This window comes from Maribacter sp. C-4077, from assembly GCF_055378385.1.
On record NZ_AP038807.1, the window covers coordinates 1 to 57671 of the forward strand.

Annotated in this window: 59 protein-coding genes and 1 riboswitch (1 of these 60 running past the window's edge); of the genes, 29 read left to right on the forward strand and 30 right to left on the reverse strand. The window is 41.2% G+C overall.

Annotated elements, in window-relative coordinates:
• Window positions 1-100 precede the first annotated feature (100 nt).
• Genes dnaA through ACZ41C_RS00015 form a run of 3 tightly spaced genes read left to right on the forward strand, consistent with a single transcriptional unit; the run spans window position 101 to window position 2711 of the window.
• Entirely contained in the window at window positions 101-1525 is a 1425-nt protein-coding gene (gene dnaA, locus ACZ41C_RS00005) for a chromosomal replication initiator protein DnaA (RefSeq protein ID WP_138258900.1), read from the forward strand.
• 6 nt (window positions 1526-1531) lie between these two features.
• Window positions 1532-1987, forward strand: a complete 456-nt coding sequence (locus ACZ41C_RS00010) for a low molecular weight protein-tyrosine-phosphatase (RefSeq protein ID WP_464563402.1) — start codon at window positions 1532-1534, stop codon at window positions 1985-1987.
• Between the two features lies 1 nt (window position 1988).
• Window positions 1989-2711 carry an SAM-dependent methyltransferase gene (locus tag ACZ41C_RS00015; protein ID WP_138258902.1) on the forward strand — a complete coding sequence of 241 codons (723 nt, stop codon included), beginning with the start codon at window positions 1989-1991 and terminating at the stop codon, window positions 2709-2711.
• 54 nt (window positions 2712-2765) lie between these two features.
• Here the strand turns inward: ACZ41C_RS00015 and ACZ41C_RS00020 are convergent, their stop codons facing one another.
• From ACZ41C_RS00020 to dapF, 4 genes are all read right to left on the reverse strand, one after another.
• The gene (locus tag ACZ41C_RS00020; protein ID WP_154919019.1) at window positions 2766-3395 is read right to left on the reverse strand and encodes a hypothetical protein; all 630 of its coding nucleotides are present in this window, start codon (window positions 3393-3395) and stop codon (window positions 2766-2768) included.
• A gap of 146 nt (window positions 3396-3541) precedes the next feature.
• Window positions 3542-4585 (reverse strand): endolytic transglycosylase MltG, encoded by a 1044-nt coding sequence (gene mltG, locus ACZ41C_RS00025; RefSeq protein WP_464563404.1) that lies wholly within the window; start codon window positions 4583-4585, stop codon window positions 3542-3544.
• On the reverse strand, window positions 4585-5109 hold the full coding sequence (locus ACZ41C_RS00030) for a GNAT family N-acetyltransferase (RefSeq protein WP_464563406.1): 525 nt from the start codon (window positions 5107-5109) through the stop codon (window positions 4585-4587). Before ACZ41C_RS00030 ends, mltG begins: the two co-directional genes overlap by 1 nt.
• On the reverse strand, window positions 5103-5879 hold the full coding sequence (dapF, locus tag ACZ41C_RS00035; protein ID WP_464563408.1) for a diaminopimelate epimerase: 777 nt from the start codon (window positions 5877-5879) through the stop codon (window positions 5103-5105). Before dapF ends, ACZ41C_RS00030 begins: the two co-directional genes overlap by 7 nt.
• A 127-nt stretch (window positions 5880-6006) precedes the next feature.
• Here dapF and ACZ41C_RS00040 point away from each other — a divergent pair, with 127 nt between their 5' ends.
• From ACZ41C_RS00040 to ACZ41C_RS00085, 10 genes are all read left to right on the forward strand, one after another.
• The gene (locus tag ACZ41C_RS00040) at window positions 6007-7404 is read left to right on the forward strand and encodes a S1C family serine protease (RefSeq protein WP_464563410.1); all 1398 of its coding nucleotides are present in this window, start codon (window positions 6007-6009) and stop codon (window positions 7402-7404) included.
• A gap of 115 nt (window positions 7405-7519) precedes the next feature.
• A complete protein-coding gene (locus ACZ41C_RS00045; RefSeq protein WP_464563412.1) occupies window positions 7520-8968 on the forward strand; it encodes a glyceraldehyde-3-phosphate dehydrogenase in 1449 nt (482 codons plus the stop codon).
• A gap of 132 nt (window positions 8969-9100) precedes the next feature.
• Window positions 9101-9721 (forward strand): tRNA (guanine-N1)-methyltransferase, encoded by a 621-nt coding sequence (locus tag ACZ41C_RS00050; protein ID WP_138258909.1) that lies wholly within the window; start codon window positions 9101-9103, stop codon window positions 9719-9721.
• Window positions 9722-9758: 37 nt separating this feature from the next.
• A complete protein-coding gene (locus ACZ41C_RS00055; protein WP_464563414.1) occupies window positions 9759-10199 on the forward strand; it encodes an N-acetyltransferase family protein in 441 nt (146 codons plus the stop codon).
• A gap of 13 nt (window positions 10200-10212) precedes the next feature.
• The gene (gene trmD, locus ACZ41C_RS00060) at window positions 10213-10887 is read left to right on the forward strand and encodes a tRNA (guanosine(37)-N1)-methyltransferase TrmD (protein WP_464563416.1); all 675 of its coding nucleotides are present in this window, start codon (window positions 10213-10215) and stop codon (window positions 10885-10887) included.
• Window positions 10888-11018: 131 nt separating this feature from the next.
• Window positions 11019-11369 carry a 50S ribosomal protein L19 gene (gene rplS / locus ACZ41C_RS00065; protein ID WP_138258912.1) on the forward strand — a complete coding sequence of 117 codons (351 nt, stop codon included), beginning with the start codon at window positions 11019-11021 and terminating at the stop codon, window positions 11367-11369.
• A gap of 646 nt (window positions 11370-12015) precedes the next feature.
• Window positions 12016-14235, forward strand: coding sequence for an NADP-dependent isocitrate dehydrogenase (locus ACZ41C_RS00070; RefSeq protein ID WP_464563418.1), 2220 nt, complete (start codon window positions 12016-12018; stop codon window positions 14233-14235).
• Between the two features lie 122 nt (window positions 14236-14357).
• Window positions 14358-16748, forward strand: coding sequence for a TonB-dependent receptor (locus tag ACZ41C_RS00075; RefSeq protein ID WP_464563420.1), 2391 nt, complete (start codon window positions 14358-14360; stop codon window positions 16746-16748).
• Window positions 16749-16751: 3 nt separating this feature from the next.
• Window positions 16752-17606 (forward strand): DUF4249 domain-containing protein, encoded by an 855-nt coding sequence (locus ACZ41C_RS00080; protein ID WP_464563422.1) that lies wholly within the window; start codon window positions 16752-16754, stop codon window positions 17604-17606.
• Window positions 17603-17842, forward strand: a complete 240-nt coding sequence (locus tag ACZ41C_RS00085; RefSeq protein WP_464563424.1) for a DUF6095 family protein — start codon at window positions 17603-17605, stop codon at window positions 17840-17842. Before ACZ41C_RS00080 ends, ACZ41C_RS00085 begins: the two co-directional genes overlap by 4 nt.
• 71 nt (window positions 17843-17913) lie before the next feature.
• Here ACZ41C_RS00085 and ACZ41C_RS00090 read toward each other — a convergent pair whose 3' ends face one another.
• The gene (locus ACZ41C_RS00090; protein WP_464563426.1) at window positions 17914-18627 is read right to left on the reverse strand and encodes a DUF4294 domain-containing protein; all 714 of its coding nucleotides are present in this window, start codon (window positions 18625-18627) and stop codon (window positions 17914-17916) included.
• Window positions 18628-18822: 195 nt separating this feature from the next.
• Here ACZ41C_RS00090 and ACZ41C_RS00095 point away from each other — a divergent pair, with 195 nt between their 5' ends.
• Window positions 18823-19911, forward strand: a complete 1089-nt coding sequence (locus tag ACZ41C_RS00095; RefSeq protein WP_464563428.1) for a M42 family metallopeptidase — start codon at window positions 18823-18825, stop codon at window positions 19909-19911.
• A 249-nt stretch (window positions 19912-20160) separates the two neighbouring features.
• A complete protein-coding gene (locus tag ACZ41C_RS00100) occupies window positions 20161-20718 on the forward strand; it encodes an NUDIX hydrolase (RefSeq protein ID WP_464563430.1) in 558 nt (185 codons plus the stop codon).
• On the opposite strand, the gene hisS is transcribed toward ACZ41C_RS00100, so the two are convergent.
• The 5 genes from hisS to rpsF all read right to left on the reverse strand — a co-directional run bounded on the left by hisS (window position 20702) and on the right by rpsF (window position 23845).
• Complete coding sequence (hisS, locus tag ACZ41C_RS00105) at window positions 20702-22078, reverse strand: histidine--tRNA ligase (RefSeq protein ID WP_464563432.1); 1377 nt, start codon at window positions 22076-22078, stop codon at window positions 20702-20704. The two genes, ACZ41C_RS00100 and hisS, sit on opposite strands and share 17 nt — an antisense overlap.
• 107 nt (window positions 22079-22185) lie before the next feature.
• Window positions 22186-22662, reverse strand: coding sequence for a DUF6495 family protein (locus tag ACZ41C_RS00110; RefSeq protein ID WP_464563434.1), 477 nt, complete (start codon window positions 22660-22662; stop codon window positions 22186-22188).
• A 74-nt stretch (window positions 22663-22736) separates the two neighbouring features.
• The gene (gene rplI / locus ACZ41C_RS00115; RefSeq protein WP_464563436.1) at window positions 22737-23189 is read right to left on the reverse strand and encodes a 50S ribosomal protein L9; all 453 of its coding nucleotides are present in this window, start codon (window positions 23187-23189) and stop codon (window positions 22737-22739) included.
• 12 nt (window positions 23190-23201) lie between these two features.
• A complete protein-coding gene (gene rpsR / locus ACZ41C_RS00120; RefSeq protein ID WP_138258923.1) occupies window positions 23202-23498 on the reverse strand; it encodes a 30S ribosomal protein S18 in 297 nt (98 codons plus the stop codon).
• A 5-nt stretch (window positions 23499-23503) separates the two neighbouring features.
• Window positions 23504-23845: a 30S ribosomal protein S6 gene (rpsF, locus tag ACZ41C_RS00125; RefSeq protein WP_094999303.1), complete on the reverse strand. Its 342-nt coding sequence runs from the start codon at window positions 23843-23845 to the stop codon at window positions 23504-23506.
• A 235-nt stretch (window positions 23846-24080) separates the two neighbouring features.
• On the opposite strand from rpsF, the gene ACZ41C_RS00130 reads away from it, so the two are divergent.
• Entirely contained in the window at window positions 24081-24773 is a 693-nt protein-coding gene (locus tag ACZ41C_RS00130; RefSeq protein ID WP_099546514.1) for a LytR/AlgR family response regulator transcription factor, read from the forward strand.
• A gap of 58 nt (window positions 24774-24831) precedes the next feature.
• Here the strand turns inward: ACZ41C_RS00130 and priA are convergent, their stop codons facing one another.
• From priA to nadC, 4 genes are read right to left on the reverse strand one after another with little or no spacing between them, the layout of a single operon-like run.
• Window positions 24832-27285, reverse strand: a complete 2454-nt coding sequence (priA, locus tag ACZ41C_RS00135; protein ID WP_464565779.1) for a replication restart helicase PriA — start codon at window positions 27283-27285, stop codon at window positions 24832-24834.
• A 5-nt stretch (window positions 27286-27290) separates the two neighbouring features.
• A complete protein-coding gene (locus tag ACZ41C_RS00140) occupies window positions 27291-27731 on the reverse strand; it encodes a DUF2147 domain-containing protein (protein ID WP_138258924.1) in 441 nt (146 codons plus the stop codon).
• Window positions 27728-28696, reverse strand: coding sequence for a YihY/virulence factor BrkB family protein (locus ACZ41C_RS00145; protein WP_138258925.1), 969 nt, complete (start codon window positions 28694-28696; stop codon window positions 27728-27730). The genes ACZ41C_RS00140 and ACZ41C_RS00145 overlap by 4 nt, the downstream gene beginning before the upstream one ends.
• Complete coding sequence (gene nadC / locus ACZ41C_RS00150) at window positions 28697-29554, reverse strand: carboxylating nicotinate-nucleotide diphosphorylase (RefSeq protein ID WP_464563439.1); 858 nt, start codon at window positions 29552-29554, stop codon at window positions 28697-28699. It abuts the gene before it with no gap.
• A 63-nt stretch (window positions 29555-29617) separates the two neighbouring features.
• Here nadC and rlmH point away from each other — a divergent pair, with 63 nt between their 5' ends.
• Window positions 29618-30091, forward strand: a complete 474-nt coding sequence (rlmH, locus tag ACZ41C_RS00155; RefSeq protein WP_138258927.1) for a 23S rRNA (pseudouridine(1915)-N(3))-methyltransferase RlmH — start codon at window positions 29618-29620, stop codon at window positions 30089-30091.
• 48 nt (window positions 30092-30139) lie between these two features.
• On the opposite strand, the gene serA is transcribed toward rlmH, so the two are convergent.
• The 6 genes from serA to ACZ41C_RS00185 all read right to left on the reverse strand — a co-directional run bounded on the left by serA (window position 30140) and on the right by ACZ41C_RS00185 (window position 35699).
• Window positions 30140-32032 (reverse strand): phosphoglycerate dehydrogenase, encoded by a 1893-nt coding sequence (gene serA, locus ACZ41C_RS00160; protein ID WP_138258928.1) that lies wholly within the window; start codon window positions 32030-32032, stop codon window positions 30140-30142.
• 155 nt (window positions 32033-32187) lie between these two features.
• Window positions 32188-32973 carry an alpha/beta fold hydrolase gene (locus tag ACZ41C_RS00165; RefSeq protein ID WP_240042752.1) on the reverse strand — a complete coding sequence of 262 codons (786 nt, stop codon included), beginning with the start codon at window positions 32971-32973 and terminating at the stop codon, window positions 32188-32190.
• Between the two features lie 150 nt (window positions 32974-33123).
• Window positions 33124-33840, reverse strand: coding sequence for a hypothetical protein (locus tag ACZ41C_RS00170; RefSeq protein ID WP_464563441.1), 717 nt, complete (start codon window positions 33838-33840; stop codon window positions 33124-33126).
• Between the two features lie 5 nt (window positions 33841-33845).
• The gene (locus ACZ41C_RS00175) at window positions 33846-34547 is read right to left on the reverse strand and encodes a DUF3307 domain-containing protein (protein WP_138258930.1); all 702 of its coding nucleotides are present in this window, start codon (window positions 34545-34547) and stop codon (window positions 33846-33848) included.
• 2 nt (window positions 34548-34549) lie between these two features.
• Window positions 34550-35155, reverse strand: a complete 606-nt coding sequence (locus ACZ41C_RS00180) for a SatD family protein (protein WP_138258931.1) — start codon at window positions 35153-35155, stop codon at window positions 34550-34552.
• Window positions 35156-35246: 91 nt separating this feature from the next.
• Window positions 35247-35699: a methyltransferase family protein gene (locus ACZ41C_RS00185; protein ID WP_464563443.1), complete on the reverse strand. Its 453-nt coding sequence runs from the start codon at window positions 35697-35699 to the stop codon at window positions 35247-35249.
• Window positions 35700-35761: 62 nt separating this feature from the next.
• On the opposite strand from ACZ41C_RS00185, the gene ACZ41C_RS00190 reads away from it, so the two are divergent.
• The 5 genes from ACZ41C_RS00190 (at window position 35762) to ACZ41C_RS00210 (ending at window position 41524) form a co-directional block, all read left to right on the forward strand.
• Window positions 35762-36349: a non-canonical purine NTP diphosphatase gene (locus ACZ41C_RS00190; RefSeq protein WP_464563445.1), complete on the forward strand. Its 588-nt coding sequence runs from the start codon at window positions 35762-35764 to the stop codon at window positions 36347-36349.
• Window positions 36336-36980 carry a DUF4337 domain-containing protein gene (locus ACZ41C_RS00195; RefSeq protein ID WP_464563447.1) on the forward strand — a complete coding sequence of 215 codons (645 nt, stop codon included), beginning with the start codon at window positions 36336-36338 and terminating at the stop codon, window positions 36978-36980. Before ACZ41C_RS00190 ends, ACZ41C_RS00195 begins: the two co-directional genes overlap by 14 nt.
• A 161-nt stretch (window positions 36981-37141) precedes the next feature.
• Entirely contained in the window at window positions 37142-38935 is a 1794-nt protein-coding gene (locus ACZ41C_RS00200) for a DEAD/DEAH box helicase (RefSeq protein ID WP_464563449.1), read from the forward strand.
• A gap of 78 nt (window positions 38936-39013) precedes the next feature.
• On the forward strand, window positions 39014-39784 hold the full coding sequence (locus tag ACZ41C_RS00205) for a carboxypeptidase-like regulatory domain-containing protein (RefSeq protein WP_138258936.1): 771 nt from the start codon (window positions 39014-39016) through the stop codon (window positions 39782-39784).
• Window positions 39785-39835: 51 nt separating this feature from the next.
• On the forward strand, window positions 39836-41524 hold the full coding sequence (locus ACZ41C_RS00210; protein WP_464563451.1) for an alpha-amylase family glycosyl hydrolase: 1689 nt from the start codon (window positions 39836-39838) through the stop codon (window positions 41522-41524).
• 146 nt (window positions 41525-41670) lie between these two features.
• Here the strand turns inward: ACZ41C_RS00210 and ACZ41C_RS00215 are convergent, their stop codons facing one another.
• Together ACZ41C_RS00215 and ACZ41C_RS00220 are read right to left on the reverse strand one after the other, a co-directional pair.
• Window positions 41671-42198 (reverse strand): SRPBCC family protein, encoded by a 528-nt coding sequence (locus ACZ41C_RS00215; RefSeq protein WP_138258938.1) that lies wholly within the window; start codon window positions 42196-42198, stop codon window positions 41671-41673.
• Window positions 42199-42242: 44 nt separating this feature from the next.
• Window positions 42243-42899: a TrmH family RNA methyltransferase gene (locus ACZ41C_RS00220; protein WP_138258939.1), complete on the reverse strand. Its 657-nt coding sequence runs from the start codon at window positions 42897-42899 to the stop codon at window positions 42243-42245.
• Between the two features lie 45 nt (window positions 42900-42944).
• Here ACZ41C_RS00220 and ACZ41C_RS00225 point away from each other — a divergent pair, with 45 nt between their 5' ends.
• The gene (locus ACZ41C_RS00225; protein ID WP_464563453.1) at window positions 42945-43637 is read left to right on the forward strand and encodes an SIR2 family NAD-dependent protein deacylase; all 693 of its coding nucleotides are present in this window, start codon (window positions 42945-42947) and stop codon (window positions 43635-43637) included.
• Here the strand turns inward: ACZ41C_RS00225 and ACZ41C_RS00230 are convergent.
• Entirely contained in the window at window positions 43600-44073 is a 474-nt protein-coding gene (locus ACZ41C_RS00230) for a heme-binding domain-containing protein (RefSeq protein ID WP_464563455.1), read from the reverse strand. The genes ACZ41C_RS00225 and ACZ41C_RS00230 overlap by 38 nt on opposite strands.
• A gap of 128 nt (window positions 44074-44201) precedes the next feature.
• Between ACZ41C_RS00230 and ACZ41C_RS00235 the strand changes: the two genes are divergently transcribed.
• A complete protein-coding gene (locus ACZ41C_RS00235) occupies window positions 44202-44762 on the forward strand; it encodes an adenylosuccinate lyase (RefSeq protein ID WP_138258942.1) in 561 nt (186 codons plus the stop codon).
• A 118-nt stretch (window positions 44763-44880) separates the two neighbouring features.
• Window positions 44881-46224: an adenylosuccinate lyase gene (purB, locus tag ACZ41C_RS00240; protein WP_138258943.1), complete on the forward strand. Its 1344-nt coding sequence runs from the start codon at window positions 44881-44883 to the stop codon at window positions 46222-46224.
• 31 nt (window positions 46225-46255) lie between these two features.
• Here purB and ACZ41C_RS00245 read toward each other — a convergent pair whose 3' ends face one another.
• The 6 genes from ACZ41C_RS00245 to ACZ41C_RS00270 all read right to left on the reverse strand — a co-directional run bounded on the left by ACZ41C_RS00245 (window position 46256) and on the right by ACZ41C_RS00270 (window position 50126).
• Window positions 46256-47059 carry a mechanosensitive ion channel family protein gene (locus ACZ41C_RS00245; protein WP_464563457.1) on the reverse strand — a complete coding sequence of 268 codons (804 nt, stop codon included), beginning with the start codon at window positions 47057-47059 and terminating at the stop codon, window positions 46256-46258.
• A 156-nt stretch (window positions 47060-47215) separates the two neighbouring features.
• Window positions 47216-47755, reverse strand: a complete 540-nt coding sequence (locus ACZ41C_RS00250; protein WP_240042753.1) for a DUF4252 domain-containing protein — start codon at window positions 47753-47755, stop codon at window positions 47216-47218.
• A 93-nt stretch (window positions 47756-47848) separates the two neighbouring features.
• Window positions 47849-48394 carry a DUF4252 domain-containing protein gene (locus ACZ41C_RS00255; RefSeq protein ID WP_138258945.1) on the reverse strand — a complete coding sequence of 182 codons (546 nt, stop codon included), beginning with the start codon at window positions 48392-48394 and terminating at the stop codon, window positions 47849-47851.
• Window positions 48395-48463: 69 nt separating this feature from the next.
• Window positions 48464-49018, reverse strand: coding sequence for a DUF4252 domain-containing protein (locus tag ACZ41C_RS00260; protein ID WP_138258946.1), 555 nt, complete (start codon window positions 49016-49018; stop codon window positions 48464-48466).
• Between the two features lie 159 nt (window positions 49019-49177).
• Window positions 49178-49627 (reverse strand): hypothetical protein, encoded by a 450-nt coding sequence (locus tag ACZ41C_RS00265; RefSeq protein ID WP_138258947.1) that lies wholly within the window; start codon window positions 49625-49627, stop codon window positions 49178-49180.
• Window positions 49614-50126 (reverse strand): RNA polymerase sigma factor, encoded by a 513-nt coding sequence (locus tag ACZ41C_RS00270; RefSeq protein WP_138258948.1) that lies wholly within the window; start codon window positions 50124-50126, stop codon window positions 49614-49616. The genes ACZ41C_RS00265 and ACZ41C_RS00270 overlap by 14 nt, the downstream gene beginning before the upstream one ends.
• Window positions 50127-50334: 208 nt before the next feature.
• Between ACZ41C_RS00270 and ACZ41C_RS00275 the strand changes: the two genes are divergently transcribed.
• Complete coding sequence (locus ACZ41C_RS00275; protein ID WP_464563460.1) at window positions 50335-51861, forward strand: S41 family peptidase; 1527 nt, start codon at window positions 50335-50337, stop codon at window positions 51859-51861.
• 40 nt (window positions 51862-51901) lie between these two features.
• Complete coding sequence (locus ACZ41C_RS00280) at window positions 51902-53356, forward strand: S41 family peptidase (protein ID WP_464563462.1); 1455 nt, start codon at window positions 51902-51904, stop codon at window positions 53354-53356.
• A gap of 220 nt (window positions 53357-53576) precedes the next feature.
• On the opposite strand, the gene ACZ41C_RS00285 is transcribed toward ACZ41C_RS00280, so the two are convergent.
• On the reverse strand, window positions 53577-55475 hold the full coding sequence (locus ACZ41C_RS00285; RefSeq protein WP_464563464.1) for a TonB-dependent receptor plug domain-containing protein: 1899 nt from the start codon (window positions 55473-55475) through the stop codon (window positions 53577-53579).
• Window positions 55476-55545: 70 nt separating this feature from the next.
• A riboswitch (cobalamin riboswitch) is annotated at window positions 55546-55763 on the reverse strand.
• Between the two features lie 223 nt (window positions 55764-55986).
• Between ACZ41C_RS00285 and ACZ41C_RS00290 the strand changes: the two genes are divergently transcribed.
• Complete coding sequence (locus ACZ41C_RS00290) at window positions 55987-57135, forward strand: ABC transporter substrate-binding protein (RefSeq protein ID WP_464563466.1); 1149 nt, start codon at window positions 55987-55989, stop codon at window positions 57133-57135.
• 1 nt (window position 57136) lies between these two features.
• Window positions 57137-57671, forward strand: the 5' portion of a protein-coding gene (locus tag ACZ41C_RS00295; protein WP_138258953.1) for a FecCD family ABC transporter permease. Its footprint extends 497 nt past the window's final position; only the first 535 of its 1032 coding nucleotides appear in the window; it begins with the start codon at window positions 57137-57139; the stop codon falls past the right edge of the window.

Sequence of the window (57671 nt, forward strand, 5' to 3'; positions counted from 1 at the left end):
TTTGTTCACATATTTGTCCACCTTACAGAGCCAAAATAATGGTCTCTATTTTTAGAATTTGTTCGCTTTTAACTAACCAATAACAAGAGCTTTAATTATTATGAATGTTACTGCCGATTCCGTATGGAAAAATTGTTTGGTATTTATCAAGGATAATATCCAACCGCAGGCATTCAAAACTTGGTTTGAACCCATTAAACCTATAAAGCTCTCAAACAATGCTTTGAGCATTCAAGTCCCCAGTAAATTTTTCTATGAATGGCTGGAAGAGCATTATGTGAAATTGCTCAAGGTCGCATTGACAAAACAATTGGGTGAGACTGCCAAATTGGTGTACATTATTAGAATGGAGAACACCTATGGAAATAAAGAACCGTTCACGGAAAAAATTCCTAGTTCCAACCGCGGTAATATGACTCCCCAGGAAATGGACGTTCCCATTAAATCTAAAAACCCGGAACTTCGCAATCCTTTTGTGATTCCTGGTATCCGGAATATCAAAATTGAATCGCAATTAAACCCCAATTATAATTTCGATAATTTTCTGGAAGGCGATTCCAATCGCTTGGCCCGTTCCGCAGGGATGGCCGTGGCAAATAAACCCGGGGGCACCTCCTTTAATCCCTTATTGATTTTTGGCGGCGTTGGATTGGGAAAAACGCATTTGGCACATGCCATTGGTGTAGAAATAAAGGACAAGTATCCAGAGCGTACCGTATTGTATATATCGGCGGAAAAATTTACGCAACAGTATATCGAGTCCGTTAAGAAGAATACCCGAAACGATTTCATTCATTTCTATCAACTGATAGACGTGCTGATTATTGACGATGTGCAATTCCTTTCCGGTAAATCCGGGACCCAGGATGTGTTCTTCCATATTTTCAACCACCTCCACCAAAACGGAAAACAGGTAGTCCTAACTTCGGATAAGGCTCCTGTGGACATGCAAGATTTTGAGCAGCGTCTGTTGTCCCGCTTTAAATGGGGATTATCAGCGGAGTTGCAGAGTCCGGATTATGAAACCCGAATTTCCATTTTAAAGAACAAGTTATATCGTGATGGTGTGGAAATGCCGGATGATATCATCGAATATGTGGCCAAACACATCAAGACCAATATTAGGGAATTGGAAGGTGCCATTATTTCATTGATCGCACAGTCCACCTTGAATAAAAGGGAGGTTACCATAGACCTGGCACAGCAGGTCGTTGAGAAATTCGTAAAAAATACCAAAAGGGAAGTCTCCATCGATTACATTCAAAAAGTGGTATCTGATTACTTTGAAATGGATGTGGCCACCCTTCAATCCAAAACCAGGAAACGTCATATAGTACAGGCCAGGCAATTGGCCATGTTCTTTGCCAAAAAATTCACCAAGGCCTCTTTGGCGAGCATTGGCTCGCAAATAGGCAAAAGGGACCATGCCACGGTGCTGCACGCATGCAAAACGGTCGATAACCTTGCCGAAACGGACAAACAGTTCCGAAAATACATAGACGACCTGACAAAAAAATTCTCCTAAAAAGGTATGAAAACCAAAGTCTTAATGGTTTGCCTTGGAAATATCTGTAGGTCGCCATTGGCCGAGGGCATTCTAAAAAACAAGGTAGATACAAGCATGGTTTTTGTGGATTCTGCCGGAACGGGAGGCTATCATATCGGAAATCCGCCGGATTCCCGATCCATTGCGGTCGCCAGAAAATATGGTATCGATATCAGCAATCAAATATGCCGAAAACTAACCGCTGCCGATTTGGAAGAATTTGATGTCATCTATGCCATGGACAAAAGCAATTATGGAAACATCATCGGGTTGAGCAAGAACAAGGAACAGGCACGTAAGGTTAAACTATTATTAAGTGAAGTCAAAACAGGCGATGTAGAGGTACCCGACCCATATTACGATTCGGTCGATGGATTTGAAAAGGTCTTTCAGATGATAGATGCGGCCTGTGAGGAAATTGCCAAAAAGCTTTCAGAATAACATGGCAGACGCTACATCCAAAAAGGGCAAACTCTATCTGATACCATCCACACTTGGGGAAATCCCGCCTTTGGAAGTGTTGCCCATTTCCATAAAACGGGCCATCGAGGAAATAAACATCTATATTGTAGAAAACGAAAAGACGGCCCGTCATTTTATCAAGAAACTTTCACCTAGAAAATCGCAACCCTCATTAACACTTTTTGCACTGAACAAATTTACGGAAGCATCGGAAATACCAAGTTTCCTGAATCCTTGTTTGGAAGGAAACGACGTGGGTATCCTATCCGAAGCAGGTTGTCCCGGTATCGCAGACCCAGGTGCCGCCGTAGTTCGCATCGCCCATGAAAGACAAATCCAAGTAGTACCTTTGGTAGGCCCTTCCTCCATTATACTTGCCCTTATGGCCAGTGGCATGAACGGTCAGAATTTTGCTTTCAATGGGTATTTGGCCATTGACGGTGCGGAAAGAAAAAAACAAATAAAGAAGCTGGAAAGAAAATCCAAGGAAGAAAATCAATCCCAAATCTTTATCGAGACCCCTTATAGGAACAATAAATTATTGGAGGAACTTGTTAGAACGGTTTCAGGAACTACGAGAATCTGTGTTGCCTGCGATATTACGCTGAATACCGAATATATCCGAACCAAAACCGCTTCCGATTGGAAAGTTGAACAGGTGGACCTTCACAAACGACCCGCGATCTTTATCATCCAAGCATAAAAAAACCTTGACATCGCTGCCAAGGCTTTCCCATTTTCATATCTACTTATTACTTTAAATCCTAGGATTTTTTACCGGTTTGATCATGGTAATGTCATAGCCCGAAAACATTTTAAGATAATTCGCGATGGTCGTACCGTAGCCATCAATAACATCGGTCCTACCAAATGAACGTAAATACCTTTTTACGTTTCCCGGCCCTGCCAAATGCGCTGCGGCCACGATTCCAGATTCTGTAATCTCAATTCCATTAATCTGTTTGCCCACAAATCTTTTGATATCCTTCCGTAAGATCCATTTGTTTCGGGCAATGTTCTTTTCGAATACCTCTTCCTGTAAAGAAGGGTTTTCCAAAAAGTGTATGGAATCATGTACACCTACCAAAGCCAGTGTATTCACACCAAATTGGTATTTACCCAAATAACCAAAGGAATTTACAGCTGAATAGCTTCCTTGCGATTCCTTAAAGGCCAAGGCCTCCTTAAAACCGATGTACCTGCTACCAATAAAGGGCGGCCGTACGTTCATTTTCTCAAAATAAGCTTTGTCCTGGGGGAACAAAAACGGAGGGGGTTCTTTTACTTTTAGAGCTTCTGGAACTTCAACGTTGTACAGACTGAAACTGAAGCTCGAAAAAATAAAAATCACGATAAGAGGACAAGTAAACAATATCCATCTTTTCATAAAGTGTTTTTCTTAAGACTTACAGCGAAAAAAGTGCTTGCTTAAATTTCTGGGGGCAAAGTTAGACATGTTAAAAAGGTAAAATGGCAAGAATTTGTTAAAAATATACACTTTTAGTTAACATGTCTTAAAATTCCGATTAGGGCCTATCTGTTGATTTTCTGAGCGTTAAGCCAGCGGATATACTGCTCCTTATTTCGGTTATGTTGCGCAATGTTCTCCGCGAACATGTGGTATCCAAAGTCCTCAACATTGGCCACAAAATAGTAGTAGTTGTGTTTTTCAGGACTTAAAACAGCGTCTACGGCGCTGATATCGGGCATGGTAATGGGGCCTGGGGGAACACCGGCATATTTATACGTATTATAAGGAGAGTCCATTTCCAAATCCCTGTACAGCACCCTTTTAATTATAGTGTCATAATTTCCTGTTTCCTTTTTTATAGCAAAGATTACGGTAGGGTCTGCCTGTAAGAGCATCCCGGCCCTTAATCGGTTTGCATAAACACCGGCCACCCGCGGCCTCTCGTCTACCTTGGCGGTTTCCTTGTGGACAATGGATGCCAATGCAACTACTTCATTGGGAGTCATATTTTGGGCCTTTGCCTTTGAAAGCCTATCCTCGTTCCAAAATCGTTTATATTCCTTTAGCATACGGTCCCGGAATTCCTCCGCGGAAGTGTTCCAAAAAAATTCATAGCTATTGGGAATGTAGAGGGCCAATTTGGTTTCCTGGTCAAAGCCGTTACCCACCAAAAAGTCCGTATCGTCAAAGGCTTTCAAAAGACTGAGACTATCGGCTTCAATTTGTTCGGAGATCCTACCAGCCAAAGAGGCAGTATTCTCCTGATTGTTGAAGGAAACGCGAACGGGAATATTGTTTACCCTTAGGTTGTTTATGATATCATTGTTGGTCATCCCCTTAGTAATTCGGTATTTACCACCCCTAATGTTGGAGGCATATCCCTTTCTTTCCGCGGCCTTTTGAAAGGAAGAAACATCGTTCAGCAGTGGTTGCATTTGTTCCTTTACATCGGCAAAGGAATCATTTGAGCCAATGTAAACGAAGGCCTCCTCATTATTAAAACTGGTATTGGGCGTAAAAAAAGTACTATAGACTACATACGCAAATATGCTGGCTCCTATCAATCCGAGCAGCAAAATGGCGACCACAATTTTTTTGATGTACATTATTTAAAAATCTTTTGAAACAACAGTTCGTTTTTAAAAATACCTTCGTTGAAAATCCAATCCCGTTTGGTTCCCACCAATTCAAAACCCAGTTTTTTAAATAGGTACAGGCTTCGATCGTTTCCTTCCAAAATATTGGCGTACAACTGGCGTAGATTTAAGGTCTTGGATGCATACTTACACAGTATTTCCATTGCTTCTGTACCAACACCCCTGTTTCTGTTCCCTTCATCGGAAATGACAATACCAACTCCTGCTCTTCTATTTTTAGGGTCGAAATCAAATAGATCTATCAAACCGATGGCCTCATTGTCCTGGGTACAAATAACCAAACGCAATTGTTTGACATCATAAATATCTCTATGGGCATTTTCAAGATATAATTTTAGGACATCCCTCGAGTAGGGTGCAATTGTACCACTGATTTCCCAAACGGACGGATTGTTCTCCAATTCAAAAAGCAAATCCAAGTCCGCCGTTTCCAGGGCCCTTAGCTTTATGATATTTCCCTGTAGACTTACCACGAAATCTCCCCTTTAAACACTTGCTTGGCCTCCCCTATCAAATGCACGTTGTTATAGGTATTATCGCTGTAATCAAATTCAACCTTCAAATTACCGCCCATAGCCTTTATATTCGCATAGTTATCGTTAATCTTACCTAAATGGTGCATTGCCAAGGTTACGGCGGTAACCCCTGTTCCGCAGGAAAGTGTCTCATCCTCCACGCCCCTTTCGTACGTCCTTACCTTGAAAGTGTCCTTAGACTCCTGTTCCACAAAATTGATGTTGCTACCGGTTGCACCATAGATACCGTATCGTATTTTGGAACCCTCCTTGGCAACGTTGAACTTCTCCAGATTCTTGACCATTTGCACATGGTGGGGCGAACCCGTATTTAAATACAAAGCATTGGGTTTGGTCTTCAGTTCCTTTACATCCTGCATTTTAAGGCTTACCGAAGTCCCATTGACCGTTGCGTTATGAGGTCCATCCACGGCAATGAAATCGGTTTTTTCATCGATGATACCCAAAAATTGGGCAAAGGCCACAACACATCTTCCCCCGTTTCCACACATACTCCCTTCCTTGCCATCAGCATTGTAATACACCATCCTAAAGTCGTAGGAGTTATCATTTTCAAGAAGAATGAGTCCGTCGGCTCCAATGCCAAACCTCCTATTGCACAAAAAAGCTACGAGTTCATGGTTCTCTTTCGGAAAAAATAAGGTCCGATTATCGAATAGTACAAAATCGTTCCCTGTTCCCTGATATTTATAAAAAGTAGCGGTCATAGGCCAGTTTAAAGCACAAAGATATGATTTAATTGAGGCTTCCTTGCAGTTAAAAAGTCGTTAAACCACTACTACAAAAATGGAAATGATGTAATTTTACTGTTAAAAGGTTAAAGCAGTATAGATTATGAAGAGAATTGGAGGACTTTTACTTGTTTCCATCTTTGCAGGTGCCATTACCCTGGGCGCCTATAAGTTATTCTTTGAACGACCCAATTATGCCATTGTAACCTCAGATGAGGCACAGCCTGTTTTCAGTACAAGTTATACACCAACTTCCGCTTCAGGTTCGGGCATCAATGAGGTGGACTTTACGAACGCTGCGGAACGTACCGTCAACTCCGTGGTGCATGTCAAGAACCTGACCCTTAGTACCCGTAGAAGCAGTGTTTTTGACTTCTTTTATGGTTCTGGAGGTACCGTAACCCCTCAAGTAGGAACAGGATCCGGGGTCATCATTTCCCAAGATGGTTATATCGTTACCAACAATCACGTAATAGCCAACGCAACCCAATTGCAGGTAACCTTGAACAATAATCAGACCTATGAAGCTGAATTGGTGGGTACGGACCCAAATTCAGACATTGCCCTGATTAAAATAGAGACGGATGACAAGTTGCCCTATTTGGCATTTGGGGATTCTGACAATACTAAAATCGGGGAATGGGTATTGGCTGTTGGAAACCCATTTAATTTGACATCTACCGTAACTGCGGGAATCGTGAGTGCCAAGGCCAGAAGCCTGGATACCCGTTCCAATCAATCATTCATCCAGACGGATGCCGCGGTAAATCCAGGAAATTCGGGCGGGGCCTTGGTAAATACCAATGGTGACCTTATCGGCATCAATACGGCCATTTCCTCCCAAACTGGATCCTATGTGGGATATTCCTTTGCCGTACCCAGCAATATCGCCAAAAAAGTAGTGAACGATATTATGGAATATGGGAACGTTCAAAAGGCGTTTATGGGCATAAGTCCCGCTCCCGTTAATACAAGGGATGCCATAGAAAGGGGCATAAACAACATCGACGGAGTATATATAGAAAGAATCGAGGAAGAATCCGGAGCCGATGAGGCAGGTTTGGAATTGGGCGATATTATCAAGAAAGTCGACCAAATAGATATTCACAAATATCCGGACCTTACGGGATATTTAGGCACCAAAAGACCGAACGACACCATCAATGTTACCGTTGAAAGGAATCAGGAACTGCTCACTTTGCCAGTGGTGTTGAAGGAGCGACAATTACTGGTAGTGCCGGCAATGGGCATGGAAGTGAAAAATTTGACCAAGGACGACCAAAAAAGATTTAGGACAAAATCTGGGGTTAAAATAACCGGGGTACCGGAGCGGTACCGAGGTTATGGCCTGGAGGGTAAGGTCATCGTGCAAGTGGACGATAAGGAAATAAAGAACATTTCAGATGCGGATACCGCTTTTGGGGCCATTTCAAGGTACGGTAAAACGATAATTACCATGGTCAACGAGAAGGGCGAACGAGAACGCTTAATTTTTCAATAATTCAAATTTTAAGTTTGAAAAGCATCCGCCCTAAACGGATGCTTTTTTTGTATATAGTTGTTACAAAACTTTACAAAAGGTTTAATTTTAACATCATTTATAACAACAAAACCATATGTCTCGTAAAATATCCTTCGAAAAAGAGCTGGCCTTCCAGGCAGATAGAAGAAAAGCTACCACGGAATTCATAAAGATCATCAGTGACCTGTGGTACGACAGGTCCATAGAAATCGTACTTTTTAAAAATCCTTTGATAGATCACAATGTAAGCGACATCATCCGGTTACACGAGTATGCCGGGGAGTTCGTGCAAAAACCCATTTCCATCTTTGATTCCGTTGAAATCCTTAGGGCTATCAATGATCTAAAACTCCCGCCTGCAAAATTGGATATTGGCAAATTGACCTATGAGTATCATTCTGATGATAATAATTTCAACAACGTAAAGGCATTTGTTATTGACAAACTTAAGTCGGCCACGGAATACAAAAGCATCAAACCCAAGGATGTCATTTTGTACGGTTTTGGTAGAATTGGTCGATTATTGGCCAGGGAGCTCATGTCAAAAACCGGGAAAGGCAATCAAATGCGGCTGAGGGCCATAGTTGTGCGTGGGGAACTAAATGAGGAACTATTGGAAAAGAGGGCCAGTCTATTGCGCACCGATTCCGTCCATGGCAATTTTACGGGTACCGTAACGGTAAATGCCAAGGCCAACACCCTATTGATAAATGGTACTACGGTTCAAATCATCAGTGCCAATAAACCGGAGGAAGTAGATTACACCCAATATGAAATATCCGATGCCCTCTTAATCGATAATACCGGGGCCTTTAGGGATCGGGCCCAACTATCGAGGCATTTAAATGCCAAGGGGGTATCCAAAGTACTATTGACCGCACCAGGCAAAGGTGTACCCAATATCGTCCATGGAGTAAACCATTTGGAGTACGATCCGGAGACTACGCACATATTCTCGGCCGCATCCTGCACCACCAACGCCATTACGCCTATATTAAAAGTCATAGACGATTCGGTAGGTATAAAAAAGGGACATTTGGAAACCATACACGCATATACCAATGACCAGAACCTTGTGGACAATATGCATTCTAAGTATCGTCGTGGAAGGGCCGCAGGCCTCAATATGGTGATTACGGAAACAGGTGCCGGAGAGGCCGTGGCCAAGGCACTCCCCAATCTTAAAGGTAAATTGACCTCCAATGCCATAAGGGTTCCGGTACCCAATGGATCATTGGCGATTCTCAACTTGGATATCAAAAACAAAACTTCCTTGGAAGGTATCAATACAATTGTTAAAAAGTACGCCTTGGAAGGTGATTTGGTGGAGCAAATAAAATATAGTTTGAGCAAAGAATTGGTTTCAACGGATATTGTTGGATCGGTGGCACCGGCAGTATACGATAGCGAAGCGACAATTGTTTCGGACAACGGTAAAAATTTGGTGCTTTACATTTGGTACGATAATGAATTTGGATATTCGCAACAGGTAATTAGACTTGCAAAATATATTACCAAAGTAAGACGTTATACCTATTATTAGACTTGGTACAGAACATCCTTTTTGAAAGTTTTTACGTACCTATTAATTAAAGGCTGAGGTTTTTCACCATTTAATTTTAAAAATTTACTTTAGTCTTCTCTAAATCAGTGTTAAACGGAAATTTAAATACGAATGAAAATTTCAAGGATACTAATATTATTTGCAGTCCTAATAACCACCAGTTTAAGTTTTGCGCAGGAATCTGAAGAAGATGAGTCTCTTTCTTTGGACAGCGGCCCTATAAGTAGTCAGTTCGACTATATTTCAAAAAAATCCGGAAACTATCGAGCTGACGGCGTGCGCTATGAAGTGGTAAAGGAAGTGAACCTTTATAAACTACGTGAAAATGTATTGGACTCGGTTAGGGCCTTTAACCAAAGAGCGGCCGGTTTGAATGCGACCATTTCAGAACATGAAACTACCATTAGCTCCTTGAATAAAAAACTGGAAGAAACGACTTCAAACCTCGCAGCAGTTACCGAAGAAAAGGATAGTATGTCCTTCTTGGGGATTTCGGTTTCAAAGGCCACCTATAATATTATTTTATGGACAATTATTATAGGGCTTTTCATTCTTCTTGGTATTTTCGTTTACAGGTTTAGAAATAGCAATATCCTGACCCAGGAAGCAAAACAAAATTTGGCCGAATTGGAAGTAGAATATGAAGATCATAGAAGAAGGGCCTTGGAGCGTGAACAGAAAATTAGCCGGAAACTACAGGACGAACTCAACAAACAAAAGAAAACGAAATAAGTTCCAAAGCTCCTTTAAGGGAGCTTTTTTTTATAGCATGATTGTCATAAAAGCCGGTATTGAAAACCTAGAACAAATAGTTCCATTATTTGACCAATATAGGTTTTTCTACAAGCAAGCGTCCGATTTAAAAAGAGCCGAGAATTTTTTAAGGGAACGATTTCAAAATAAGGACTCCCTTATATTCATTGCATTGTCAGAAGAGGTTCCTGTGGGTTTCACCCAACTTTATTTTACATTCTCCTCCGTATCCTTAAAACCCACCCTGATTCTAAACGACCTTTTTGTACATCCGGATTACAGAGGTCAGGGCTTTGGTGCACTTTTATTGAAAAGCGCACAACAATTTTGTGCCGAACACGAATTTAAGGGTTTGGCCTTGGAAACGGCCGTTGACAACCCTGCCCGAAGACTTTACGAGAAAATGGGTTGGGAAAAGGATTCGCACTGTTTTCACTACTTTTGGTCCGCGCAATAAAATAGCTCTTGCCATGCGAATCGATATTATAACCGTTTTACCGGAATTATTAAAAAGCCCGTTCGATGCCTCAATTCTAAAAAGAGCCATTGACAAAGGTTTGGTTGAAGTCCATCTGCACAATTTAAGGGACTATACGGACAACAATTACAATCAAGTGGACGACTATCAATTTGGAGGCGGCGCCGGCATGGTGATGATGATAGAACCGATAGATAAATGTATATCCCAACTGAAATCCCAGCGAAGCTATGATGAGATAATCTATATGACCCCAGATGGAAAGACGCTAAATCAGAAAATTGCGAACAGTCTTTCCTTACTGGAAAACATAATTATTCTTTGTGGCCATTACAAAGGGGTTGACCAACGTGTTAGGGACATGTTCATAACCAAGGAACTTTCCATTGGGGATTATGTACTTTCCGGTGGTGAATTGGGCGCTGCCGTCCTTTGTGATACCATTATAAGATTACTGCCGGGCGTGCTGAACGATGAAACTTCTGCCCTCACGGATAGTTTTCAAGACGGATTGTTGGCACCTCCAGTATACACAAGACCGGCGGAGTACAAAGGAGTGAAGGTGCCGGAGGTTTTACTGAGTGGGAATTTTGGAAAAATAGAGCAATGGCGAGAAGAAATGGCGCACGAACGAACGCAGAGACTACGACCAGATCTGTTGGAATAAAGCCCCAGGAAAATAAATAGAATAAAATATTTGTGGATTTTAAATTTCGAAGTATTTTTGCACCCTGTTAAATCAACCTCTGACGAAAATCGTGAACGTTGTTTTAATTTAATTCCGATATAAAAAATAAAATGGAATCATTAATAAAATTTGTTCAGGACGAATTTGTAACCAAGAAAGAATTTCCAAATTTCTCCGCCGGTGATACGATTACCGTGTACTACGAAATCAAGGAAGGTGAAAAAACACGTACCCAGTTCTTTAAGGGAGTGGTAATCCAAAGAAGAGGAACCGGAGCAACTGAAACTTTTACAATCCGTAAAATGTCTGGAACTGTTGGTGTGGAACGAATCTTCCCGATCAATCTTCCTGCCCTGCAAAAAATCGAGGTTAACAAGAAAGGTAAGGTACGTAGGTCACGTATTTACTATTTTAGAGGTTTGACCGGTAAGAAAGCGAGAATCAAAGAGGTTCGTTCTTAATTTCTTTACCCGAATAATACTAGAAAGACACCGAAAATCCTTCGGTGTTTTTTTATGAACAATTGTTAACATCTAAAGTTCATAAATTGTTCATTATTAATTAGTTGGAAAAACACCCTTTATTTAATATTTTTTCATTATATTTAGGTGTGATTTTAGGAAGAAAACTGAGGTAGATAGTAGTAACTTCCGATCACTATAAAGTTTACGTTCTTTATATTGTGGCTTAATCGGAATAGCTTTTTTCTAGGGAATTAGTTATGAAGATGAGCATAGGCTTTAAAGGCTGTCGCTTTTTAAACCCATGTGGGCAATAAGATTTTATAACTATCACGGTTTTCAATTTTAATGCTAAGGCAACAAAAACGAAATGTAGAGTAAATGCTTGGTTACAGAATTAAGATTGAAACACATTTCAAACGTTGATTTAGTGACGCAGAAGCAACCAAGGGTTGCAGTTCTAATTAATTTTAGAACAACATGTCTGTAAGCTATTTCTAAAAAGCCATATCAAGGTATTAGTACATTGATATGGCTTTTGTTATTTAACAAAACTTCCCAAAAGCCTGAAATATTAAGGCGCTAGCTCCAACTTTAGGCTGGATAAAATTGTATATTTGCACCGCTTGAATTAAAAAATATACGAATGTCCAAAATTTTCTATACCAAAACGGATGAGGCACCAGCCCTAGCAACGGCTTCGTTCCTACCTATTGTTAAAGCATTTACAAAGACTTCGGGAATTGAAATCGAGACCAAGGATATTTCCTTGGCAGGTAGAATTGCCGCCGTTTTTCCTGAATATTTGACCAAAGAGCAGCAAGTTCCCAATGATTTGGACGTGTTGGGAGAACTGGCAAAACAACCAGAAGCCAATATTATAAAACTACCGAACATTAGTGCTTCCATTCCGCAATTAAAGGAGGCCATCGCCGAACTACAATCGAAAGGATATAGATTACCGGATTACCCTGACGAACCAAAGACGGACGAAGAAAAGGAAATAAAGGCCAAATACGACAAAATAAAAGGAAGTGCGGTAAACCCTGTTTTAAGGGAAGGAAATTCTGATAGACGAGCTCCAAGGGCGGTAAAGAACTACGCCAAGAAAAACCCGCATTCCATGGGTGCATGGTCAGCGGATTCCAAGACGCACGTGGCTACGATGTCCCATGGTGATTTTAAATCGAACGAAAAATCATTGACCATTCCTGCCGCTACTTCAGTGCAAATCGTTCTGAATACCACTGACGGTGACAAAATTGTACTAAAGGATAAAATAGCACTTCAAACCGGCGAAATTATAGATGCTACGGTGATGAGCAAAAATGCACTTTTGGCATTTTTAAGGGAACAGGTCCAAGACGCAAAGGATAAGGGGGTTTTGTTCTCCGTTCACTTAAAGGCCACTATGATGAAGGTTTCGGACCCGATCATCTTTGGGCATGTAGTAGAAACTGTCTTTAAACCGGTCTTTGATAAAAATGCGGCGACTTTTGAGAAAATAGGGGTTAACCCTAATGACGGCTTGGAAGTACTTTTCAATAAGCTTGAAAAACTATCGGCTGATCAAAAATCGGCCATCGAAAGTGAAATCAATGACGTCCTAGAGGAAGGACCGTCACTTGCCATGGTAAATTCGGATAAAGGAATTACCAATTTGCATGTTCCCAGTGATATTATAATCGACGCATCTATGCCAGCGATGATTCGTAATTCCGGACAAATGTGGAACGCACAAGGTAAAGTCCAAGATACAAAAGCGGTTATACCTGATAGTAGCTATGCAGGAGTATACTCCGCCACGATAGATTTCTGCAAGGAACATGGAGCTTTTGATCCTACCACTATGGGTACCGTTCCTAATGTGGGCCTCATGGCGCAAAAGGCCGAAGAATATGGTTCTCATGACAAAACATTTGAAATTCCAAAAGCAGGAACGGTCCAGGTTATCGACCTAAATACCGAAGAAGCCTTATTAGAGCATTCCGTGGAAAAAGGCGATATATGGCGCATGTGCCAAGTGAAGGATGCACCTATCGAAGATTGGATCAAATTGGCGGTTTCCCGTGCCAGGGCCACCAATGTCCCCGCTATTTTTTGGTTGGATGCGAATAGGGCCCATGATAGCGAACTTATCAAAAAAGTAAAAAAATATCTCCCAGAGCAAGACACAGATGGTCTGGACATCCAAATCATGTCCCCTGAAGAGGCAACGAAATATACGCTAAAAAGAATCAAGGAAGGAAAGGACACTATTTCTGTTTCTGGGAACGTGCTTAGGGACTATTTAACGGACTTGTTCCCCATATTGGAAGTAGGCACAAGTGCCAAAATGTTGTCCATAGTACCTTTGATGAACGGCGGTGGACTTTTTGAGACCGGAGCCGGGGGATCTGCACCAAAGCATGTGGAGCAGTTCTTGGAAGAAGGACATCTTAGATGGGATTCTTTGGGCGAATTCCTAGCCCTTGGTGTATCCTTGGAATTTTATGGTGAAAAAAATAACAATCCAAAAGCCAAGGTGTTAGCCGATGCTTTGGACGCCGCCACGGAAAAGTTCCTATTGAACGATAAGTCCCCCTCACGAAAAGTAAAGGAATTGGATACTAGGGGCAGTCATTTTTATTTGGCTATGTACTGGGCAGAGGCTTTGGCGAATCAAAATGAGGATACCGAATTAAAGTCTATTTTTTCTACCATAAATTCGGAAATTAAGGGTAGTGAAGAACAGATTTTGAATGAGTTGATGAATGCACAGGGAAGTCCACAGGATGTTGGCGGTTATTACAAACCAAATCCCAATCTGGAATCCATAGCAATGCGACCCAGTGATACGTTAAATAGAATATTGGGTACCCTATAAATTGCTCAAATATTTACCACTAAAAAAGCCTCTTTACTAGAGGCTTTTTAGTTTTTAATTTTAAAATATCGTTAACCTATTAATTGGTTAGGTATTTCTAGTTATTTTTGAAAAAAACTACTATGACCAAGCCGCTTTGGCTATTTCTATTTCTTTGTTCCTGCTTTTACACACCTGTTTTTGCCCAGGAAAAATATACACTAAGCGGTGTAATTACGGAGGAATCCAGCAACGAGACCCTAATTGGTGTTACAATAGCCTTTCCTAGCTTGGGAAGTGGCGTTACAACAAACGAATATGGCTTTTATTCCATTACGCTTCCCAAAGGCGACTATCAGGCGGTAGTAAGCTATTTGGGATTTAGGGATATTATCCAAACTATTTCTTTGGATAGGGATAAGAAAATTGACTTTCAACTAGTGGAAGAAGCGGAACAGCTACAGGAAGTAGTCGTCACGGAAAACGTGGAAAAATTGGATATTAGAAAACCCCAGATGAGTGTCAACACCCTTTCTGTGGGAACTATCAAAAAAATACCTGTAATCCTTGGTGAGGCCGATGTTATAAAGTCAATATTATTACTTCCTGGGGTCACAAATGCTGGTGAGGGGGCATCGGGGTTTAACGTGCGTGGTGGCTCGGTAGACCAAAATCTCATTCTATTGGACGAGGCCATCATCTTCAATTCCTCCCATTTATTCGGATTCTTTTCGGTATTCAATCCAGATGCCATTAAGGATATCAAACTATATAAAGGCGGTATTCCTGCCAGGTATGGGGGAAGGGTTTCATCGGTTTTGGACATTTTTCAAAAGGAAGGGAACAGCAAGGAATTTAAGATGAACGGGGGCATTGGAGCCGTTGCGAGTAGGTTACTTTTAGAGGGGCCGATTGCCAAGGACAAGGCTGCTTTTCTAATTGGCGGAAGGGCTTCCTATGCCCATTTGTTCCTTCCGTTATTCGATATTGACAATACCGCTTATTTTTATGATCTGAATACCAAGATCAATTATAAAATCAATGATAACAACAACATATTTCTATCCGGTTATTTTGGTAGGGATGTATTTGGTATAAACGATAGCTTTGTAAATACCTATGGAAATGCGGTTGGTAACTTTAGATGGAACCATCTTTTTTCGGATAAACTCTTCTCCAACCTCTCCTTGATTTATTCGGACTATTACTATGGATTAAAGTTGGACTTTGTGGGCTTTAATTGGAACTCTGGCATCCGGAATTTCAATTTGAAATACGACCTAAAACACTACTTAAACGACAAATTACAGGTCAATTATGGCCTGAATAATATTTACTACCAATTCAATCCCGGTAAAATAGAACCCAGTAATGAGAATTCCGGGATCTTGGAAGAACAACTTATCCAAAAATATGCCAACGAACTTGCGGCCTATGTGGATGTGGAACATAGGTTGACGGACAATCTTAGTTTGGGCTATGGTCTCCGGTTCAGTTATTTTAATAGGCTTGGGCAGGATGAAATCAATGTCTATGCCAATGACAATCCTGTAAATTTTGACCCCCTCTTATTTATTTATCAGGAAGCGGATCCAATATCCGTTGCTACACCTGGCAGAAATGAAAGTTTGGCCCAATTTACCAATTGGGAACCCAGATTATCCTTATCCTATACTTTAAGCGAGGATAGTTCCATAAAAACGAGCTATACACGTTTGGCCCAATACCTGCACCTATTGTCCAACACGGCCTCCCCTACTCCCTTGGATGTCTGGACACCCAGCGGTCCATTTGTAAAACCGCAATTGTTGGACCAATATGCCTTGGGGTATTTCAAGAGCTTCAGTAATGACGATTATAGTTTGGAGACCGAAGTATTTTACAAGGACGTACAAAATAGAATCGATTATATTGATGGGGCGAACCTAATAGCGAATAATTCCATAGAGCAGGTAATATTAAACGGGGAAGCCAGGGCGTATGGTCTAGAGCTTTTGTTCCGCAAAAATGAAGGCAAATTCCAAGGGTGGTTGGCCTACACTTTATCCAAGTCAGAACAGCGGACACCGGGAAGGACCATAAACGGAACCAATACCTTGGAAACAGGAATAAATAATGGAAATTGGTACAACACTCCATTTGATAAGACCCACGATGTTTCTTTATTTGCGAGCTACGATTTGAATGAAAAATGGAGCTTTAACACCAATTTTGTCTACCAAACGGGACAACCTACAAATTACCCCGTAGGTCAGTTCGAGTTTCAAGGCCTAACAGTGCCTTACTACGGTCTTAGAAACGAGGAGCGTCTACCGGCTTACAACCGATTGGATGTTTCCGCAAGTCTTACCCCCAGAAAAAACAAAAACCGAAAAATGAAGGGAGAATGGGTATTCAGCATTTACAATGTATACAACCGGAGAAATGCTGCAGCCATTAATTTTAGAAGGAACGATGATACAGGAGCGAACGAAGCGGTACGGACTTCTATCTTTGGAATCGTTCCGGCGGTAACCTACAATTTTAAATTATAAGTGATGTATAGATTTATTTATTGCTTATTGGGCATAATACTTCTACAATCCTGTGAGGATGTTATAGAAGTCGATTTGCCAACAGAAACGTCACGTTTATCGGTAGATGCGGTTCTTAGAATGGACACATCGGAACCCATTACTACAGCTCAAATAAAATTGAACTTGACCAGCTCATTTTTTGATGAGAACAATCCGCTGTCCAATGCGGAGGTCCGTATACGCAACCTGGATTTTGTTTCCGATAATTCATTGGAAAGTAACGAAATCAACTTGGCGGAAGTTTCACCAGGAACTTATGAAGCAACAAGAAATACGACCTTTTTTACTTCAGGACAATTGGCATTATTTATCAATTTTAAAAACGAACAATATTATGCCACTACGAGTTTTGTCCCTACATCACCCATAGAATCGCTGGTCCAGGGCGAAGAAACATTGTTTACCGGTGACGAAACTGAAATTATAATAAGTTTTACGGATGATGGTACACGGGATGATTTTTATATTTTCGACTTCGGATTCAACGAATTTTTGGTTACCGAGGATGAATTTTACCAGGGCCAGCGTTTTGAGTTTTCGTACTTCTACGAGGATATTGAAACCGGTCAGGAGATGACCATCAGTATCCTAGGCGCCGATGAGTCTTTCTTTAATTACATGAACCAAATTATTGTTCAGGCTGGCGGTGACCAGGGTCCATTTCAAACTCCAGCGGCAACCGTTAGAGGAAATATCTTTAATGTGACGGGAATAGCAAATCCCGAGGAATTGGAATCCATTGGTCAGAACAACGATTTCCCCTTGGGATACTTTGCCGTAGTCCAGGAGTTTAAAAGAACCATTGAAATAGAATGAGAACCGATAAAGAAATGCTTTTAAAAGGGATCAAGAAATTGGCCTTCACGGTTTTGCTTATGTTTTTGGCGCCAATTGTCATTTGGCAGGCTTTTAAAAATGAAGGTCATCCCTTATATTGGCCCGTACTTGTGGTTGGCCTGTTATTGGCCTTTTATGCGGTATATTCGGGATTCAGGGGTATCCAAACGATGGTAAATGCCCTTTTTGGTGGCAATAACCATTCAAAAGAATAATTACCCAAAAATTTTATTGACACCACCAAAGGTATAATACTCCGTGGCAGGACTAGAAATTAAAAGTTTCTTTACTTCTTGGGGTTGTCCTGAGGTAGTTTATCAGGGTTGGCCGGTTTCTTCCATTTGTTATAAAGGGAACTGTAATCGTAATCCAAAACTGTTTCCTGTCTTTCCAATTGCCCGGCGGCAAAAGCCCGTTGTAATATGTCCTCTATTAAATAATCTTCCTCTACTTCATCTGGGTGGAACTCTTCCTTTATACTGATCTTAAAAAGTTTGGCAGTCGTATTGTACCAAAAGGCCCTCCATCCGTTCCTAAGATCTTTGACTAGATCAAAGGCCGTGGTTCCCGTTTGTCTGTATATCAGCTTTACTAAAATTTGCCCCTCCGTTCTGGTGAGTTTTTTCAATTCCTCTGAAAATTCCTCTTCTATATACTTTTGAACCTTGCGGGTGTATTTCTTCCGTTTTCTGGTCTTTGTAATTTTGGTAAGGCTGTCGTTCAACTCCACCAGGCGTTCCGCTGCCAATTTCGCATACGGATACACTTTATGGGTCTTCCTTCGTAATATGTAATACCTGAGTTTATCATCGTACGAAGAAAACTGAAGCTTTCCAAAGACGTAGGCCTCCTGCAGGGCAATGGAACTTTGTACTATGGAGTCCCCCGCTAGGATGATCATTTTTTCAGAAAGGGAATCCAGCTCCTGTTCAGGAACCTGACCCGCCAAATGTAGTACGGAAGTTAGAAAAACAAATAATAGTAGCCTATTTTTAAACATAGCATAGTGCGTGCAAAAGCCCTGCCAAAATTAACGATAATTGCTACAGCATATTATTAAAAACAAGTGAATATTGCTAAGTTTGTAAGCAACATTAACAAGGTAAGGCTTGCCATAATTTGAACCGATACCGCAATTGGTCATGTCAAGAACTTACTTTAGTAAATCTCGATTATCCAGTTAAACTAAAAATGCATGGCGAACAAAAACATCATCAATAAAAAATCCCTTGATTTTTTTGAAAAATACCTGAACAACGCGTCCCCAACCGGTTATGAATGGGAAGGACAAAAGCTTTGGATGGACTATTTGAAACCTTATGTGGACACCTTTATTACGGATACCTACGGAACCGCTGTGGGAGTTATTAATCCCGATGCGAAATATAAAGTGGTTATAGAAGGGCATTCCGATGAAATTTCATGGTATGTCAACTATATTACCGATAATGGCCTTCTTTATGTAATCAGAAATGGGGGTAGCGACCATCAAATTGCGCCCAGTAAATGGGTGAACATTCATACCAAAAACGGTATCGTAAAAGGAGTTTTTGGATGGCCGGCCATTCACACCCGGAAAAACGACAAGGAAGAACCGCCAAAATTGGACAATATTTTTATCGATATAGGTGCCAAGGACAAGGCCGAAGTCGAAAAAATGGGCGTCCATGTAGGTTGTGTCATCACCTATCCAGATACATTCCAGGTATTAAACGGTGATAAATATGTCTGTAGGGCGATAGACAACAGGGCCGGTGGATTCATGGTTGCCGAGGTTGCCAGACTTTTACAAGAAAACAAAAAGAAACTTCCTTTCGGACTCTATATCACCAATTCCGTTCAAGAGGAAATCGGCCTTCGAGGTGCCGAGATGATAACACAGACCATAAAACCGAACGTTGCCATCGTCACAGATGTTTGCCATGATACTACCACCCCTATGATCGAGAAAAAGACACAGGGACATACAGAAATTGGTGCAGGCCCCGTAATTTCCTACGCTCCTGCGGTTCAAAATAAACTTAGGGAACGTATTATTGAAACGGCCGAAGCCAAAAAAATACCTTTCCAACGCTTGGCTGCTTCCAGAATGACAGGAACGGATACGGATGCCTTCGCCTATAGTAACGGAGGTGTTGCTTCCGCATTGATTTCATTGCCTTTGCGCTATATGCATACCACTGTGGAAATGGTGCATAAGGATGACGTGGAAAATGTCATTCGATTGATTTACGAAACACTATTGAATATTAAGGAAGGGGAAACCTTTAGCTATTTTGATTAAGCCCCTCCTAAAGAGGCTGTCTAAAAAGTAATTTCTTCTGTCAATTCGAGCGAAGTCGAGAATTATAACTTATTGGTTATTAATGCATCTCGACTGCGCTCGATGTGACATATGAATGAAATTGCGACTTTTTAGACAGCCTCCTTAAAGTGCAGCAGTAAATACACCTAGGCGGACACAAGAATCAAGACCTGTCAGGTTTTAAAAACCTGACAGGTCTATTTTCCATTTTTCGATGACTTCCTTACTATGGACGAATTAATAGACATTTTGGATGCGGACGGAAATCCTACCGGACAATCGTGCATGAAATCGGAAGCGCACCGGGATGGACTTTTTCATCCTACCGTTCATATTTGGTTTTATACTTCCGACGGTGAGGTACTACTTCAACAAAGAGGTAAGGATAAAGATACCTATCCCTTACTTTGGGATGTTTCCGTAGCCGGACACGTAGGGACCGGTGAAGATATAGAGGAATCTGCGGTCAGGGAGGTGGCCGAGGAAATTGGTCTAAAAATAAGACCTTCTGATTTACAAAAGATTGGAGTGTTCAAATCGGTTCAAAAACATTCGGAACACTTTATCGACCGTGAGTTCCATCATACCTTTGTGTGCGAACTAAAGCAACCGATGGAAAACCTAAAAATGCAGGAAAGCGAAGTGGAAGCTTTGGACAGTATACCCATTTCCCAATTCAAAAAGGAGGTTTTGGATTCGATGCCGGACAAATACGTTCCACACAAAAAAAAATATTACGAAACGATTTTCAAGGCACTGGAAAGCAAACTTATAGAGAATCGATAAATTGCTGCGTGTCCGCAAGAGAATATGTTTTTTGCTCCCCGTTTTGCATGTTCTTCACCACGAAAGAACTATTGTTCAATTCCTCCTCGCCTAAAAGCACCACATAGGGCACATTCCGATTGTTGGCATATTTGAACTGCTTGTTCAGTTTTGCAACGGAGGGGTATATATCGGCCTTAATTCCATGCTTTCGTAAGACTGTGGTAAGCTTCAGGGCAGCCAAACCTTCCTTGACCCCAAAATTCAAACATAATACGTCCAAAGAACGATCTATGGCTTCGGGAAAGAGATTTAATTCCTCCAAGACAAGGTAAATTCGGTCTAAACCAAAAGAAATTCCCACACCGCTAACATCCTTTAATCCAAAAATTCCCGTAAGGTCATCATAACGACCGCCGCCACCAATTGATCCCATGGAGACACCCTCTGGAGCAGCTACTTCAAAAATGGCCCCCGTATAATAGTTCAATCCCCGGGCCAATGTAACGTCAATGACCAATTTGGCTGACTGCATGCCCAAACTGGCAATGGTTTCCATAATAAACCGAAGTTCATCCACGCCTTTTTTCCCTTCTTTGGAGTTTTCCAATAAGGCATCCAAGGCATCCAATTGATCGGTATTACTGCCTTTTAAGTTGAACAAGGGTGCGGCCTTTTCAATCGCGGATTCCGAAATTCCTTTGGACAACATTTCTTTCTTAACACCGTCCTCCCCTATCTTATCCAATTTATCCAAGGCTACGGTAAAATCTATCAATAAATCCTTGGCACCTATGACTTCGGCAATACCGGCAAGAATTTTACGATTGTTCAATTTAATGGTAACGCCGTCCAACTTCAATTCCGTAAAAACGGTATCGTACAACTGAATAAGTTCTACTTCCTGCAACAAAGAATCCGAGCCAACTACATCCGCATCACATTGATAGAATTCCCTGAACCTCCCTTTTTGTGGCCTATCCGCACGCCATACAGGCTGTATCTGATAGCGTTTAAAAGGAAAATCCAGTTCATTTTGGTGCATGACTACGTATCGGGCAAAAGGTACGGTTAAATCATAGCGTAAGGCCTTTTCAGAAATACTTGAAGTTATTTTATTAGAATCCTTTAAACTGTATAATTCGTCATTGACCTTGTTCAAAAAGTCTCCCGAATTCAAAATCTTAAAAATGAGTCGATCGCCCTCATCCCCATATTTGCCCATCAAGGTTTCCGAATTTTCAAAGGACGGAGTTTCAATAGGCTGAAAACCAAAGGTTTGAAAATGTCTTTTGACTACATCAAAAATATAGTTTCGCTTTACAACTTCGGAGGGTGTAAAATCGCGGGTACCTTTGGGTATGGAAGGTTTTTGTGCCATGGATATTTTATGAGTTGCAAATATAAGTCTCCCCATAATCCCTTCCAAAGAAGAGGAAGTACTAACCGAGAAACTTATTCTCCCCCATTGGGGGAGTTAGAGGGGGCTTATGGGGCTTCTATAACGTTATCGAACCACTGGTACAATTCCCCTTTGGTGATGACCGCACCTTGTTTGATCAATTCAAACTTATCTTGATTTGGGTCGTCCGTATACGCTTTGGAGGCCGTCATATAATCCACGAAGTCGGATTGCCAGTTTTTTCGGAACCAATCAAAACCTACCTTGGTCGTCAAATCGATTTCCGGATTCATGATTTTTACGGCGATTAGTTTCATTTCTTTATCGGTCAGGTGAAATAGGTGCATTTGTCGCGCCGATATATTCTCCAAATAAGTTACTTTGGACAAAACCCCTTCCCAAACCAAATCGCTGAAAACATCCAACTCCTCTTCCGCCACTTGTGGCTTGTGTTTCTTGATTTCATCCCACTGGGCCTTATCGATGGACTGTGTAGCCAAAAAATTGATGAACTCTGGATGAAGTTCTTCCAATTGTTCCTTCGTAAGTCTCGCGTATTTCATATGGTTCTTTGAATGGGTAAAATAAATAAGCCCTCCAGTTTCCTGAAAGGCTTATCGTATTATTTACAATCAGATTAATTCTGCTCTGCCACTACCTCAAAAGGGAAATCTACCACAACCTCCCTGTGTAATCGTATCTGGGCATTGTAAGGACCCGTTCTTTTAACGGAACCACCTTGGATACTGATAAACTTCTTGTCAATAGTGTGACCTTCCTTTTCGATTGCCTCGGCCAAATCGCCATTGGTAACGGAACCGAACAATTTGTCTCCTGCGCCAGCCTTGGCAGCAATTTTCAATTCCAAGGCCTTTAGGGCTTCAGCTGTCTTTTTAGCGGCATCCACAACTTTCTTTTCTTTGTGGGCCCTTTGCTTTAAAGTTTCGGCCAATACTTTTTTAGCTGATGGTGTGGCCATGGTCGCCAAGCCTTGTGGAATAAGGTAGTTTCTACCGTATCCGTTCTTTACGCTCACCAAGTCATCTTTAAAACCTAAATTCTCTACGTCTTCCTTTAATATAAGCTCCATGATTCTTTTCTTTTATTTTAATAAATCACCAACATATGGCATTAACGCCAAATGACGAGCTCTTTTTACCGCTTGGGCCACTTTTCGCTGATACTTCAAGGAAGTACCTGTAAGCCTTCTAGGTAACAACTTACCTTGCTCGTTTACCAATTTCATTAAAAAGTCCGCATCCTTATAATCCACATATTTAATGCCGGATTTTTTAAACCTACAGTACTTCTTTTTGGTATTGGTCTCAATATTTAATGGGGTAAGGTATCTGATTTCCCCATCTTTTTTACCTTTTGCCTGTTGTTGTAATGTTGCCATAGTCCTTACGCTTTAGCGGTTTTGTTTCTTGCTCTTCTTTTTTCTGCCCACGCGATGGCATGTTTGTCCAATTTAACGGTCAAAAAGCGCATAACGCGTTCATCTCTCCTAAACTCCTGTTCATAAGGCATCACTACCTCACCGGTGCTGGTAAATTCGAACAAGTGGTAAAAACCACTTTTTTTGTTTTGAATCGGGTACGCCAATTTCTTTAGGCCCCAATTCTCCTTGGCCACCATTTTGGCGCCATTGTTAATTAAGAAATCCTCGAATTTCTTAACTGTTTCCTCTATCTGAACATCAGATAGAACGGGATTTAAAATGAAAACAGTTTCGTAATGGTTCATATTATTTTTATTTAAAAGGAGTGCAAAAATAGATACTTTTTTTCAATAATTATAAGAAATGAAGAAATTCTTCGTTATAGCTAGGAAGAAATATTTAAAACGTATAAACCAAATCTTAATAATCTATGATCATTGCCATCTATACAATAAGAAAAGCATTGTTTACATCTTTTGTTGCAGTTGACCGTGTTTTTTCGGTAATTTGTCGATGATTTAACCCCACAAATCAGCCCTTATGAAGTTAAGAAGTATTATCGTTGACGATTCGTCCATGCAGCGTATGGCGGTCGCCAAGTTGGTAAACAACCACCCAAACCTAGCTATGGTGGCAGAGTACAGCAACGCCATCGAAGCAAAAAATGGTATCAAGAACAATGAAATCGATTTAATCTTTTTGGATGTTGAGATGCCCATCATTACAGGATTCGACCTACTTGAATCCTTGGACAATAGTCCCCAAGTAATATTGATTACCGGGAAACCGGATTATGCCCTAAAGGCTTTCGATTATGACGTAACAGACTACCTTCACAAACCCATTACCATGGCACGTTTTGATGCTTCCGTAAAAAGAGCGGTAGCCAAATATGAGCAAATGCACAGGGTGAACGAAGACGAAGAGCATATTTTCGTAAAAAGTAACTTAAAGAAAAGAAAGGTTATCCTGAACGATATCAAATGGATAGAGGCTTTGGGAGACTACATCAAATTGGTCACCGATGAAGCCAACATCGTAATTTTATCAACAATGAAATCTTTCGAAAAGCAATTGCCGGAAGATAAATTCCTTAGAATTCACAAATCCTATATTGTGAACTTGGAAAAAGTTGAGAAGTTCAACAGCAAAAATGTAGAGGTGAGCGGCCGCTCCATTCCTTTGAGTAGGAACAAGAAAACGGAATTGGCCGAAGCCCTGAGCAATGTATAATAATTGCTTATGAAAAAAGAATACACTGAAAACCGCCTTTTGGGCGGTTTTTTATTTTTTAAATGTGGTCCACATTATAGATGACCCTTACACTTCTAAACTTACTTACAGAATTAAAGGACTTTTCAATTCTCTTGATATTCTTCTTGGTTCTTCCCAGGGATTCATTTTTCCCTATTTTCACCAAAACATGCTTTAAATATTGATTCCGAATTCTAGAAATGGGCGGAAACTCAGGTCCTAAAACCGTACCTCCAAAATTTGTTCGCAAAGCCCCACTGAACCATTCAGATGCTTCGTTGAGGGTATTGTAATTCTTATGTTTAAAGGTAATTTTTATAATTCTGTTTACTGGCGGATATTTATACTGTTCCCTTTCGTATACCTGTTCTTGAAACATGGTTTCATAGTCCCCTGTGGTTACCTGTTTTAAAATCTGATGGTACGGGTTGTAGCTCTGGATGATGACCTTTCCCCTTTTCTGGGTACGCCCTGCCCTACCTGCAACCTGGGTCAGCATTTGAAAGGTACGCTCATGGGCGCGGTAATCCGGAAAATTTAGGAGCGAATCAGCATTCATGACCCCTACCAAACTTACGTTCCTAAAATCCAGTCCTTTTGTAAGCATCTGCGTACCTACCAAAATATCCAATTCCTGTTGTTCAAAGGACGTGATGATCTTTTCATAGGCATGTTTGCCTCGGGTGGTGTCCAAATCCATGCGACCTACCTTGGCGGCGGGAAATAGTTTTTTGACCTCCTCCTCTACCTGTTCCGTACCGAATCCCTTGGTATCCAATTCCGGACTACCACAGGCGGCGCAGCTCTCTGGTAATGCAGTGTGAAAACCACAATAGTGACATCGCAACTGATTTTTATATTGATGGTAGGTCAAGGTAACGTCGCAATTGGAACATTGTGGCGTATGACCACAGGTAAGGCACTCCAAAACCGGGGCAAACCCACGCCGATTCTGAAAAAGTATGATTTGCTCACCATTGCCCAGACTTTCCTCGATCTCCTGTAACAACCTTTCGGAAAAGTGTCCTTTTACCCGTTTTTTACGTAGGGCTTCCTTATAATCCACCAATTCCATATCTGGCATGAGTACATTTCCAAAACGCCTATTTATTTCTGCATAGCCATATTTTCCATGCTTGGCATTGAAATAGCTTTCTATACTGGGCGTGGCGGAACCCAAAAGAATATTGGCCCCATGGAGGTTTGCAAGGACTATGGCCGCGTCCCTGGCATGATACCGCGGTGCTGGGTCGAACTGCTTAAAGGAACCTTCGTGTTCCTCGTCTACGATAATCAGTCCCAAATTATCGAATGGCAAAAACAGGGAAGACCTGGCACCAATGACGATCTGGGCCTTTTCAGCACCTTTCAAAACATTGTTCCAAACCTCCACCCGTTCCTGGATGTTGTATTTGGAATGAAACACGGAAATGCGTTCGCCAAAATAATCCTGCAACCGGGATATCAATTGAGTGGTCAAGGCGATTTCAGGAAGTAGGTAGAGAATCTGCTTTCCCTTTTCCAGAAAATCACTGATCAACTGAACGTACACCTCTGTCTTGCCCGATGATGTAACTCCTTTTAAAAGGGTCACCTTATCTTCCTTGAATGCTTTTTTTATGTCGGCTAGGGCATTTAATTGATGTTCGTTCAAGGTTTTAATTTCAGAATTTTCAGCGCCATCATACGTAACACGGTCTTTCCGAATAAAATACTCCTCCAAGATTCCTTTCTCGACCAACGAACTTATGACCGCTTTTGAGGCCTTGCTGTATTTTTCCAAATCCGATACCGATATCGGTTTCTTGCTACCACTCTGCAATTGAAATAAAGCCAGAACCACCTGACTTTGCTTGGGTGCCCGGGAGAGCGTTTCCAACAGTGATTCCAAGGCTTCATCTGAAAGATATTCCTTTCCCAACTTGACATACTTTACCAATTTGGGTTTGTATTGCTCGTAGACCTCTTCCTTCAGGTAAATAATATTCTTTTCAAGGAGTCGGTTTAAAACGGGCAGTACATTTTTTCGGTCCACAATTATGGAAACCTCATGGACCTTCAAAGTGGATTGATGCTGTAGGGCCTCAAAGACCAAAAACTCGTCGTCCTGTAATTGGGATTCATCCACATTGGCTTCATCATTTCGTAAAATCAGGGTTTCACTTTCTAATAAAAAAGCCGATGGCAGGGCACTGCGCATCACCTCCCCCATGGTGCACATATAGTAATTGGCTATCCATTCCCAGTGCTTTAGCTGAACGGGGTTCACCAAAGGGACGTCATCCAAAATCTGGTCTATTTCCTTGGCCTCATACACCACAGGTGGCGTATTATGTACCTCAAGAACCAGGGCCGTATATATTTTTGATTTCCCAAAGGGGACGGATACGCGCATACCTGGTAGCAAAAATGACGCTTCCGCCGGAGTGATGCTGTACGTGAAATGACGCTTCAGGGGTATGGGCAAAACTACGTTGACAAAGTACTCCATAAGATCTATGCTCCCACCCTGATCCATGTTTGGGTTCTGAAAAGAAAGGCCAAATAACCACGGACTTTCAATTCATCCTTATTATCGGGGTTTAACCAGATCTTAAATCGGAAGGTCATGGCCTGTTCAGGGTCAAAAAGGTGTTTACCCTTCCATTCGCCGTCGTCTGTTTTTTCTCCGCCCTTTATAATCTCCATACCCACTATGGGTTCATCTTTCAATTCCCCTTCACATTTGATACAGACTGCACCTTCCTTACCTTCTTCCAGGATTTTTTCAACGTAGCCATATAGTTGACCGTCCTTCTGGACAATATTGATAATACCTTTGGGTTTTCCCGTTCTATCGTCAATGGTCTTCCATCTGCCAAAAACCGACTGGGCCGCCAGACAGTTTATTCCGATTAAAAAAAATAAGGATACAAAGACTACTTTATTGTTTATCATTCTTGTCTACTGATTTTACGTAAGGAATTTAAGGAAGCGTTCAATTCGAAACCAAGGAGCAATATATTGGAATTCAACCAAATGTAGACCATCAATATCAATAATCCCCCCAAAGCACCATACAGTTCGTTGTATCGGGCAAATTTCTCCACATAAATACCGAACAAATAAGATGTCAATAAAAACAAAATCGTGGTAACCAATGCCCCGATTGAAAAAAAACGGGCCTGTTTCCCTTCCTTGGTCCCAAAATAATAAAGAATCGCCGTAGTAAAATAGGACAGTACTATAAAAAAGAGGATTTTAGCTATCTGGACACCAATAATCTCATCTTCGTCCAAAACGTATCCTCCCTGCCTAGCAGCGAATTCGGTCAAATAGCCCAGTACATAAAACTCAAAATATATATAGGCCACAAAACCGACTATAATCAGTATTGCCAAAATAAGTCCTACCATTAGGGCATAAAGGTACTGCCTGAAAAAGTTGCGTTTCAGCTCTATATGGTAACTTGTTTCAAACCCTCCAAAGATGGAATTCACGCCGTTCGCAACCAAGAAAATGGAAAGCAAAAAAGCCGATGAAAGCAAGCCTCCCCGCTTCTGATCTTTTATTTGCCCGAAAATATCCCCAAAGTAATCCCCCGTGGCATTCGGTAAAAAGGATTCCAAAAAAAGTTGGAACTGTAATTCAAAATTTTCGTTCTGAATGCTGATATAATCCAGAAAGAAAGGTACCAGGGTAACCATAAAAATCAAAAGTGGAAACAATGCCATAAAAAGACTAAAGGAGATGGCGCTCGCACGTGAGGACAAGGCCCCCTGCACGATTCCATTGATATACATTTCCATTAAATCATAAAGGGATAGACCCTCAAGTCCGGGTAATTTGATCGTCTTGAGCAACCGTACTACCTTATTGAGTATGGGAATTTTATCCAGTTTTTCTTCGACCTCTGCGGACATCTACACGGCTTTTAAACTTAAGTCCATGTTATGGACGGAGTGCGTCAAAGCCCCAGAGGATATGTAATCCACACCGCATTCCGCATAATGCCGAATGGTTTCCTCGGTGATACCTCCCGATGATTCGGTAAGACAGGTGTCCCCAATAAGCCGAACGGCTTCACGTGTATCCTTGTAATTAAAATTGTCGATCAGGATGCGGTACACGCCATCGGACTTTAAAATTTCCTTTATCTCATCCAAATCCCTTGCTTCGACCATTATTTTCAGATCCCTGACCGTTTCCTTCAAATAGGACTTGGTCTTTTCGATTGCCTTGGTTATTCCGCCCGCAAAATCGATATGGTTGTCCTTGAGCATGATCATGTCATACAAAGCAAAGCGATGATTTTCTCCCCCGCCTATCTTAACCGCCCACTTCTCCAAGGCCCTGATTCCCGGCGTTGTCTTTCGGGTATCCAGGATTTTTGTGCCGGTCCCATCCAATAAATCCACGAAAGTTTTGGTTTTGGTTGCGATGGCACTCATCCGCTGCATGGCGTTAAGCACCAGTCTTTCGGCCAATAGAATACTTCTGGAACTTCCAGAGACATAAAAAGCGATATCCCCATATTTCACCTTGGAACCATCTTCCAACACGGTTTCAAAAACCATGTCCTTGTCCACGTATTCAAAGACCATTTTTGCGAACTCGATCCCAGCGATGATTCCCTCGTCCTTTACCAATAATTTTGCCCTTCCCTTTGCATCCGGCGGGATACATGCCAAGGAGCTATGATCGCCGTCACCTACATCTTCCCTGATTGCATTGGCAATTATTCCTTCCAATTCCTTTTCGAACTGCTCTTGTGAAATCATAAACTATTATTGCTTCCCGCTAAAATACGAATCCATTTTGGGAATTTGATTTACTTTTGAAATATGACGATAAAACTGTTGGCGATTGGTAAAACGGATAGCAAGGAACTGCAAAAGCTCATCTCAATGTATGAGCAACGGTTGGGCCATTACGTCAAGTTTGAATTGGAAATCATCCCCGACTTAAAGAACACTAAGAACCTATCCGCCGAACAACAAAAAATCAAGGAGGGCGAGCTCATTTTTAAATCGCTCGCAAATACCGATATCCTGGTGCTTTTGGATGAAAATGGCAAACAATACTCCTCCTTGGAATTTTCCAGTTACCTACAGAAAAAAATGAATTCCGGGTTGAAGCAGCTCGTCTTTTTGATTGGGGGGCCTTATGGGTTCAGCGAGGAAATATATAGAAAAGCATCGGGAAAAATCAGTCTTTCCAAAATGACCTTTTCCCATCAAATGGTGCGCCTGTTTTTTGTGGAGCAACTATACAGGGCCTTCACGATTTTACGGAACGAGCCCTATCATCATCAGTAGCCTTTAGCCTTTGACAAAAAAAATCTTTGAATAGGATGGTAAAAAAAATTAATAAAGCACCCTGAACTTTATCGTGTTTTCGACCTTTTTCAAGGCCTTGATAACATCTTTGTTGTATTCCTTGTCCAAATCGGTAATTACATAGCCCACCTCACTATCGGTCGATAAATATTGGCTGGAAATATTAAGCTCATACTTGGCCAATACCTTATTGATTTTCGCCATAATTCCTGGAACGTTCTTATGGATATGTAGGAACCTGTGCGCGTTATTTTGCTTCGGCAAGCGGATATTGGGGAAATTCACGGCATCTACCGTGTTTCCAGAATTGATATAGTCCATAATTTTATTTGGAACAAACTCGGCGATATCCCTTTGGGCCTCTTCCGTACTTCCCCCTACATGCGGAGTCAAAATCACGTTTGGAAAACCTTGAAGTCTTGTTTTGAACTCCCCATTACTACTGGGTTCCTCAGGATATACATCCACAGCGGCACCGCCAATCTTCCCGCTTTCCAACCCATCCGCGAGGGCATCGATATCCACCACGAAACCTCTGGATAGGTTTATCAACATGGCTCCTCGCTTCATTTGGTTGATTTCGCGTTCCCCAATGAAATTTTTATTTGCCTTGTTGTCATCTACATGCAGGGTTACCACATCGGAGACATTCAACAAATCCTCCAAAGTGCTACATTTTATGGCGTTTCCAAGGGCCAATTGGTCGTTTACATCGTAATAATAGACCTTCATCCCCATCGCTTCGGCCAAAACGGAAAGCTGTTTTCCGATATTTCCGTAACCAACAATACCCAAATTTTTGCCGCGCACCTCCCTGGATCCCGCAGCCGTTTTTTGCCATTGCCCGTTGTGGATTTCAGAACTTCTTGCAAAGACGCTACGCATCAGCATAATAATTTCGCCGATGGCCAACTCCACAACAGACCGTGTATTGCTGTAAGGGGCATTGAAAACCACGACTCCTTTGCGCTTGGCATACTCCAAGTCTATTTGGGTAGTCCCGATGCAAAATGCGCCAACGACCAATAATTTCTCGGCGGCATCCAATACCTTTTCCGTCACCTGTGTCTTTGACCGGATACCCAGTACATGGACGTCCTTGATTTTTTCCACCAGTTCCTCTTCAGACAGGCTGTGTTTTAATAGCTCCACGGAAAAGCCTTCGGTCGAAAGGCTTTCAAAAGCATCGGAATGGACATTCTCCAACAATAGGATCTTAATTCTGTTCTTTGGGTAAGAGATATTTCTTGGCAAATCGTTCACAAATAAAAATTCATCTAAGTTAGGTGCAACATGGTCGGCATTTTTAGCGGCTTTCTCCCGATGTACATTTTCTGTGTAGGCAAAAAATTTATGCGCTATCCCGGCCTCCCTCATTACGTAATCACTATAGCCATCACCAATGACCTGGACCTCACCGTCCAAATTCATTTGTTTTAGGCATTCTATTTTTCCGTTGTGCTGCGAGAGTACGTTTTTCTCATCGAACCCAACGATATTTCCCTGCTCATCAAACTTAAAGGTATTGGCATACACCCGGTTCGATGGTATATTGTATTCCTTGACAATGGGATCTATAAATTCCTTGAATCCGCAGGAAATCACATAGATATCATCTGAATATTTTTCAAAAAACTCCTTGTTGGCCGCTATGGACTTGGAAATCTTTTGCCGTAGCTCTGCCACCAATTTTTCAAGATCCTCCTTATTTGCGTCCAAAAGCTTTAAACGGCGCTCCAGTGATTCCGTAAAGGAAATATCGCCGTCAATGCCCAAATTGGTAATGCGTTGAATTTCGCTAACAATTTCCTCCCGATTGGATTTTCCCTCCAAGGTCATTTCCGCCAGCACGTCCAGTGCCTCGACCCGAGTCAAGGTACTGTCAAAATCAAAAACATATTTTCTACCCGTTGCAACCATATTTTAAGCCCTTTCTAAGCTAAAAAGGAGTTCTTTGAATGAAGTGGCAAAATTAAAAATTAAATTGGTTGTTTGGTAGGGGCATCCAAAATTAAACAAAAAGGGAGTGGATTGAATTAATTGTAAAACTCCAGCCGTCTTCGGCAATGGGGGGGTTACTTTAAAAACCCAAGTATTTCATTGGAGAATTTTTGGGTTTTCAAGGTCCCGTTATGATTGCCAGGCACAATCGCCAACTTGGAACTCTTGAACACCTTGCTCAGCGCTTCTGGATTTCCATTGTCAAAATCGGTACCCCCTGCTATCACCAAAATTTCAGCCCGTATTTTTCCAAGTTCATCTTTGCTTGTGGAAGGTTGGTACTTTTGTTGCAAATGGAGCGACCTAAAATCGGCATTTATGGATTTTGCATAGTCTACCGCTCCTTGGGTCATTTCAGAAACTTCCCCGTTAAAGGCGTTCGCAAAGGCCACTCTCCGATCCCAATTGGGGTTTGTAAAATCGATTCCCATCCCCCCTAATACGGCCTTACCGATTCTTGCATCTTCAGTTAGTAGTTCTGCCAGAACAATACTGCCCCTAGAATAGCCAATTGCAGCATAGTGCCGTATTTTTAAATGGTCCATTAGGAGTTTTAAATCTTGCACCTCAGCATTGTGCTGATAAAACGGTTCCTCCTGGGGTTTATCAGATTGCCCGCAACCTCTTAGATCGGGAATAATGATTCTATAACCCTTTTCCAATAAATCCTTTTTCAGTTTTGTGTTTTCCCAAGATTTGCCAGAGTTCAAAAATCCATGTATTAAAAGAACCGTCTCACCAGATCCTTCATCGATATAACTAATGTGGGTTCCATCAAAGGATTGGAAAAAATTTGTTTGTGCGGACATTCTAAAAACACAAAGGACAAAAGCAAAAGATAGAAAGAGGAGGTTTTTCATTTTATTAAAGACTCTTAGAATAGGATTGAATTTCAGACTTTTTCAACAGAAATTATCTCAAGGTAATCGCATCGTTAAGAATTATGTTTTGTTCAAAATTAAATTTGAATATATCAATGAATGGTGTTCAATTGTGATTCATACAGACATTTATACCTGATTATTCAATATCATATATTTTTTATTTATAAAATGACTAAAAAGACGAATTATAAATTGTCCATTTTCCAAATAGCTTTTTTCTTCATCCTTTCCGGAAATACGGGAATCTTCATTTTGTTCATAATTTGTTACTTCTAACTTAGCTTCAAAAAGCTTAACCTGCTTTCCATTCTTTTGCATGGCCATAATTGAATTATTCCAGACATTCATATCGTAATAGGAATAATCAAAAAATTGATCCTTCAATGTATCTTTTATATAATGATTGTATTCTAGAAATAAAAATTCAATATCATTGAATTTCAGTTTTTTATGTCCAAATAATCTGTTTAAATATATCTCTTTTTTATTCTTACTTAAATTTAGGATTAGGTTAGTGTTAGAGTAAACATCAATGCTTTGTTCATTTATGCTCAAGCGTTTATCTAAAAAATTCAATTTTCGAGGAAAATCTAGACTAGCAGGAACTTCTTGGAGTTTTTGGCTTTGAAGACTTTTCCTTTTTTCCATAACTTTTTTTAGATGCTTGGTTATATCATAACTGAAATAAATAAGCCCAGCCACTAAAAACCATTCCAAGAGACCAAATTTTTCAAGTAAATTATCTAGCGTTATTTCCTTGAAATAACAAAACATAATTAATAACCCAAGAATTGGTATAAAACGGAATAGAAGTCTGTTAAAAATTACTCGATTTATATTCATTTAGTTTAGATATGACTTATGTATAATAACCCCGTCAAAATCGCCAGTCCAAAACTGACCAAAGTACCTATCAAAATATATTCCGTAAGTTTTCTGCTGTTGCTTTCCTTTAAATCGTTGAACCTAAACACTGATTTTGCCGTAATCAAAAGTCCTATCGCCTCCCACCTACCTATAATGATAAAGGTCAGCACGAACAATCTTTCGATGATGCCTATATAGGTACCGGCATTCGGCAATGATTTATGGTCCGTATTTATTTGATTGGACATACCCTCCAACAGCTTGCCCATAATAATGGCCGAAGGTGTTGTAACGAACACAATGGCCAATACCAAAGGCCAATCCAATCCCTGAAATAGTGCCATGGTCTGTTCGTGCAAATTTGTAAAATACACAAAAACATAAATGGTCAAAATATGGAGAATTTGATCCAGGAAAAACGGGATGCTTTTATTTTTAAAAAGTGGGGTTACGTATAACTTCGCCATATCAATTATAAGATGGCCCATGGATAAAAAAAGGGCAATCCACCACTTTTGAAAATCCCAAAGAAATAGCATGTAGAGTATAAAATGAACAAGGACATGCAGATAAAGGAACTTGGAGGCCGCTTTATTGGCCTCTTTATGGATGACCCACTTGGTAGGCTGCAGCATAAAATCCCCAATGAGATGTGCCAATACTAATTTTACGAATAGCTGCATGGTCATACTTCTTTTATTGCCTGTTCATAATAGTTCAATAAATCCATGACAAGATCAAGTCGCGCACGTTTTAACCGTTGACTTACTGCGGATTGTTTTATGCCCAATTTTTTGGCGATTTCCTTTTGGGAAGCCTTTGGGTCCTCCAAGACCAAGGCCATTATCTCTGCCGATACCACGCTCCAGCTGTCCATAAAATCCAGGGCCAATTGCAGCATTAAATTGAGGGTCCTGTCATAAAATTCGTTTCCCGTGGCGATACTTAAATTCACCTTTCCATCCTTGATGGATTCCAATTTGCGGCCAGAACGTTGATAGGCCGGACCGTTGGATTCGCTTACCCCGGAACCGATATACGTTTCCAGCCCGATACCAATTCCCATTCGGACATCCAGGTACTTCACGGATTTTATTAGGGCTTTAATGTGTATGGCGGTCAACAAGGCATTATCCTTGGTGACCTTTAGTTGAAACTCGTCTCCTCTATAAATTTCCCAGTTCATGGGCGATGGCCCAAAACGTGTAAAATATGTTTTGAGAATGTCTATCCATTCAGAGGATTGATGCCCTTCGGAGTTAATGATATCACCCGTGATAATCGCTATCATACTATATTATTTAAAAAGCTAATATATTAAATTATAAGCTAAATAGATAATATTTATGCATATTAATTATTACGATAATCAAAAGGGGATATTAAAACCACCTTCGCGTAGCGATTTGGTAGGATTTGAATTCCTTTCCAAACCTATCAAGTAAAATCCGTTCTTCAGGGACAATCTGAAACCGATTCATATACGCCACAAAACCGGCAGCGACCAGGGTATTAAAAGCATTTCCCAGGTAGAGCCCAAAACCTAGTAGAAACAATAACAGCGCTAGATACATAGGATTTCTGGAATATTTATACAGACCGGTAGTAACCAATTGGTTCACTTTTTCAGGGTGCATCGGGTCTACCGAAGTCTTTCTTTTAAAAAATTGGTAGACCGAAACCAAGCCTATGAATCCGGCCAAAACAACAAGGATTTTTGCGAGCAGGAAACGTCCAAAAAAATCGAAATAACCTACGGGTAAGAAAAGGCCAACCAAATACATGATCAATCCGAAACTTAAAAAAACCAATACGGGGGGCACTTTTAATTCCATTGGATAAAATTACTATTTTTGACGCTCTTTGCCCCATAAATCAGGGAATTAAATACGGAGAAATGAAACTTGTTTTTGCCACGCACAACCAGAACAAAGTAAAGGAAGTACAGCAATTACTTCCTAAGGGGATAACCCTGGTTTCATTGAAAGATTTGGGTATTACGGAGGATATTCCTGAAACCGAAAACACCTTGGAAGGCAACGCAAAACTGAAGTCGGATTACGTTTACCAAAACTGCAATTTACCCTGTTTCGCGGATGATACAGGCCTATTAGTGGACGCTCTCAACGGCGAGCCTGGTGTCTATTCCGCCAGATATGCAGGAACACGGAACGATGCCCAGGCCAATATGGACAAACTATTGAAAAACCTAGCGGACAAAGACAATCGTTCCGCACATTTCAAGACCGTTATATCCTTAAACCTAGAAGGAAGGACACAGTTTTTCGAGGGTGTTGTTGAAGGGGAAATCACCACTTCCAAAAAAGGTGATAAGGGATTTGGCTACGACCCCATATTTAGACCGAATGGATATGACCAAACCTTTGCGGAACTTCCGTTGGATATAAAAAACAAGATAAGCCACCGGGGAAAGGCCTTTTCAAAACTCATAACCTATTTAAACGACCACCATGTTACAGACTAAAAAAAATACGGATACGGTTGAGGTTTCGGTAGCATCAGAAAGAGCGGAAGCGGTTGGCGGTGTGCTGATCGCTTTTTTTGCCGCCTTGATGGCCATATCCCAAATGATCAACGGGGAACTGGAAGAGGAAATGATGATCGCCCACAATAAAGTGGTGAACTACTCCAGCTGGTACCAATCCAAAAGCATCAAGGAAAGCCTAAAGGAAAGTGAACTGGACAATCTACAGGCCCTGTTGGAAACCGGCATCGTACAAGAGGAAAATATTGGAAGCATACAGGTAAAAATCGCTAACGTAGAAAAGCAAATAAAAAAGTACGCATCGGAAAAAACGGAAATTTTAGTGGGCTCGGCAAACATTCCACAAGAAGAATGGGCCCAAGACCTGGATGGGGAAATGGGCAAAATCGTGGGAATCAACGAATGGGAAGCGCTGGCGGAGGAATACGACTTTGCGACCAAAAAATTCGATCTGGGTATGCTTTTTTTCCAAATAAGCATTGTACTTGGAGCGGTCTGTATTATAATTTACGACAATCCATTGCTGCAAAAAACCTTTATCATCTGCATGGTCGTTTCCGGTATCATTGGTATTCTGCTATCTGTTTATGGCTATACTTTGGCCCCCTGAGCGTACCTAAAGATTTATTATTGCATCTCATTAATTCGCAGTACCTTTGCCGCTTTAAATAACGCCGCTAGTATAGCATGTGTTGCGCCGAGTCTAAATAGGTTATATAGGATAATCCCTCTAAGCAGCATTCTTATTTGCGATTAAGTATATAACGTTTTATGACAAAGTTTGAAGCATTGGGACTTGAAAAGTCCCTATTGGATGCTGTCTCGGATTTGGGTTTTGAGTCCCCTTCCGAAGTACAGGAAAAAGCAATCCCTATTTTATTGGAAAGCGAAACGGACCTTGTGGCTTTAGCCCAAACAGGTACCGGCAAAACGGCCGCTTTCGGGTTTCCACTAATTCAGAAAATAGACAGTAATAGCAGGACAACCCAAGGCTTGATCTTATCGCCTACCCGGGAATTGTGCCTACAGATTACCAATGAACTTCAACTCTATTCCAAATATGAAAGGAATATAAGCGTAGTCGCCATTTATGGTGGTGCCAGCATTACGGAACAAGCGAAACAAATTAAAAGAGGTGCCCAAATTGTGGTAGCCACTCCTGGTCGAATGAAGGATATGATCAGCAGAGGTCTGGTGGATATTACAAAAATCGATTATTGTGTATTGGACGAGGCCGATGAAATGCTCAATATGGGCTTCTTTGAGGATATCCAGGACATTCTTTCCAACACGCCAGATGACAAATCCACTTGGTTGTTTTCTGCCACCATGCCAAAAGAAGTTGCGATTATCGCCAAAAAGTTCATGCACGCGCCCCAGGAGATTACAGTGGGTACCAAAAATTCGGGCGCGGCAACCGTTCAACACGAATATTATGTGGTAAGTGGCAGGGACCGCTATCCGGCCTTGAAAAGATTGGCAGATACCAACCCCGATATATTTTCGGTAGTTTTCTGTCGCACTAAAAGGGATACCCAAAAAGTGGCGGAAAAATTGATCGAGGACGGCTATAATGCCGGTGCGTTGCACGGCGACCTGAGCCAAAACCAACGTGATTTGGTGATGAACGCCTTCCGGAAAAAACAGATCCAGTTGTTGGTCGCTACCGATGTGGCCGCCAGGGGTATCGATGTGGACGACATCACCCATGTAATAAACTACCAACTACCCGATGAGATAGAGACTTACACACATAGAAGTGGTAGGACAGGAAGGGCCGGAAAATCGGGTATTTCCATGGTCATCGTTACCCGTAGCGAACTCAGGAAGATAAAATCCATCGAAAATATCATCAAACAGGAATTTATCCAGAAGGATATTCCCACCGGCATGGAAATCTGTGAGATCCAATTGTACCACTTGGCAAACAAAATCAAGGAAACAAAGATTAATAATGAAGTGGACCCCTTCTTGCCGGCCATCAATGACGTGCTCAAAGGAATAGATCGCGATGAACTTATCAAAAAAATCGTTTCCGTAGAGTTTACCAGGTTCTATAATTACTACAACAAGACCAAGGATTTGAACGCTTCACAAACCGGTTCCCAAGAATCGGGAAGGGCGCAGTCTTCTTTCAGCGGTAATGGTTCGGTCCGATATTTTATCAATGTAGGGGAAAGGGACGGTTACGATTGGATGTCGTTAAAGGATTTTCTTCGGGATACCGTCGGACTTGGCAAAGATGATATCTATAAGGTCGATGTAAAGGACAGTTTCTCCTTTTTTAATACCGATGCCGAAGTCACCGAACAAATATTGGCTACCTTCAATGAATTTAAGGTGGACGGACGCTTCGTGAATGTTGAAATCTCCAACAACCCCGGTGGTGGCGGTGGCAGTGGCGGAGGAAAGCGTCGCGGAAAAGGGAGCAAAGACAAGAAAAAACATAGAAAAGGCTCCAAAAATGAGGACAAGGGCCGTTCCAAAGGCAGGGACCGAAGCCAGGGTAAAAGTCCCAACTCCGGTAACCGACGCACCAGAAAGAAAAAGGGCGATTTCTTTTAGTTAATTGTATATTAAAAAATACGCTTAGGCGTATTTTTTTATTTTGTTTGTACCTTTAAAGTTTGAGGAAACAAGTTTATGCGCATTTTTTTTCTAGGAGTATGTTGTTTTTTTAGCCTATTTGGACTTGCCCAAGAGGACGCTGAAACAAATACCGTAAAGGCCATTGTAAAAAATGCCCAGACCGATGAACCCATGGAAAGCGTGCATGTTGTCAACCTGAACCAAGTCGTGGGTACCATTACCAACGAACAGGGGGAGTTTTCCATTACCGCAGCCGTCAATGATACCTTGTATTTCACCTATTTGGGATTTAAGTCCCAAAAAATTAGGGTCACCAATGACATGTTCAGGTTTGGGAATACGGAAATTGCCCTAACGGAATTGGCCTATGCCTTGGAAGAGGTCATTGTACGGCCGTACCAACTTACCGGGTATTTGGAAATAGATGTAAAGAACCTGCCGATAAACAACGCATATCAGTATAGTATATCTGGACTTTCCGTGGGCTACGAAGGTGGAAACAAAAACCCGAGTGCGGTCACCAAGGTTTTGGGGGCCATTTTAAATCCCGCCGATCTATTGCGAAATCTTTTTGGTAAAAGACCCAACCAGATGCGGAAGCTCAGGCAAATGAAAGAGGATGACAAAATACGGGATTTATTGGCCTCTAAGTTCGACCGGGAAACATTGACGGAGCTTTTACAACTGGACAAAATGGATATTCAGGACATCCTTAATAACTGTAACTACTCCCAATCCTTTATCACTACGGCCAATGATCTTCAAATCCTAGACGCCATTAGTAGCTGCTATGAAGAATACAAGGTCCTAAATAGGAAAAAATAAATTTTAGCCTTCCATCTGCATTTTATAGCTTTAACCAAACTCAAAATGCACATGAAATATTCCAGTATTATACTGTTTTTTTCGCTGATATTAAGTCTCTCCTGTAAGCCTAAAAAAACAGAAACTGCCCAAGAAACAACTATATCAAAAGATAGTATATCCAAAAAAAATATTCCATTTGCCTGGGAGGGAGCAAACGTCTACTTCCTATTGACAGATAGATTCAAAAATGCAAATCCGGATAATGACGTGAATTTTGAGCGGGATAATGCCACCGGAAAGCTAAGAGGTTTTATGGGAGGTGATATTCAAGGGATTTCTGAAAAAATAGAGGAAGGATACTTTGACGAACTAGGTGTAAACGCCATTTGGTTTACACCGGTCGTTGAGCAGATTCATGGCGATACGGATGAGGGTACTGGAAACACCTATGGATACCATGGATATTGGGCCAAGGATTGGACGGCCTTGGACCCGAATTTTGGAACGAAACAGGAATTGGCCCATTTGGTAAAAACGGCACACGACCACGGAATTCGTATTTTGATGGATGTTGTGCTAAACCACACGGGGCCCATTACGGAAGAAGATCCGGCTTGGCCAGAGGAGTGGGTCATCACTGAACCTACCTGTGAGTTCACCAATTATGAAAACACTACGAATTGCACCTTGGTGAAAAATTTACCCGATGTAAAAACCCTTTCCGATGCTTCCGTTGAATTGCCGGATTACCTCTTGGCCAAGTGGAAGAACGAAGGGAGATTAAGTACGGAGCTGGACGAACTTCAATTGTTTTTTGAGAGAACGGGATATCCAAGGGCCCCTCGCTTCTATATCATAAAGTGGTTAACGGATTATATCCATGAACTGGGTATTGATGGTTTTAGGGTAGATACGGTCAAACATGTGAACGAAAATGCTTGGGCAGAGTTATATAAAGAGGCATCCTATGCCTTTGAAACGTGGAAGCGAAAACACCCGGAAGACGTTTTGGACGATACGCCTTTCTATATGGTAGGGGAAGTCTATGGATACGGTATTTCCGGTGGCAGGGAATATGACTTCGGCGATAAAAAAGTGGATTATTTTGATAATGGTTTTACAAGCCTTATCAATTTTGAACTGAAAAACGATGCCTCTATGGAGTATGACTCCATATTTTCCAAATATAGCCGACTATTGCGGACCAAGTTAAAAGGAAAAAGTGTGATGAACTATCTGACCTCGCACGATGATGGAAGTCCCTTCGACAAAGAACGAAAAGAGCCAAAAAGAGCGGCCAATGTCTTGCTGCTTACTCCGGGCGCTTCCCAAATTTATTATGGGGACGAATCCGCCAGGAATTTGGTCATCGATAGTACACAGGGGGATGCCACCCTACGCTCTTTTATGAATTGGAAAGAACTGGACTCCCTTCCAAATACAAAGGATATTCTTGAGCATTGGAGAAAATTGGGGTCGTTCAGAAGAAACCATTTAGCGATTGGTGCCGGGAGACACCGTAGATTGTCCAAATCGCCCTATACCTTTGGAAGGACCTACATGAACGGTGAAATTAAGGACAAAGTAGTGATTGCTTTAGATTTACCGGATGGTAAAAAGTCGATCTGGGTAAAAGGCTTCTTTGGCGACGGTACTCAACTGTTCGATACCTATTCCCAAACCGAGGTTACCGTAGAAAATGGCAAAGTTGTTTTGGATAACGACTATGATATAGCACTACTTGAATTGGTCAAATAAGCTACCTCGGTGCAAGCTCACTAGGCATTCTATATAAACGAACTTTTAATTTTGAGGCCTGCCCGACAAGCATTCAGGCTGGCAAGCCTCGGGGTATTATAGCCTTTGGTGGTGCCAATAAATAGGACAATATACCCCTTTTTATTTTATTGTTCCATTTTTGACTTTAAGGTCCTTAGTCCCTCTTCAAAGTCCTTTCCTACCATTTTGTCCATACTCATGAACAGCATTAATATGCTAAAAGGAAAAGTACTTTTTCCCTTAAACCCCCAGGTAACTTTACTTTTACCGGATGATTGTTCTTCAAGGATAAGATAACAGTCGGATTGTGATTTCATGGGCTTGAGAAAACGAAGCTCCCCTTCTGCCCTTTCCCCTTCTACAATTTTGGTGATTTCCTGTTCCCCTTCCCCAACATCCTTGTTACCGTTCCAATAACTTATGGCGCCTACTTCCCCATCAGTACCGATAAGTTTGGTATCCATATTAGGATCCTTCCGTGCCCAAGGGGACCATTCACGCTGTTTTTCCAAAAATTTTAAATAAGGCCAAATTTTTTCTTTCGTGCCATTTATTTCAACACTCCTAGAAACATCATAGGTTTTTGGTGCAATTGCGGCGAGAAAAATAATTAAAACGATTATGGCCGCCAGGATATATACTACTATAGTCATTTGTTTATCAATTAGTTGGTTATCCTTCCAAGTTAAACAAAAAACTACTTGGTTCGGTAAAATCTGTTCAGAATGTCCTCGATACTTCTAATGGATTTTTTGGTCCAGTCCAGTCTTTTTTCCAGTATTTCGGCATCGGTCAATTGCCAAGGCAAATCGCTCTGTCTAAGTTTTGCGGTTAAATCCTGCAAAATAATTGCGGCAGAAACTGAAATATTGAGGCTTTCGGTAAAACCAACCATGGGGACTTTCAAGAACATATCGGCCTTTTCCATCACCTCTTGGCTTAGTCCTTCCTTTTCAGTACCAAAGAATAATGCGATGGGTGCCTCCAGTTTGAAGTCGGTCAACAAGGAACTATCCGCATGCGGACTCGTTGCAACGATTTTATATCCCTGTTCCCTTAAAACGGAAATAGCCTCTGTAACGGAAGTATATCGATGGATATCCACCCATTGTTGCGCCCCCATGGCAATTTTCTTGTCAAGCCTTTTACCAAACCTACCTTCTATCAAATGTGCTTTTTGCACCCCGAAGGACTCACAGCTCCGAATTACGGCACTCGTATTGTGCATCTGATAAACATCCTCAATGGCCACCGAAATAAAACTGGTTCGGTTTTTAAGAATCGATAAAAAACGCTGCTTTCTTTCTTCGGAAATAAAACCCTCTAAATAGTGTAAAAGTTCTTTGTCTCCCATAAAACCAAGATAATAAAATCTATATTTTTGAATTAAACTGAAGGTATGAAGAACATTGTTGTCTTAACGGGTGCCGGAATAAGTGCCGAAAGTGGATTAAAGACTTTTAGGGATGCGGACGGATTATGGGAAGGACATGATGTGATGGAAGTGGCAACTCCGCAAGCATTCGACAGTAACCCTGAACTGGTCTTGGAATTTTATAATCAGCGGAGAAGACAGTTGTTGACCGTTGAACCCAATGAAGCCCATAAAGCCTTGGTCAAATTGGAAGTACATTATCAAGTCCACATAGTAACCCAAAATGTGGACGACCTTCATGAAAGGGCAGGAAGTTCCAAGGTGCTGCATTTACACGGAGAACTTTTAAAAGCCAGAAGTGTGAGGAACGAATTGGATATTGTGACCCGAAAAGAAGACATATTGGTAGGGGACCTTTGTAAAAATGGATATCAACTAAGACCCCATATTGTTTGGTTTGGGGAGTCGGTTCCTATGTTGGATTTCGCTATCGAAATCACCCAAAAGGCCGATATTTTAATTATTATTGGAACCTCCATGCAGGTATATCCGGCGGCCAGTCTTATACATTTTATCAGCGAGGATACGCCTATTTATTTTATAGACCCAAAGCCTTCCATTCAAGAAAATGGGAAGGAACATCTTAAGGTAATACCCAAAACAGCCGTGGAAGGCGTCCCTACTTTGGTCGATTCCCTAATTGATAAAGCGATCTAGTATCCTTTGCCCATTTGACTACGGCCTCTATCTGGGCATCGGTAAGTTTCGCCTCTTGGTGCGTCCAGGTATACTCTTTTAGGGGCATGGACCTACGTTCCGTTTCCTCATACAGTTCTTCCAGTTTGTGGTCCTTTTTTTTGTCCGAATATGTTTCCCATTCGGAGAAATTCAATTCGGATTTTCCTTCCTCAATGTGATCTGCCAACCAAAAAGAAACAGGTGCTATATTGTTGTACCAAGGATACCTGGTATTGTTGCTATGACAATCAAAACAGGAATTTTGAAGGATGTCCCTTACTTCTTCGGGAGGGTTTGTTTCTCGTAGGAACATGGCGGTATCGTTTTCCCTGGAAATATTCTTTTCCGGTCTATAGAATTGAATGGCTATAAAAACCACCAATAATCCGATCAATATTTTTCTTATTAATTTCATGTGTCTAAATTTAATTCATCTGTTTGAAAATTTTAAACTTTGTTTTGTTGGGAGGTATTTAGTTTTCCACCATTAACTTCATTAGAGGGGTATGATTGTATGTATTCTTTTTTTATGTTTTTAAAACCATGAACCAACAGGAGCTTTACCAGTCCCTAAACTATGTGGACCATTCCAGGGATAAACGAACCGAAATGGCACAACGTGTTTTGGCGGACACAACACTAATAGCGCCCTTATTGGATATCATAAAACTAACAAAAGACCCTTTATCTTCCAAGGCTGCTTGGATCATGGAAGTAATAGCGCGTAAAAAACTGAACGCTATCGTTCCTTATCTAGATACATTTACGGAAGTTATCGGAACAGTGGAACAGGATTCCACCGTACGTCCTATTGCCAAGGTCTGTGAGTTATTGATGGAGCGTTATTTTTCAGGGAAGGATATTTACATCCTACAAAAAATAACAGAAGTACACCTTGAAAAAATCAGCACCGCCTGTTTTGATTGGCTCATTGGGGAACATAAAGTGGCCGCCAAGGCCTATTCCATGACTAGCCTTTATTTATTGGGCTCCAAATACAAGTGGATACATCCCGAATTAAAATCGGTTTTAGAGCAAAATTATGCCAATGGAAGCGCCGCCTATCAGGCAAGGGCACGGATGGTACTAAAGAAACTTACATAAATTACCAGACAGACATACTTTTGAGGGAACTAAAAAGGCCCAATTTTAGATTAAAGAACAGTTTTAAACTCCTGTACTATTCGGTATCTTTGCAATTTTCATTTAAGAATCACATACTATGGCTCTGAACGTGCTGAATGCCATCTCCCCTATTGATGGCCGATACCGAAAAAAAGTTGAAAATCTGGCCCCTTATTTTTCCGAAGAGGCACTGATCAAATATAGGGTGAGGGTGGAAATAGATTATTTTATCGCGCTTTGCGAGCTGCCGTTGCCCCAGTTATCGGATTTTGACACCGCAAAGTATTCGGTCTTACGGGATATTTATAAAAATTTTGATGCTAAGGATGCGCTGGAAATCAAGGAGATTGAAAAAACGACCAATCATGACGTTAAGGCCGTTGAATATTTTATAAAGAACGTCTTCGATAAACTTGGACTATCAAACTACAAGGAGTTTATCCACTTCGGACTCACCTCGCAGGATATCAACAATACCGCTATTCCCCTTTCCATAAAAGAGGCCATAAACGATGTATACGTACCGGAATATCTCAATGTACTTAACAAGTTGGAAGAATTATCACAGGAATGGTCAGATGTCCCCATGTTGGCGAGAACACACGGTCAACCTGCGTCCCCTACCCGATTGGGAAAGGAAATAAAGGTCTTTGCCGTACGATTGAAGGAACAGTTCAACCTCTTGAACGATATACCCAGTGCCGCTAAATTTGGTGGTGCTACCGGAAATTACAATGCGCACAAGGTCGCGTACCCAAAAATCGATTGGAAGACATTTGGGCAACAGTTCGTCCAGGAAAAATTAGGGCTTCATCATTCGTTCCCAACCACGCAAATAGAGCATTACGACCATATGGCGGCCCTGTTCGATTCCTTAAAAAGGATCAATACCATAATCTTGGATTTGGACCGCGATTTTTGGACCTATGTTTCCATGGATTATTTCAAACAAAAAATAAAGGCCGGGGAAGTAGGTTCTTCCGCAATGCCCCATAAAGTAAACCCAATCGATTTTGAGAATTCTGAAGGAAATCTGGGCATTGCCAATGCACTTTTTGAACATTTATCGGCAAAGTTACCTGTATCCCGTTTGCAACGCGATTTAACCGATAGTACAGTTTTAAGGAATGTAGGTGTGCCCTTTGCCCATACCATCATTGCATTTCTTTCCACCTTAAAAGGCCTGAACAAATTATTGCTGAACAAGGAAAAATTCGAGCAGGACCTTGAAAATAATTGGCCGGTGGTAGCGGAAGCAATACAGACCATCTTAAGAAGGGAAGGCTACCCCAATCCGTACGAGGCACTTAAGGGACTTACCAGAACCAATGAAAAAATCAATCAGGCGTCCATTGCAACCTTTATAGATACCTTGGATGTTACGGAAGAAATAAAGAACGAGCTAAAACAGATTACCCCAAGTAATTATACGGGGATATAAAAATGGGCCGATACGGTCGGCCCATTTTTTGTTATTTATTAATCTGCACTTCGTGCGGATACGGTATTTCGATTCCAGCCTTATCCAGGGCTTCCTTGGTCCCTTCAATGGTCTCAAAATACACATCCCAGTAATCTTCTGGTTTGCAATAGGGCCTAACGGCCAAATTTACGGAACTATCCGCCAATTCCTCAACGTTTACACTAGGCGCGGGATTCTCTAAAACCTTTGGGTTTGCTTTGAGCATCTCCAACAAGACTTCTTTTGTCTTTTTAATGTTTGATCCATAATCGACCCCAACAACGGTATCTACACGCATCTTACCCTCTGCGGTATAGTTGATGATATTTCCATTGGCCAAGGCCCCATTAGGCACGATTGCCAGTTTATTTTGTGGCGTTATGAGTTTGGTGGTAAAAATTTCAATTTCCTTTACGGAACCCAAAACTCCCTGTGCTTCTATCAAATCCCCAATCTTATAGGGTTTAAAGATCATGATAAGTACACCGCCAGCAAAATTGGACAACGACCCCTGTAAAGCAAGACCCACCGCCAAACCTGCAGCAGCAATTACCGCGGCCAAGCTGGTGGTTTCCACCCCCAAGGTAGATATCACGGTAATTATCAAGAAAATCCTGAGTGCCCAGGAAATTAGGTTCACTAGGAATTTTTGCAGGGACTCATCATACGTACCCTTTGCGAACATTTTTCGCACGGCCTTTATTATTTTTTTGATTACCCAAGCACCGACAATGTAGATTAAAATGGCTTTAAGAAGGGGAACTCCATAGGTCTCTACATAACCCATGATAGCTTCCATAGATAAATTTTCCATACTAGTTTTTGGTTTAGTGGTTAATATTCCTTTTTCATTATGACCCCAATATAAGCAGAAGGTCACAATTAATGTTTTGAAGAGCAACTAGTTAAAAACAGAAAGACCCGTTAAAGCCTTGGCTAGACGGGTCTTTATCCTTTAAAAATGTTTGATTTATCCTTTAAGGAAATCGCCCAGAGCACCAAGGCCTTCACCTTTGTAATCCGACTTCTGTACTGCTTGTAAAAGCTGTACAAAATGCGCCGGATTCATATCATTTCCCAAAACCCTGATTAGGGCAAAACCTTTTTCATCATTGTCACCATAAATGATTACCTCATCAATGGCATCGTCCTCGCCCAGATACCTTACGGTAGCCCTTCCAAAGTCCGTATTCATCTTCATCAACTCCGTATAAATGTTGTTTGAGAGTATGGCTTTTACCTGCTTTTTTTCAGCTTCATATTCTGGCGTATTCGTATCTGTTTTCTTGAAGGCCAGAATATTTAATTTTTTAAGTGAGTTCAATGCCGTCTTTTGGGATTCCGTTAGATTGGCCTCATCCAGCTTAAGTATGCTGGTGGGCACATCCAAATGAAGAAAATTTGGATTTTCTGTATTGTCGATGTAATATTCCTGCAAGCTTTGGGTCGAAGAGCACGCGCCCATGATGATTGCCAGAACTATCACCATAATGTTTCTTGTTCGTTTCAAACCTATCGATTTTAATTATTAAATTCAATTTTATGAAACTGGGAAAAGGTGAACTAAAAAGTCCACCTTCTACTAGTTTTTAAAATACCGGATTTATCTTCTGCCACCCGCCTTGTTCAAATCCTTGGGAAGGTCCATTTTATTGGTAAGTGAACCAATTTTATTCAGGTCGATATCTCCCGTGAGACTTACCAAAACCGTTTCCAGCTTTCGTCCATTATGTCCAATCTCCACATTTTCCATTCCAGAAACGAACATAAGCAATTCCGTTACGTGGTTTTCGTTCTTACCATTTTTTACATAGAACTTAACGTTAACGTCCTTATCCTTCACGCGCATCAATTCCTCTAGTTTGGAGCTTTTTAGATATTGCTTCACGGTTTTGGACATATCCAATGAAACGCCTTCGTCCTCGGTCATAAAGACCTTTACTCCCTGAAGCCCTTTAGCGACCTCAACAAACTCCTTTGCTTCTTCGTCGTCATCCAATGCCCCAATTTTGGAAACCAAATCGATCATGCCTTTGTTTACGATGACCGAACCTACATGGTCCATATCCTCGTATTTGTCAAAAATGGACTGTGAAAAACCCAATGACGGTAAAATGGCTACTAATACTACTACTGCTAATTTTCTCATGACTGTTGTTTTTTGTCCCGATGGCAATCGGGAGATTAATGATTAATGATTGATGATATTTATTTGATATTAATTACTTTTTTTGCTGGCCTTGCCCAATTGGTCTCCACCTGGCAGATCCATTTTATCGGTAAGTTTTGAAACCGACCTGAGATTGATATCCCCTGTCAAGGAAAGCAAAACCGTTTCCAATTTTTTCCCGTTGATGTCTATATCCATATCCTTTATACCGGTCACGAACATCAACAATTCCTTTACATGGTCATCGTCCTTTCCTTCCTTTACATAGAACTTTACATTGCTGTCACCGTCCCGTACACGCATAAGCTCTTCAAAAGTGGAACTCTTCAATCTATTTGCTACCCAGCTATCCACATCCTTGGAAATAGCAGCATCGTCCGTGGTGATTACCTTAAAACTGGTAATGGAGTTAACAAGTTCAAAAAATTCCTTGGCTTCTGGATCATCTGAGTTTACACTCATTTTCCCAAGCATCTGGAACATTTTTGGCTGCATGGCCACAAAGGTGACCTTGTCATTGTCCTCGTACTTGTCAAAAATATCCTGGGCAGTGGTAAAAAAAGGCGCCAAGACCAAGATTCCTATAAATAATAGCTTTTTCATCTGTTTATTTTTATTGTTTGTAATAGGTCATATGCAATTCGCCAATAACTATCTCAGTGGGTATAAAGAATTGTTATGGCTCATTTCATATTTTTTTGTTTAATCATTTTATTTGTTAAAACTTAAGCTAATTGGTTTAAAAATTTATCCGTATCGTTACTACTCTTTCGTTAAGAATTTATTCGTATTCTTTTGAAATTCCTCCAAGTGGTACAGTTGCTCCGTTCCCTTGTTAAAATTTATCGCCAATAAGGCCAGGGCTTCCTGTGCAGAGGCTATTTCCTCTGGTGTAAACTCTTCTGCCAAGGTTACAGGCTTGGGCGTTGAATTATAAAAATATACCCCTATGGTAAAAACAGCCACCGCAGCCACGGATACCCATTTATACAAAGTTCGGAAACTTCCTTTGGGCGTTTTGGTCAATGCCAATTTTTTTGTGTAACGCTCTTCCTTGGCAACCGCAAAATATTGGAACATTGGTGCATATTGCTCTAAATGTGCAGGTATGTCTTCCCTTGAAAAATAGTCCCTTAGGCTTTCCTCCTCGGCAACGGTAGTGGTAGCATCAAAATACTTTTCCACCAATTTTTCCACTTTATCCAATTCCATAACTATGTTTTTGTATTAATCTTTCCCTAACTGTTTTTCTGGCCCTTGAAAGTGCGACACGAACTGCGGTCGGTTTCATTCCCAAAAGCTCCTCTATTTCCTCATATTCGTATTGTTCCACATCCCTCAATTGAAGTACCATCTTTTGTTGTTCCGGCAATTCATCCATTATCTTTTCAACCCAACTTAGACTATCCCTCGCCTCTACCTGTTTTTGAAGGGAAGTGCTTCCCTCATCCCCGTAATTGCTATGTACCAGTTTCAAATTGCTAGCCTGTTTTGATTTCAATCGGTCCAAACAAAAATTCTTGGTCATGGTCATGGCGAATGCCTCTACGTTATTATATGATTCAATCGACTTCTTCTTGGTCCATAATTTCAGCAAAATCTCCTGTGTGGCATCTTCAGCTTCCTCACTGGATACCAATAGTCGCTTTGCCAAACGGTATAACTTATCCTTAAAGGGCATAACCACATTTAAAAACTCAGCTTGTTTCATTTTAGGTTTTGTTGCTCAAAATACCTTGTTAAGGCATTCTATAGGGAAGACGACAATCAACGATTTTTGTTACAATTAATTTTTTATTCGGGCTTGTGTAAGTAAATTTAACATCTATATCTATGGATTTTACGTAACTATAAAAAATGCTAAAGGAACATTAACCCCGCAATTGGTATGGAAATTGCTGCGTTATAATAAAATTGCTATGAAAAAATACATTTTGTTTTTATTGTTTGTTGGGATACTTACAGAATCCTGTAAAAAAAATGACGACGCTCCGGTCATTAAAGAAGAACAGGAAGAAATAGTTGAAGAGGAAGTAGTTGAAGAGGAAATCGATATACAGGTACAGAATTTCATGTGGCAGACATTGAATGCCTATTATTTCTGGCAAGCCGATGTTCCCGTATTAGCGGATAACCGATTTTCCACCCAAGTTGAATACGAATCTTATTTAAGGTCACATCCCAATCCCGAAAACTTCTTATTGAATGAGCTTCTTTTTTCCGAGGATCGCTTTACCTTTTACAGTGATGATTATAAGGAACTGACAAATTTTCTTTCTGGAATTTCCAAAAGTAACGGTCTTGAATTCGGACTTTCCAGAATTGGTAGTTCAGATGATGTCTTTGGATTTGTGGAATATGTCATCAAAGATTCCGATGCTTCTACAAAGGACATCAAAAGGGGCGATTTCTTTATTGGCGTTAATGGAACCGAACTTACTGTAAACAACTATATCGATTTATTGTTTGGAGAAAACGATACCTATATACTTAATATGGCAACTATCGAAAACAATACCATCAGTCCAAACGGTAAGGAGGTAACATTAACCAAACAAGAGGGTTTGGTGGAAGACCCAATTTTAGTAAACTCAGTTCTCAATATTGGGGATAAGAGAATTGGCTATTTAATGTATAATTCCTTCACGCCAGGCTCCGGAGAAGCTTTGAACAATGTTTTTGCCGATTTTAAAGGTCAAAATGTAACGGATCTTGTTTTGGATTTGAGGTATAATTCCGGCGGTAGGGGAACAACGGCACAAATTCTGGCAAGTCTTATCTATGGTACCAATACAAGCGACTTGATTTTTAGGACAAGGTACAATGATAAAGTCCAAGCCTTATTTGAGCCCGGCGAACTTGATAATAATTTTGTCGCTACTACGGGAACTGACAATGGAAATTCGAATGCTGCCTTGAACACGTTGAACTTGAATACTGTATACATATTGGCTACGGATGCCTCAGCTTCGGCGAGTGAATTGGTCATGGTAGGTTTGGAACCTTACATGAACGTAATACACATAGGTACTACCACTGTTGGTAAAAACCAAGGCTCCATAACTTTTGTGGATGATCCAGAAAATGGAAACTTTTATGATTCTGAACGTGAGGACCAAATCAACCCGGAAAATCAATGGGGATTACAGCCTATAGTTAGCAGAGTAGAAAATAGTGCCGGTTTTTCGGATTATGCGGATGGATTGGTCCCGGATATTGAATTGGAAGAGGATGTCACCAACTTAGGTACTTTAGGGGACGTCAACGAACCTTTGTTGGCACGGGCCATTCAAGAAATTACGGGCATTAGTGCCAAAAGAAGTTTTGAAGTAAACATGCCAGTAAATCTGGTTTCCAGTTCCAAACTGTATGATGAACGCAATATGGCCTTAATCCTCAATGGTTTGAACGTTGGTTCTAAAAACATCTTGAAGGAAATAAAATAAGCTATACCGAGTTCTACCTAGTATGAATATCAAAAGTCTTTTGCCCTTAGTTTTTGTCCTGGTCGTTTTTTCCTGTTCCAAGGACGATGAATTATCCGTCCCAAAAACAGTGGATCCACTGCCATCTTCCAATGTTCCCGTACAGAACTTTATGTGGAAGGCCATGAATTTTTGGTACTTCTGGCAGTCCAATGTGCCCGATTTGGCGGATAACCGTTTTCAGGATTCTGAAAGTTATACGGAGTTTTTACAATCCGTGGAGGAGCCCGGGGCCTTTTTCGACAGTAAATTGCTTTATATAGAGGATAGGTTCAGTTTTTATAATTCCGATTACCGGGAACTGACCAATTCCTTGGCCGGGATTTCCAGAAGCAATGGGCTTGAATTTGGACTGGTCAGAAAAGCCAATAGTGAAGAGGTTTTTGGTTATGTTCGATATATAATACCAAATTCCGATGCCGCTACCAAGGATATTGAACGTGGCGACCTGTTTACCGGTGTCAATGGTACCACCTTGACCATCAATAATTTCCAGAATTTACTTTTTGGTGCCAATAACACGTATGTACTGAACATGGCCGATTTTTCGAACGGGGATGTCATACAGAATGAGAGGGAGGTCTCCCTTACCAAGGAGGAAGCTTTGGCGGAAAATCCGGTTTTCATTTCAAAATCCTTTGAAGTAAACGGCATTACCATAGGGTATCTCATGTACAACCAATTTACAAACGAATACGATGATGACCTCTATGATGCAGTTTTGGGACTCAAGAATCTAGGCATTACGGAATTGGTCGTTGACCTACGCTACAATCCCGGCGGATCCGTGAATACCACTAGAATACTGGCCAGTATGATCTATGATACCAATACGGACAATCTATTCCTACGAAAGCGCTACAACGATAAAATCCAGGACCAATTATCGGAAAGTCAGCTAGAGGTCTATTTTACGGATAGGGTGGGTAGCAAAACCATAGAACCTTTGGGACTTCACAAATTGTACGTGCTAACTTCGGCGAGTTCGGCTTCTGCCAGTGAATTGCTCATCAATAGTCTGGAACCTTACATCGATGTCGTAATCATTGGAGATGTCACCCGTGGGAAAAATGAATTCTCCACAACCCTTGTGGACGACCGTGAAAATTCCTACCTCTATACACCTTCCAGGGTCAATAAAATAAATCCCGATAATCAATGGGCCATACAGCCACTTTTAGGGAGAAATGAAAATGCGGATGGCTTCTTTGACTATACGGATGGATTGGTCCCAGATATCCAACTAAAAGAGGATTACGGTAATCTAGGCATTTTGGGGGACCTCAACGAACCCTTGCTGGCACGGGCCATCCAAGAAATTACAGGAGCTGCGGGTAAAAGGGACTTTACGGTAGAAAACCCCATCGAGATATTTTCCAGTTCCAAAATGTACGGTCCGTTCAAGGACAAAATGATCGATGATACCCTATATGAATTGGATTTGTCCTTAAATTAATACCATTCCAAAAAATAGTGGGCGACCTTAACGGTCGCCTTTTTTGTAATTAAACCCGGAATATGTATTAGGGGAGCGTCGTGAAGGTAAAAAGCGCAATAAAATAAAGTGGTTTGGAAATTTTAACATAGCACCGCTATATTGAAATTGAAAACATAGCATAGCGTTTTATTTTGAAGCGATTTTTAGCTGTAACAGCTTTTCTAGTGCATAATCCGGGTTAAAGTGTCAATCGCATCCCTATCCTAAAATTTCTCCCTCTAGTAGTATAGTTTAATAGTTCCACATAATCCTCATTAAGTACATTATCCAAGGAGGCAGACAATTGAACATGTTCACTGATCCGATGCTGGGCAGTTACATTCAAAAGTCCATAAGCAGCTAAATCTACATCCATAAACGTGTTGAAATCGGTGTCCAGCCGTTCGGACAGGTGTTGGTAGTTTACAGAAACATAGGTTGCCTGGTTAAAAGTATATCCAAGTTGGGCATTCCATTTATGTTTTGGTATCCTCAAGGCAATATCGGTATTCAAATTGGTAAACGTATAATTGGCATTTAATTGCAAATCGTTTAACAACACCGCGGAAACTTCCACTTCTACCCCATCTACCCTATTCGTTCCTTTTCTGTTCTGATACCGACTTTCAAAGTTATCCGGGTCAATCACTACATACTCGATTCTTTCCTTTTCCAACCGGTTAAAATAAAGGGTATTGAACCTAAAATTCTGTGAAAGTCTTATTTCCATACCACCCTCCAACGTCGAGTTTTCTTCAGGGCGCAAATCGGTATTGGCCCCAAAAGGACCGTATAATTGGGACAAATTTGGGGCGATGTATGAAGTGGCAAAAGAACCCAAAAACTTCAAATAGCCCTGATCCCATTTAATACGATACGACGGATTTATATTGTAGATCCAATGTGCGCCATACTCGTTGTGGTTGTTCCATCGGGCACCGGTGTTTACGTTCAAACCAAAATCGCTCACATATACCAAATTGAAATACGGATCTAGGTTCCTTGAAGAAACCTTCTTGGTAAATACCGTCTTCCCCTCCACCAAATTCAGACCAACAATTGTATAGAAGCACTTGTTAAAGGTGTATTTGTTGAATACATCCAGTACGAAGGATTCGGAATCAAAGAAATTGGGAAAATCCGAGACAAATTCCCTTGTGATTTGATTGAAGGCTGTATTCAAATGCAAACTCCCCTTGGCATAGGTGTAAGTATTTGCCAAACCGAATCGGGATTGTTCGCTATTAAAATGAAAATCGGCATCTTCAATAGGATATCCATTATCATAGTCGGATCGCAATTTATTGTAGAAGGCCGATGCTTCCGAGGTAAAATTTTCGGAAAAACGGTATCCGACTTTAATATTCCCATCGATCCTCGAAAAAACATCGGCTTCCTCTCCAAGGGCGGCCGATAGACCATCGGTAAATTGATGTCCTCCCGATGCCAAAAACGTTAGTCCCTTATTTTTCCCGGAAATGGTCACGTTGTTGGAGATATCTGAAAGCGAATTGTTTCGATGCGTTTGGGATTGGTTCGTTCCCCAATTAGAAACGACCTCCAAGTTCATTCCATTTTCTTCTGATTGTTTTGTGGTAATATTGATGACGGCCGTGGCCGCTGAATTCCCATACAGGGTACTGGCAGCACCCTTCACGATTTCAATATTTTCTATCTGTGAAAGATTCAGTAAGCGCAGATCATACTCCGCATTTACGTTGGAAGGATCCGAGACTTGAATACCATCAATAATCACCAACACCTGTCGATTGTTGCCGCCCCTGGCAAATACCGAAAGGTTTTGTCCGGCAAAACTTCGGGTTCCATTGATCTCCAGTCCGCTTTTGGTGTTGATGACTTCGGCAACGGAACGGCCTTGATTTCTTTCCAATTCGGTCTTGGGAATTTTAATGACCGTTTTTCCCGAGTTTTCCCGTTTTAAGGAAAAACGAGAATCGCTTACGACTACTTCGTCCAAAACGTGTAATTGAACGGAGTCCTTGTTCCCTTGATCAATGCCAAGGGCCTGCCCATCTTGGGCAATCGCCTTGGTGCACAGCAACGCCATGGCACCAAAACCTACCAAATTTTTGTACATTCTTTAATCTCTTGTTCGAGCGAATAGTATGTCTGTCCCCATACGTAAACCTTTATCCCGAAAGTTTAACAATAGTTGTTTGAATCTGGCAGGTCTCCTGACTTGCATCGTATCGAGTACCTTCCCGTTCCAGAATTCTTGGGAACAGTGGTTTTGTAGATTTCGATACGTACCGAATGCATCGGCGTAGCTTACAGTTGCGGGAACAGTTCCGGATTTACACCGGATTCCCTTTTAATCAATAGTCGGCATAAAGCAAACCATTGAACCAAATTTCGGGACGAAAGTAATACTAATTTATTTATTCGCGCCTTTTCTTTCCCATTTTAATCGCCAACCAAATAAAACCGATAATGAAGTGCAGCAGGATAATACCCGCAATGACGTAGATAAGGGTGTTTGAAGATCCTCGCATGACCGAAATTTTGACCAAAGCTACAAACTACGGTAGCAATAGAAAGTGACTTTTGTTACCTTGCAGCGATATTGCAACTGAAAAATCAATGCCGCATTGAAGTACACTAGGGTAATTTACATTTTGGTTCTGCTAGGGGTTTGGAGTTGTAAGGAAACGCCCAAAACAGCTGATAAAACAACGGATTACACAGTAGTTCCCATTGAATATGCTAGGGGTTTTTCCATTGAAAAATCAGATACTGGGATTACCATACTTAAAATTACCTCACCTTGGCCCAATGCTGAAAAGGCTTTTACCTATGCCCTTGTCCCCAAGGAAAAATTGCCCACCATTACTTTGGATACGGATGCGTATGATGCTATCATCGGCACTCCGGTTGAAAGCATCGTCGTCACCTCCACGACGCATATTCCCGCACTGGAATCTTTGGGCGTTTTGGATAAACTCATCGGCTTTCCGGATACGGATTACATATCCTCAAAACGTGCCAGAATGCTAATCGAGACCGGGAAAATCAAGGAATTGGGTAGCAACGAATCCTTGAATTCCGAAATGGTGTTGGCACTCAGACCCGAGTTGGTCGTAGGTTTTAGTATAAATGCAGAAAATAGTACATACAGTATCCTTGAACAGTCCCATATTCCCGTCGTTTACAACGGCGATTGGACCGAGGAAAGTCCGATGGGAAAAGCGGAATGGATCAAGTTCTTTGCGCCTTTTTTTGAGAAGGAAATGGAGGCCGACCGGATTTTTAAAGAAATTGCGAAAGAATATACCGATGCCGTAGCAATTGCTAAAAAGGCCAATACCGCGCCCACCGTTTTAAGCGGTGCCATGTACAAGGATGTCTGGTATTTACCGGGTGGGGAAAGTTGGGCCGCCCAATTTTTAAGGGACGCCAATGCAAACTATCTTTGGGCCGATACTCCAGAAACTGGCAGTCTTTCCCTGAGTTGGGAACATGTTTTGGAAAAAGGACAAAATGCCGATTTCTGGATCGCGCCTGCCCAATTCACCAGTTATATGCAAATGAAGAATGCCAGTACACATTACACCCAGTTCGACGCTTTTCAAAAAAAGAAAATATATACTTTTTCCAAAACTAAGGGTGCCACGGGCGGAGTCCTTTATTATGAGCTGGCACCCCAAAGACCGGACCTTGTACTAAAAGACCTTATCCATATTTTACATCCTGAGGTTTTACCAGAATACGAACCGTTTTTCTTTACCCCCCTGGAATAAGTTGAGTCCGTCAAAAACATATAGGTTTCACTTCTTATTATTGGTTTGCATACTTTTCGTGTGCTTTGTGGTCAACATCAGTTTAGGCTCCGTAGCTATTTCCTTTTCAGACACTCTAAAAACCCTTTTTGGTTTAAAAATTGATAATCAATCCTGGGAATATATCATTTGGAACTATAGGGTACCTAAGGCTTTTACGGCTGTTTTAGCCGGAGCCGGACTCGCCTTGAGTGGATTGCTCATGCAAACCTTGTTTAGAAATCCGTTAGCAGGCCCTTTTGTCTTGGGTATAAGCTCAGGGGCCAGTTTGGGTGCCGCCATCCTCATAATGGGAATTACTATATTTTCTGGGGTGCTATCCGCCACGTTTATAAATGATGCTTCCTTGGCCATAGCCTCCAGTTTGGGCAGTTTTTTGGTGCTTTTCTTGGTCATTGGAGTAGCGACCCGTGTAAAGGATACCATGGCTTTATTGATTATTGGATTGATGTTTGGCAGTATTACCACAGCGGTTGTAAGCGTGCTTTCTTACTTTA

Excerpts from the sequence above, each read along its gene's own strand:
- rplI (WP_464563436.1), bottom strand. The coding sequence starts at position 23,189 with ATGGAGCTTATATTAAAGGAAGACGTAGAGAATTTAGGTTTTAAAGAT.
- purB (WP_138258943.1), top strand. The coding sequence starts at position 44,881 with ATGGCTCTGAACGTGCTGAATGCCATCTCCCCTATTGATGGCCGATAC.
- hisS (WP_464563432.1), bottom strand. The coding sequence starts at position 22,078 with ATGGCACAAAAACCTTCCATACCCAAAGGTACCCGCGATTTTACACCC.
- ACZ41C_RS00010 (WP_464563402.1), top strand. The coding sequence starts at position 1,532 with ATGAAAACCAAAGTCTTAATGGTTTGCCTTGGAAATATCTGTAGGTCG.
- ACZ41C_RS00220 (WP_138258939.1), bottom strand. The coding sequence starts at position 42,899 with ATGGGAGACAAAGAACTTTTACACTATTTAGAGGGTTTTATTTCCGAA.
- ACZ41C_RS00130 (WP_099546514.1), top strand. The coding sequence starts at position 24,081 with ATGAAGTTAAGAAGTATTATCGTTGACGATTCGTCCATGCAGCGTATG.
- ACZ41C_RS00100 (WP_464563430.1), top strand. The coding sequence starts at position 20,161 with ATGGACGAATTAATAGACATTTTGGATGCGGACGGAAATCCTACCGGA.
- ACZ41C_RS00210 (WP_464563451.1), top strand. The coding sequence starts at position 39,836 with ATGAAATATTCCAGTATTATACTGTTTTTTTCGCTGATATTAAGTCTC.
- ACZ41C_RS00110 (WP_464563434.1), bottom strand. The coding sequence starts at position 22,662 with ATGAAATACGCGAGACTTACGAAGGAACAATTGGAAGAACTTCATCCA.
- ACZ41C_RS00285 (WP_464563464.1), bottom strand. The coding sequence starts at position 55,475 with ATGTACAAAAATTTGGTAGGTTTTGGTGCCATGGCGTTGCTGTGCACC.
- ACZ41C_RS00140 (WP_138258924.1), bottom strand. The coding sequence starts at position 27,731 with ATGATAAACAATAAAGTAGTCTTTGTATCCTTATTTTTTTTAATCGGA.
- ACZ41C_RS00235 (WP_138258942.1), top strand. The coding sequence starts at position 44,202 with ATGAACCAACAGGAGCTTTACCAGTCCCTAAACTATGTGGACCATTCC.
- ACZ41C_RS00255 (WP_138258945.1), bottom strand. The coding sequence starts at position 48,394 with ATGAGAAAATTAGCAGTAGTAGTATTAGTAGCCATTTTACCGTCATTG.
- ACZ41C_RS00040 (WP_464563410.1), top strand. The coding sequence starts at position 6,007 with ATGAAGAGAATTGGAGGACTTTTACTTGTTTCCATCTTTGCAGGTGCC.
- priA (WP_464565779.1), bottom strand. The coding sequence starts at position 27,285 with ATGGAGTACTTTGTCAACGTAGTTTTGCCCATACCCCTGAAGCGTCAT.
- ACZ41C_RS00070 (WP_464563418.1), top strand. The coding sequence starts at position 12,016 with ATGTCCAAAATTTTCTATACCAAAACGGATGAGGCACCAGCCCTAGCA.
- ACZ41C_RS00215 (WP_138258938.1), bottom strand. The coding sequence starts at position 42,198 with ATGACTATAGTAGTATATATCCTGGCGGCCATAATCGTTTTAATTATT.
- ACZ41C_RS00145 (WP_138258925.1), bottom strand. The coding sequence starts at position 28,696 with ATGTCCGCAGAGGTCGAAGAAAAACTGGATAAAATTCCCATACTCAAT.
- ACZ41C_RS00085 (WP_464563424.1), top strand. The coding sequence starts at position 17,603 with ATGAGAACCGATAAAGAAATGCTTTTAAAAGGGATCAAGAAATTGGCC.
- ACZ41C_RS00230 (WP_464563455.1), bottom strand. The coding sequence starts at position 44,073 with ATGAAATTAATAAGAAAAATATTGATCGGATTATTGGTGGTTTTTATA.
- ACZ41C_RS00075 (WP_464563420.1), top strand. The coding sequence starts at position 14,358 with ATGACCAAGCCGCTTTGGCTATTTCTATTTCTTTGTTCCTGCTTTTAC.
- dapF (WP_464563408.1), bottom strand. The coding sequence starts at position 5,879 with ATGACCGCTACTTTTTATAAATATCAGGGAACAGGGAACGATTTTGTA.
- ACZ41C_RS00050 (WP_138258909.1), top strand. The coding sequence starts at position 9,101 with ATGAAAATTTCAAGGATACTAATATTATTTGCAGTCCTAATAACCACC.
- ACZ41C_RS00260 (WP_138258946.1), bottom strand. The coding sequence starts at position 49,018 with ATGAAAAAGCTATTATTTATAGGAATCTTGGTCTTGGCGCCTTTTTTT.
- ACZ41C_RS00270 (WP_138258948.1), bottom strand. The coding sequence starts at position 50,126 with ATGAAACAAGCTGAGTTTTTAAATGTGGTTATGCCCTTTAAGGATAAG.
- nadC (WP_464563439.1), bottom strand. The coding sequence starts at position 29,554 with ATGATTTCACAAGAGCAGTTCGAAAAGGAATTGGAAGGAATAATTGCC.
- trmD (WP_464563416.1), top strand. The coding sequence starts at position 10,213 with ATGCGAATCGATATTATAACCGTTTTACCGGAATTATTAAAAAGCCCG.
- ACZ41C_RS00180 (WP_138258931.1), bottom strand. The coding sequence starts at position 35,155 with ATGATAGCGATTATCACGGGTGATATCATTAACTCCGAAGGGCATCAA.
- ACZ41C_RS00265 (WP_138258947.1), bottom strand. The coding sequence starts at position 49,627 with ATGGAATTGGATAAAGTGGAAAAATTGGTGGAAAAGTATTTTGATGCT.
- ACZ41C_RS00245 (WP_464563457.1), bottom strand. The coding sequence starts at position 47,059 with ATGGAAAATTTATCTATGGAAGCTATCATGGGTTATGTAGAGACCTAT.
- rpsF (WP_094999303.1), bottom strand. The coding sequence starts at position 23,845 with ATGAACCATTACGAAACTGTTTTCATTTTAAATCCCGTTCTATCTGAT.
- ACZ41C_RS00090 (WP_464563426.1), bottom strand. The coding sequence starts at position 18,627 with ATGTTTAAAAATAGGCTACTATTATTTGTTTTTCTAACTTCCGTACTA.
- ACZ41C_RS00080 (WP_464563422.1), top strand. The coding sequence starts at position 16,752 with ATGTATAGATTTATTTATTGCTTATTGGGCATAATACTTCTACAATCC.
- ACZ41C_RS00015 (WP_138258902.1), top strand. The coding sequence starts at position 1,989 with ATGGCAGACGCTACATCCAAAAAGGGCAAACTCTATCTGATACCATCC.
- rlmH (WP_138258927.1), top strand. The coding sequence starts at position 29,618 with ATGACGATAAAACTGTTGGCGATTGGTAAAACGGATAGCAAGGAACTG.
- ACZ41C_RS00200 (WP_464563449.1), top strand. The coding sequence starts at position 37,142 with ATGACAAAGTTTGAAGCATTGGGACTTGAAAAGTCCCTATTGGATGCT.
- ACZ41C_RS00225 (WP_464563453.1), top strand. The coding sequence starts at position 42,945 with ATGAAGAACATTGTTGTCTTAACGGGTGCCGGAATAAGTGCCGAAAGT.
- rplS (WP_138258912.1), top strand. The coding sequence starts at position 11,019 with ATGGAATCATTAATAAAATTTGTTCAGGACGAATTTGTAACCAAGAAA.
- ACZ41C_RS00175 (WP_138258930.1), bottom strand. The coding sequence starts at position 34,547 with ATGCAGCTATTCGTAAAATTAGTATTGGCACATCTCATTGGGGATTTT.
- ACZ41C_RS00165 (WP_240042752.1), bottom strand. The coding sequence starts at position 32,973 with ATGAAAAACCTCCTCTTTCTATCTTTTGCTTTTGTCCTTTGTGTTTTT.
- ACZ41C_RS00020 (WP_154919019.1), bottom strand. The coding sequence starts at position 3,395 with ATGAAAAGATGGATATTGTTTACTTGTCCTCTTATCGTGATTTTTATT.
- ACZ41C_RS00190 (WP_464563445.1), top strand. The coding sequence starts at position 35,762 with ATGAAACTTGTTTTTGCCACGCACAACCAGAACAAAGTAAAGGAAGTA.
- ACZ41C_RS00275 (WP_464563460.1), top strand. The coding sequence starts at position 50,335 with ATGAAAAAATACATTTTGTTTTTATTGTTTGTTGGGATACTTACAGAA.
- ACZ41C_RS00045 (WP_464563412.1), top strand. The coding sequence starts at position 7,520 with ATGTCTCGTAAAATATCCTTCGAAAAAGAGCTGGCCTTCCAGGCAGAT.
- ACZ41C_RS00170 (WP_464563441.1), bottom strand. The coding sequence starts at position 33,840 with ATGAATATAAATCGAGTAATTTTTAACAGACTTCTATTCCGTTTTATA.
- rpsR (WP_138258923.1), bottom strand. The coding sequence starts at position 23,498 with ATGGCAACATTACAACAACAGGCAAAAGGTAAAAAAGATGGGGAAATC.
- ACZ41C_RS00095 (WP_464563428.1), top strand. The coding sequence starts at position 18,823 with ATGGCGAACAAAAACATCATCAATAAAAAATCCCTTGATTTTTTTGAA.
- dnaA (WP_138258900.1), top strand. The coding sequence starts at position 101 with ATGAATGTTACTGCCGATTCCGTATGGAAAAATTGTTTGGTATTTATC.
- ACZ41C_RS00185 (WP_464563443.1), bottom strand. The coding sequence starts at position 35,699 with ATGGAATTAAAAGTGCCCCCCGTATTGGTTTTTTTAAGTTTCGGATTG.
- serA (WP_138258928.1), bottom strand. The coding sequence starts at position 32,032 with ATGGTTGCAACGGGTAGAAAATATGTTTTTGATTTTGACAGTACCTTG.
- ACZ41C_RS00055 (WP_464563414.1), top strand. The coding sequence starts at position 9,759 with ATGATTGTCATAAAAGCCGGTATTGAAAACCTAGAACAAATAGTTCCA.
- mltG (WP_464563404.1), bottom strand. The coding sequence starts at position 4,585 with ATGTACATCAAAAAAATTGTGGTCGCCATTTTGCTGCTCGGATTGATA.
- ACZ41C_RS00195 (WP_464563447.1), top strand. The coding sequence starts at position 36,336 with ATGTTACAGACTAAAAAAAATACGGATACGGTTGAGGTTTCGGTAGCA.
- ACZ41C_RS00205 (WP_138258936.1), top strand. The coding sequence starts at position 39,014 with ATGCGCATTTTTTTTCTAGGAGTATGTTGTTTTTTTAGCCTATTTGGA.